Raw genomic sequence first — 54822 nt, forward strand, 5'->3', positions numbered from 1 at the left:
CTACCACCGCCGCCGGCGGCAACGCCGCCTGGGCCGGCTCACCCCGGTCGAATACGAGACACTCACCCACGCCGCAGCAGCGGCCTAACCCCTACCGAAGAGAGTCAACCGGACTGGGGGCAGTCCCGCTCGGCTGATGTGCAGGGCTCGGCTGAGGGTCAGGCCCGGCCCACCGACTCCGGCGGGCGGTCCGGGGAGGGGCGCTCCTCGTCGGGAGCCGTGCGCGGCGCCGGCGAGGCCCCCCGCCCCGCCTCGACCTGCTGCCAGAACTCGTCCACCCGCGCGTTCCAGCGGTCGGGCACCTCCTGGAAGGGCTGGTGCGCCTCGGTCGCCCAGACCTCGAACCGCGCCCCGGGGACGGCCGCCGCGACGGCCCGGCCGAGCTCGGTCCCGGCGGCCGCGTCGACGCCACCCGCCAGGACCAGCGTCGGCGCGGTGATCCGCGTCGGGCGGCCGGCGTCGTCGTCCTCGATGAACGCGTCGAGGTAGTGCTGCAGGTCCTCGGGCGCCTGCTTGTGCGGGAAGGCCAGCACCTCGTCGACGAAGGCGGCGACCGTGCCGTCGGCGTGCGCCCGCTGGGTGTAGATGTCGAGGAAGAAGTACTCGAGGAACGCCCGCTCGTCGGGTGCGGCGGCGGCGAGCCACCGGGCGAAGCGCAGCCACGTCCGGAAGTAGACGTCGGGCACGGGCCAGGTGCTCTGCAGCACCAGGCTGCGGACCAGGTCGGGACGACGGACCGCCAGCTCCTGGGCCACGATGCTGCCGCCGGAGAAGCCGGCCACGTGGGCCGACCGGATGCCCAGGGCGTCGAGCACGGCCGCGGCGTCGTCGGCGAGGACCGCGACGGTCACCGGACCGCCGGGCATCGCCGTCCGGCCGGCCCCGCGGGTGTCGAACGCGGTCAGCCGGTACCGGTCGGCCAGCCCGTCGAGCTGGAACTGCCAGGACTCCACGGTGTCCCCGGCGCCGCCGATCAGCAGCACGTCGGGGCCCGCGCCGACCTGCTCGGTCCAGACCTCCAGCGCCGCTGCACGGACGTGCTGCCCCATGGCCGGCCCTCCCTCGAGCCCCCGTGCGGCACCAGGCTCGACCGGCCGTCCGGGCGGTGTCAACGACCCCGGCCGCGGCCCCGGCGCACGGCCGTCCCCGCCCGCCCGGCGGCCGGCGCGCCTCCCCGGGAGCCACTCGTGCCACACCGGGCCCCGGGGCCCGGCGGAGCGTCGTCCCCCCGACCTATCTTGGACCGCATGCCCGACCCGTCCACCTACCGCCCGGCGGTCGGCAGCATCCCCGAGAGCCCGGGCGTCTACCGGTTCCGCGACCCGCACGGCCGGGTCATCTACGTCGGCAAGGCCAAGAGCCTGCGCCAGCGGCTCAACAGCTACTTCGCCGACGTCGCCGGCCTGCACCCGCGCACCCGGCAGATGGTGACGACGGCCGCCGGCGTCGAGTGGACCGTCGTGGGCACCGAGGTCGAGGCCCTCCAGCTCGAGTACAACTGGATCAAGGAGTACGACCCGCGGTTCAACGTCCGCTATCGCGACGACAAGAGCTACCCGTCGCTGGCCGTGACGCTGAACGAGGAGTACCCGCGACTGCAGGTCATGCGCGGCCCGAAGAAGAAGGGGGTCCGCTACTTCGGCCCGTACGCGCACGCCTGGGCCATCCGCGAGACCCTCGACACCCTCACCCGCGTGTTCCCGGCCCGCACCTGCTCGGCCGGCGTCTTCAAGCGCGCAGGGCAGATCGGCCGCCCGTGCCTGCTCGGCTACATCGGCAAGTGCGCCGCGCCCTGCGTCGGCCGGGTCTCCGCCGAGGAGCACCGGGAGATCGTCGAGGGCTTCGTGGACTTCATGGCCGGCCGCACCGACCAGATGGTCCGCCGCCTCGAGCGCGAGATGGCCGAGGCCGCCGAGGCGATGGAGTACGAGAAGGCCGCCCGGTTGCGCGACGACCTCGGCGCCCTCAGGCGGGCGCTGGAGAAGCAGGCCGTCGTCCTCGGTGACGGCACCGACGCCGACGTCGTCGCCTTCGCGCAGGACGAGCTCGAGGCCTCGGTGCAGGTCTTCCACGTCCGCGGCGGGCGGGTCCGCGGCCAGCGGGGCTGGATCGTCGACAAGGTCGAGGAGGTCACCACCGGCGAGCTGGTCGAGCAGTTCCTGCTGCAGGTCTACGGCGGGGTCGACGAGGCGACCGGCGTCGGGGAGGCGGGGGAGGCGGTGCCCAGGGAGGTGCTCGTCCCGGAGCTGCCCGACGACGCCGACGTCTACGAGGAGCTGCTCACCGAGCTGCGCGGCTCCCGGGTGTCGCTGCGGGTGCCCCAGCGGGGCGACAAGCGGGCCCTGCTGGAGACGGTGGAACGCAACGCGACGGAGGCCTTCGCCCGGCACCGGGTCAAGCGGGCCAGCGACCTGACCGCCCGGTCCCTCGCTCTGCAGGAGCTCCAGAAGGCGCTGGAGCTGCCCGACGCCCCGCTGCGCATCGAGTGCATCGACATCAGCCACGTCCAGGGGACCAACGTGGTGGCCAGCATGGTGGTCTTCGAGGACGGCCTGGCCAAGAAGTCCGACTACCGCCGCTTCAGCGTCACGAACGGAACCGACGACACCGCCGCGATGGCCGAGGTGGTCCGGCGGCGCTTCGCGCGCCACCTCAAGGAGGAGGCCGACCGGGTCAGCGAGCAGAGCGTGGCGGCCGAGGAGGGCCGGCCGCGGCGGTTCGCCTACCCGCCCAACCTGCTGGTGGTGGACGGCGGGGCCCCGCAGGTCGCCGCGGCCGCCCGCTCGCTCGACGAGCTGGGCGTCGTCGACGTCGCCGTCTGCGGCCTGGCCAAGCGCATGGAGGAGGTCTGGCTGCCCAACGAGAGCGACCCGGTGATCCTGCCGCGCACCTCCGAGGCGCTGTACCTGCTGCAGCGGGTCCGGGACGAGGCCCACCGGTTCGCGATCACCTACCACCGGCAGAAGCGGTCCACGACCATGCTGGTCTCGCTGTTGGACGACGTCCCCGGGCTCGGGGAGACGCGGCGGAAGGCGCTGATGAAGGAGTTCGGGTCCCTGAAGCGGCTGCGGGCCGCCACGATCGAGGAGTTGATGACCGTGCCGGGCATCGGCCGGCGGACCGCCGAGGCGGTCCGGGTGGCGGTCGCCGAGCCGGTCGCCGAGCCGACCGCCACGCCGGAGGGCGGCGCACCGGCGGAGGACGACGCGACGGAGGGTGCCGCACGGCGCGATGCCGCGGGCGCCGGGCTGGTGGCCTCGTGACGGACCGGCCGGACGCGGTGGTGGCCGACGGCAGCGGGCCGCACCTGGCGACCCCGCCGGGCGCGCCGGGGCACCCGCAGACCGACGTCCCGCCGGCCGCGGACCCGTCGTCCACCGAGACCCAGCCGCTGGACGTCGTCGTCGTCACCGGGCTCTCCGGCGCCGGCAAGAACAGCGCCGGGCGGGTCCTGGAGGACCTCGGCTGGTTCGTCGTCGACAACCTGCCGCCGGCGCTGCTCATGCCGATGGTCCACCTCGGTGCCCGCGGCGACCTGCGCCGGTTCGCCGCGGTCGTCGACGCCCGCAGCCGAGCCTTCTCCAGCGACCTGCAGGAGGCGATCAGGGTGCTGTCCGACGCCGGTCACCGGCCCCGGGTGGTGTACGTGCACGCCCGGGACGAGGTGCTCGTCCGGCGCTACGAGTCGGTCCGCCGGGAGCACCCGCTGCAGGGGGACGGCCGGCTGATCGACGGCATCGCGGCCGAGCGCGAGCTGCTCACCGGGATCGCGGGCGAGGCCGACCTGTGGGTGGACACCAGCGACCTCAACGTGCACCAGCTGCGGGCCACCCTGGAGAACGCCTTCGCCCGCGGGGGAGAGGCGCCACCGCTGACCGCCACCGTGCTCAGCTTCGGCTTCAAGTACGGGCTACCGCTGGACGCCGACCTGGTGGTCGACGCGCGGTTCCTGCCCAACCCGCACTGGCTGCCGGAGCTGCGGCCGCACACCGGGCAGGACCCCGACGTCCGCGACTACGTGCTCGGGCAGGAGGACGCCGGTCCCTTCCTCGACCGCTACACCGACGTGCTGCGCCTGCTCATCCCCGGCTACCGCCGCGAGGGCAAGCGCTACATCACGCTGGCGGTGGGGTGCACCGGCGGCAAGCACCGCAGCGTGGCGATCGCCGAGGAGTTCGCCCGCCGGCTGTCCGCCGACGGGACGGCGACCACCGTGCAGCACCGCGACCTGGGCCGCGAGTAGTGGCGCCCCCGACCGCCCCGGCGACCGCACCGCGGGTCGTCGCCTTGGGGGGCGGCCACGGCCTGGCCGCCTCGCTGGCCGCCTGGCGGCGGATCACCCCCCACCTGACCGCCGTGGTCACCGTGGCCGACGACGGCGGCTCCTCCGGCCGGATCCGCCGGGAGATGCCGGTGCTGCCCCCCGGCGACCTCCGGATGGCCCTGGCCGCGCTGGCCGGTGAGGGCGACGCCACGCGGGAGATGACCCGGCTGCTGCAGCACCGCTTCGGCGGCAGCGGCGTGCTGGCCGGGCACCCGGTCGGCAACCTGGTGCTCACCGGGCTGACCGAGATGCACGGCGGGGACACCGTCCGCGCCCTCGACGACCTGTGCCGGCTGCTCGGCGCCTGCGGGCGGGTGCTGCCGATGGCCGACGTCCCGCTCGACCTGGTCGCCACCGTGGAGAGCCTCGACCCCGACGACCCCGCCCGGGTGCGCACCATCCGGGGCCAGGTGGCGATCGCCACCACGCCCGGGCACGTCCGCGACATCCTCGTCGCCCCGGCCGACCCGCCGGTCAACGCGGCGGTCATCGAGGCCATCCACGCGGCGGACGTCGTCTGCCTGGGGCCCGGGTCCTGGTACACCTCCGTGCTGCCCCACCTGCTCGTCCCGCGGCTGCGGGCCGCGCTGGCCGCCACCCGGGCCCGGGTGGTCGTCGTGCTCAACCTCGAGGCGCAGCCCGGGGAGACGGACGGGTTCGGCCCGGAGGAGCACCTCGCGGTGCTGACCGCCCACTTGGACGGTGTGGCGTTGCACACCGTAATCGCGGATGCGGAGTCGGTTGTTGACCACTGTGGTCTCCTAACTGCTGTGCGCGGGTGCGGCGCGGAGCTGGTCCTGGCTCCGGTGGCCGAACCCGGCGGCGCACCCAGGCATGACCCGGTCCGTCTCGCCGAGGCGTTCGAGCAGGCCGTGGGGGCGGGCCGGGGCACGGACGTGGACGGCCGGGTACCGGAGCGCGCGGCACCGGGCCGGTACGAGGGGGAGAGGGGACGCCGGACATGGCGATGACCGCGATGGTCAAGGACGAGCTCTCGCGGGTCGAGTGCACCAAGACGTCCGAACGCAAGGCCGAGGTGACCGCGCTGCTGCGCTTCAGCGGCGGGCTGCACATCGTCGGTGGCCGGGTGGTCATCGAGGCCGAGCTGGACACCGGGTCGGTGGCCCGCAGGCTGCGCCGCGACATCAGCGAGGTCTACGGCTACACCAGCGGCGTGAGCGTGCTCGCCGGCGGCAACATCCGCCGCGGGGTGCGCTACCTGGTGCGCATCGCCAAGCACGGCGAGGGGCTGGCCCGCCAGACCGGCCTGGTCGACCAGCGGGGGCGGCCGGTCCGCGGTCTGCCGCCGGCCGTCGTCTCCGGCAGCCTCAACGACGCCGAGGCGGCCTGGCGCGGCGCCTTCCTCGCCCACGGCTCGCTGACCGAGCCGGGCCGGTCCTCCTCGCTGGAGGTGACCTGCCCGGGCCCGGAGGCGGCCATGGCGCTGGTCGGCGCGGCCCGCCGGCTGGGCATCGCGGCCAAGGCGCGCGAGGTCCGCGGTGCCGACCGGGTCGTCGTCCGGGACGGCGACGCGATCAGCGCCCTGCTGACCCGGATGGGCGCCCACGACGCCGTCCTCGCCTGGGAGGAACGGCGGATGCGCCGCGAGGTCCGGGCCACGGCCAACCGGCTGGCCAACTTCGACGACGCCAACCTGCGCCGCTCCGCACGCGCCGCGGTCGCCGCCAGCGCGCGGGTGGAGCGGGCGCTGGAGATCCTCGCCGACGACGCCCCCGAGCACCTGCTGGTCGCCGGCCGGCTCCGGCTCGAGCACGGCCAGGCGTCGCTGGAGGAGCTGGGCCAGCGGGCCGACCCGCCCATGACCAAGGACGCCGTCGCCGGCCGGATCCGCCGCCTGCTGGCGATGGCCGACAAGCGGGCGAAGGACCTGGGGATCCCGGACACCGAGTCCGTCGTCACCGAGGACATGCTGGCCCAGTAGGAGGACCCCTCCTCGGGGTCGCCTACGGGCACCTGCTGCGCTGCTGGGCCGCGGCGGCCGGGCCGTTCCGCCGGCAGGCGGGGTCGACGTCACCCCCGGTTTCGTCGCGCTCACCGGTCTGGTCGGCTGCGGTGCCCGGCGGGTGACCCCCGCTGGCGCGGGCTCCACGCCCGGCCGGGGCCGGCCTCCGCGGGGACCGATAGGGTCGTCGTGGAGCGGGTCCGCGCGCCCGTGCGGGCTCCGACTGACCGCGTCGACCGACAGTGGAGGTCTGCAGTGACCGTACGGGTGGGCATCAACGGCTTCGGCCGGATCGGCCGCAACTTCTACCGGGCCGCCGTCGCCAGCGGCAAGGACGTCGAGATCGTGGCGGTGAACGACCTCACCAGCCCCGAGACCCTCGCGCACCTGCTCAAGTACGACAGCGTCCTCGGGGTGCTGGCGGAGGACGTCAAGGCCACCCCCGAGGGGATCGACGTCGGCGGGAACACCGTCAAGGTGCTCTCCGAGCGCGACCCCGCCGCGCTCCCCTGGGGTGACCTCGGCGTGGACGTCGTCGTCGAGTCGACCGGCTTCTTCACCAAGGCCGACGACGCCCGCAAGCACGTCGACAAGGGCGGGGCCACGAAGGTCATCATCTCGGCGCCGGCCACCGGTGACGACCTGACCATCGTCATGGGCGTCAACCACGACCGGTACGACGGCTCGCAGACGATCATCAGCAACGCGTCCTGCACCACCAACTGCCTGGCGCCGCTGGCCAAGGTCCTCCACGACGCGTTCGGCATCGAGCGCGGGCTGATGACCACGATCCACGCCTACACCGCCGACCAGAACCTGCAGGACGGGCCGCACAAGGACCTCCGCCGGGCCCGTGCCGCCGCGCTCAACATGGTGCCGACGTCGACTGGTGCGGCCAAGGCCATCGGCCTGGTCCTGCCCGAGCTGCAGGGCAAGCTGGACGGGTACGCCGTCCGCGTCCCGGTGCCCACCGGCTCGGCCACCGACCTGACGGTGCAGCTCAGCCGCGAGGCCTCGGCCGAGGACATCGACGCCGCCTACCGCGAGGCCGCGGCCGGGCCGCTGGCCGGGTTCCTGCGCTACACCGACGCGCCGATCGTCTCCTCCGACATCGTCACCGACCCGGCGTCCTGCATCTACGACGCCAAGCTGACCAAGGTCTTCGGCCCGATGGTCAAGGTGCTCGGCTGGTACGACAACGAGTGGGGCTACTCCAACCGGCTGGTCGACTCCGTCGAGCTCGTCGGCCGCTCGCTGTAGCCCCGATGCGCTCCCTCGACGACCTGCTCGCCGAGGGGGTCGCGGGCCGGCGCGTGCTGGTGCGCTCCGACCTCAACGTCCCCCTCGACACGACCACCCGGGCGATCACCGACGACGGCCGCATCCGGGCCAGCCTGCCCACCCTGCAGGCGCTCCGGGACGCCGGTGCGCGAGTGCTCGTCACCTCCCACCTGGGCCGCCCCCAGGGCGCCCCGGACCCGCAGTACTCGCTGGCCCCGGTCGCCGCGCGGCTCGGTGAGCTGCTGGGCACGCCGGTGCCGCTGGCCGGCGACGTCGCCGGCGACGACGCCCGCGCCCGGGTCGAGGCCCTCGGCGACGGGGACGTGCTGCTGCTGGAGAACGTCCGCTTCGAGGCGGGCGAGACCAGCAAGGACGACGCCGAGCGGGGTGCCCTGGCCGACCGGCTCGCCACCCTGGCCGACGCCTACGTCGACGACGCGTTCGGCGCGGTGCACCGCAGGCACGCCTCCGTCCACGACGTGGCGCTGCGGCTCCCGCACGTCGCGGGCCGGCTGGTCGCCCGGGAGCTGGAGGTGCTCGGCAGGCTCACCACCGACCCGGAGCGGCCCTACGTCGTCGTCCTGGGCGGCTCGAAGGTCAGCGACAAGCTCGCCGTCATCGAGGCGCTGCTGCCGAAGGTGGACCGGCTGCTGGTCGGCGGCGGGATGTGCTTCACCTTCCTGAGGGCGCAGGGGCACGGCGTCGGCGGCTCGCTGCTCGAGGAGGACCAGGTCGAGACCTGCCGGCGGCTGCTGGCCGAGGCGGGCGACCGCATCGTGCTGCCGCTCGACGTGGTCTGCGCCGCCGACCTCGGCGCGGACGTCCAGACCACCGTGGTCCCGGTCGACGCCATCCCCGACGACCTCAAGGGCCTCGACGTCGGGCCGCGCACGGTCGAGGCCTTCGGCCGGGAGCTCGGCGGTGCCCGCACCGTGTTCTGGAACGGGCCCATGGGCGTGTTCGAGCTCGCCCCCTTCCAGGCCGGCACCCGCGGGGTGGCCGAGGCCGTCGCGGCCGTCGACGGGCTGTCCGTCGTCGGCGGCGGGGACTCCGCGGCCGCCGTCCGCCAGCTCGGGCTCGACGAGGCGTCCTACGGGCACATCAGCACCGGCGGCGGCGCGTCGCTGGAGTACCTCGAGGGCCGGGAGCTGCCCGGTCTCGCGGTCCTCGCCGACCGGGGGGAGGGGTGATGGCCCGCACCCCGGCCCCGCGCCAGGGGCGCCGTCCGCTGATCGCCGGCAACTGGAAGATGAACCTCACGCACCTCGAGGCCATCGGCCTGGTGCAGAAGCTCGTGTTCTCCCTCAAGGAGCGGGAGCTGGCCGCGGCCGAGGTCGTCGTCCTGCCGCCGTTCACCGCGCTGCGCAGCGTGCAGACGCTGGTCACCGGCGACAAGCTCGACGTCGGGTACGGGGCGCAGGACCTCTCGGTGCACGACTCCGGGGCCTACACCGGCGAGGTGAGCGGGGCGATGCTGGCCGCGCTGGCCTGCCGGTACGTGGTGGTCGGCCACTCCGAGCGGCGGGCGCTGCACGGCGAGGACGACGCCGTGGTCGCGGCCAAGGTGCGCACGGCCCTCGCCCACGGGCTGGTCCCCGTCCTGTGCGTGGGCGAGGGGCTCGACGTCCGGCGGGCCGGGCAGCAGGTGCCGCACTGCACCGCCCAGCTCGACGCGGCGCTCGAGGGCCTGTCGGCGGCGCAGCTGACCGGGATCGGCGCGGGCGGCGACCCGGCCGGGGGGGCCCTCGTCGTCGCCTACGAGCCGGTCTGGGCGATCGGGACGGGGGAGGTGGCCACCCCCGAGGACGCTCAGGAGGTGTGCGCTGCCCTGCGGTCACGGCTCGCCGAGCGTTTCGGCCCGGAGACGGCCTCGACGGTCCGTATCCTCTACGGCGGGTCGGTGAAGGCCGCGAACACGGCCGGGATCCTGGCCGGGCCGGACGTCGACGGAGCGCTCGTCGGCGGGGCCAGCCTGGACGCCGACGAGTTCACGCAGATCTGTCGGACAGCGGCCGACGGCAGCTGACCGCCGCCGCCGGCAGGCGGGGAGCGGTGGGTGGACAGCACGAGCACGGGCCCGCGGGGCCGGCGACCGGCCGGCGCCCGCGGGCTGCTGGCCGCGGTCGCCGCCGTCCTGCTGCTCCTCGCCACCGGCTGCGGCGCGGGCGGGGACGACCCGGGCGGCGTGCCCGTGCAGGGCGGTGGCCCCGACGCGGGCCTGACCGGGGTCCGCGCCCCGTCCGACACCACCGGCGGCACGCTGCGCGTGGTCACCGGCGAGGTCGACAGCCTGGACCCGCAGCGCTCCTACCTGCCCGGCGTGTGGAACCTGATGCGCCTCTACGTGCGCACCCTGGTCACCTACTCCACGGAGCCGGGCGACACCGACGAGCTGGTGCCGGACCTCGCCACCGACCTGGGCACCTCGCCGGACGGCGGGCGGACGTGGACCTTCACCCTCCGCGAGGGCACCCGTTTCGAGAACGGCCGGCCGATCACGTCCCGCGACGTCAAGTACGGCATCGAGCGCTCCTTCGCCTCCGACGTCGTCGTCGGCGGGCCGACGCACGTCGTCCAGCTGCTCGACGACCCCGCCAACCCCTACCCCGGTCCGTACCAGGACGAGGCCCCCGACCGGCTCGGGCTGGCCGCCATCGCCACGCCGGACGACCGCACCGTCGTCTTCACGCTGCGGGTGGCCGACCCCGACTTCCCGCACGTGCTCGCGCTGCCCTCCAGCAGCCCGGTGCCGGTGGAGGCCGACACGGCCGGCGAGTACTCCGGCGACCCCGTCTCCTCGGGGCCCTACGCGCTGAGCAGCCGGGACGACGTCACCGGGATCGTCCTCGATCGCAACCCCGAGTGGGACCCGACCACCGACGACGTGCGCACCGCGCTGCCCGACCGCGTGCTGGTCCGCACCGGGTTGTCCGGCGTCGAGCGCGACCAGGCGCTGCTGGCCGGGTCGGCCGACGTCGACATCTCGGGCACCGGGGTGCAGTCGCCCACCACGGCCCGCATCGAGGGCGGGACCGACGCGGAGGTCCCGCTGGCCGACCGGGTCGACGAGGTGACCAGCGGCGTCGTGCGGCTGCTGGCGCTGCCCACCAACGTCGCGCCGATGCACGAGCCGGCCTGCCGCGCCGCCGTCGCCCTCGCCGTGGACCGCCGGGCCGTCCAGGAGGTCCTGGGCGGGGCCGGGGACGTCGCGCGCACCTCGCAGCTCTGGCCGCGGACCGTCGACGGGCGGCCGGAGGACGCCGACCCGGGCCCGGACCCGGCGGCCGCCCGCGAGCAGCTGGCCGCCTGCGGGCTGCCGGACGGCTTCACCACGGTGCTCGCCGTCCCCGACGCGGCCACCAGCGTCGAAGCCGCCGAGGAGATCGCCGCGCAGCTGGCCGAGGTCGGCATCGTGGTGGAGGTGCGCCCGCTGGCGGCCCCGGGCTTCTACGCCACCGACGTCGGCAACCCCGACAACGTGGTGGCCAACGGCTTCGGCATGGTGCTGGCCACGTGGACCGCGGACGTGCCGACGCCGGGGTCCTTCCTCGTCCCCCTCGTCGACGGCCGCGAGGTGCGCGCAGTCGGGAACACGAACTTCGCGCGGCTGACCGCCCCGGACCTCGACGCGCTGGTGGACGCCGCCCGGGCCACGTCCGACCCGCAGGCCGCGGTCGCGGCCTGGCGGGACGTCGCCGCCGCCGCCCAGGCCACCGGGGCCTACGTGCCGCTGGTGGAGAACCGGGTGCAGCTGCTGGCCGGCCAGCGGCTGCGCAACGGCGTGGTGATGACGCCGTACACGGGTCACGACCTCGCCACCGCCGGCGTCCGCTGACGGCCCCGGGGGCACCGCAGCGAGCGAGGCGCGGGGGCGACCGAGGCGCGTCGGCGGACCGTCGCCGTCCGCGGCCGGGCCTCGGTTACCCTCGGGTCATGGTCGAGCTGGTCCTCAACGTGCTGCTGGTGCTCACCAGCGTGCTCCTCGTGGTGCTCATCCTGCTGCACCGCGGCAAGGGCGGGGGCCTGTCCTCGATGTTCGGCGGCGCGGTCTCCTCGTCGCTGGCCGGCTCCTCCGTCGTCGAGAAGAACCTCAACCGGCTCACCGTCTTCACCGCGCTGGTCTGGGCGGTCTGCGTCGTCGGCCTCGGGATCCTGCTCAAGATCTGAGCGGCCCCGCTCCCGTCCCGCCGGTGGCCCGCGGGCGGCGCCGGGGACGTCACCGGCCGGGACGCGCGAATTCGTGATCGGGATCCGCCGGTCCAGGCCCTAGACTGCCCCAGCGGCCGGTCGACGCCGCACACCGCTGGAACTCAGGGGGCCTTCGTGGCAGGTGGCAACGCGATCCGGGGGACACGAGTCGGCGCCGGGCCGATGGGCGAGGCCGAGCGCGGTGAGACGGCGCCGCGCCGCCGTGTGGTGTTCTGGTGCTCGCACGGGCACGAGACGCACGTGGCGTTCGCGTCCGACGCCGAGGTGCCCGAGCTGTGGGACTGCCCCCGCTGCGGGCTCCCGGCCGGGCAGGACCACGCGGCTCCGCCGCCGGCGCCCCGCACGGAGCCGTACAAGACGCACCTGGCCTACGTGCGCGAGCGGCGCAGCGACGCCGACGGTGACGCCCTGCTCGAGGAGGCCCTGACCAAGCTGCGCGCCCGCCGCGGCGCCTGAGGGCGGGCGGCCCCCCGGCGACCCGGGCACCACCGGGGCGCCGGGGGCCGCCCGCGCCGTGGCGGTCACCCGCCGGGGGGCAGTTCGCCGGCCGCGGCGGTGTCGAGCAACCAGCGGGTCGCCCGGCGGCCGTGCACGCCGGCGGCGGGCAGCTCCCGCGCGGGGGCGCCGTCCCGGAGGGCCCGCGCCACGGCCGGCGCCTTGCCCTCCCCGGACACCAGCAACCACACCTCCTCGGCGGCGTTGATCGCGCCGAAGCCGAGGCTGACCCGCGTCGGGGGCGGCTTCGGGCAGTCGCGCACCGCCACCACGGGCCGCTCGTCGGAGACCGCGGGGGAGTCCGGGAAGATCGAGGCCACGTGCCCCTCGGGCCCCATGCCGAGCAGCAGGAGGTCCAGGCGCGGCAGCGCGGCACCCTCCGGCGCGGCCGCGGCGAGCTGGTCGGCGTACCAGGCGGCCGCGTCCTCGGGACCGGCGAAGCCGGCGTCGGAGGGCGGCATCGCGTGCACCCGCTCGGCCGGCACGCCCACCCGGTCGAGGAGGGCGCGGCGGGCCCCGAGCTCGTTGCGCTCGGCGTCGTCCGCCGGGACGAACCGCTCGTCGCCCCACCAGACGTCGACCGCCGTCCAGTCCACCCGCTCGCGGGCCGGCTCGGCGGCGAGCTCGGCGACCCGCTCGAGGACCGCGGTGCCGATGCCGCCGCCGGTCAGCACGACCGACGCCGTCCCGTGCACGGCCTGCGCGGCGGCCAGCCGGGCGACCAGCGCCGCGGCGGCGGCCCGGGCCAGCCGGTCGGCGTCGGGCTCGACGACGACGTCGGGCACCGGGGGGCCGCCCTCGCGGGGCGGCGTCACCGGGCGACCTCCTGCGCGTCCTCCTGCGCGTCCTCCTGCGCGCCCCCCTGGGCGTCGTGCTCCCCGGCCTCGACGACCTCGTCGGCGCCCTCCGAGTCCTCCGGCACGGTCGGCGCCGCCTCCGCCCCGCCGGGCTCGGCGGCCTCCGCCGGGTCGAACCAGACGTGCGAGCGGACGGGGGAGCGGTCGATCAGCCCGGTCACGCCGGTGGCGCCCTCCAGGGCCTCGGCGAACGGCTCGTCGGGGTCCAGCCGGCGCAGCTCCTCGCCGATCAGGTCGCCGAGCTGGCGGTCGGGCAGCGCCACCGTCGCCTCCGGCCGGTAGGGCTGGGTGATCACCGCGCCGCCGCGGCGGTCGGCGGTCACCCGCACCTCCTCCTCCTGGTCGAGCCGCAGCAGGACGGCGGAGACGCCGCTGGGCCCCGGCCGCCGCTCACCCTCGACCACCTCGACCGGGCACTCGCACCGGGCAGAGAGCCACCCGGCCAGCAGCCGGGCGGTGGCGTGCCGGGGGTCGCCCTCGACGACGCCGCCCTGCACCTGCACCGGGTCGCCCCGGCGGCCGGACACCGAGTCCACGGTCGAGGTGAGCGTGGCCCGCCAGGGGGTGCTGCGCGTCCAGGCGAGGTCGGTGTCCCCGGGCGCGTAGTCGGTGGCCCGGGTGCGCAGCGCGGCGACGGGGTCCCCGGCGAGGGAGCTGTCGGTGATCCGACGGTCGGCGATGACGGCGAGCGCGTCGGTGGCCAGCCGCTGGGGCGGGTCGGCGTGCCACCAGGTCACCACGGGCGCGTCCGCGGCCAGCAGCGGCAGGACGACCGACTCCGCGTGCAGCCCCAGGCGGCCGTACATGCGCATGACCACCGCCTCGCCGGGGCCCAGCCGGCCGCCGATGAGGACCTCGGCGTCCAGCCGCGGGGCGGGCGCCTCGATCTGCCGGCGCACCACGATGAGCAGCCGGCACGGGTGCTGCTCGGCGGCCGCGGTGGCGGCCTCCTCGGCCTCGGCCACCCGGCCCTCGTCGGCCACCACCACGAGGGTGAGCGCGACGCCGGAGAGCACGGCGCCGCCGGTGCGCCGCTGCGCGGCCAGTTCCTTGACCACCGCGGAGCCGGTGGTGTCCCACAGGGTCGTCATCGGGTCTCCTCCGGGTCGGGCGGGCAGGTGGGGCGGGGCGCCGGCGCGGGGGTCACGGGCGGCGCCACCGGCGGCCCTCGGCGGCGAGCATGTCGTCCGCCGCCCGGGGACCCCACTCGCCGGCCCGGTAGGGGTGCGGCGTGGTGCCGGCCCAGAACTCCTCGAGCGGGTCGATGACCGCCCAGGACGCCTCCACCTCGGCGTTGCGCGGGAACAGCGTGGCGTCGCCCAGCAGGACGTCGAGCAGCAGCCGCTCGTAGGCCTCGGGACTGGTCTCGGTGAACTGCTCGCCGTACAGGAAGTCCATGGACACGTCGCGGACCTCCATGACGCTGCCAGGAACCTTCGACCCGAACTTGAGGGTGACCCCCTCGTCGGGCTGCACCCGGACGACGAGCTGGTTGTTGCCCAGCTCCTGGGTGTCGGTGTCGGCGAAGGGCAGGTGCGGGGCCCGCTTGAACATCAGCGCGATCTCGGTGACCCGGCGGGGCAGCCGCTTGCCGGTCCGCAGGTAGAACGGCACCCCGGCCCACCGCCGGGTCTCCACGCCCAGCCGGACGGCGGCGAAGGTCTCGGTCGTGGAGTCCGCCGCGACCCCCTCCTCCTGGCGGTAGCCCCGGGCCCGCTGCCCGGCCAGCCAGCCCTGCTCGTACTGGCCGCGGACGGCGAAGGTGCGCAGGTCGTCGGGGATGGACACCGCGCGCAGCACCTTGAGCTTCTCGGTGCGGATCTCCTCGGCGGAGAACTCGACCGGCTCCTCCATCGCGGTCAGGGCCAGCAGCTGCAGCAGGTGGTTCTGCAGCACGTCGCGGGCCGCGCCGGTCTCCTCGTAGAACCCCGCCCGCCCGCCGATGCCGACGTCCTCGGCCATCGTGATCTGCACCGAGTCGACGTGGTGGCCGTTCCAGACCGGCTCGAACAGCGTGTTCGCGAACCGCAGCGCCATCAGGTTCTGGACGGTCTCCTTGCCCAGGTAGTGGTCGATGCGGAACACGTCCTCGGCGGTGAACACCGAGTCGACCAGCGCGTTGAGCTCCCGGCTGGAGGCCAGGTCGGTGCCGAAGGGCTTCTCGACGACCACCCGACGCCAGCGACCGGGGGTGGACTCGGCCATCCCGGTGCGCTGCATCTGCTTGAGCACGACGGGGAACATCGCCGGCGGGATGGACAGGTAGAACGCCGCGTTGCCGCCGATGCCGTGGGACCCCTCCAGCTCCCCGAGGGTGTCGGCCAGGTGGTCGAAGGCGTTGTCGTCGTCGAACGACCCCTGGACGAACCGGACGCTGCCGGCCAGCCGCTCCCACACCTCCTCGCGCCAGGGGGTGCGCGCGGCCTTCCGCGCGGCGTCGCGGGCCAGCTCGGCGAAGTCGGTGTCCCCCCAGTCGCGGCGGGCCAGGCCGAGCAGGGCGAAGTTGGTGGGCAGCAGACCGCGGTTGGCGAGGTCGTACACCGCCGGCAGCAGCTTCTTCCGGGCGAGGTCGCCGGTGATGCCGAAGACGACCAGGGCGCAGGGCTCGGGCACCCGCGGCAGCCGCCGGTCCCGCGGGTCCCGCAGCGGGTTGGGGATCATCGTCCGTCCTCGTGGTCGGGGGTGGGCGGTCGGGCGGTGCGGCGGTGGACCGCACGACCGGGGAACTCCTGGTCGCAGTGTCGTCCTTCCGGGCCCGTGGGGCGACGGCACGCACCGGCCGGGGCAGGAGCAGGGGTCAGCAGACGGCCTCCAGCACCTGGGCGACGCCGGCGCTGCGGTCGGTGAGGTGCAGCCGCAGCACCGGGCGGCCGCGGTCGGCCAGAGCCCGGCGGTCGCCGGCCGCCTGGGCGGCCTGCAGGTCGCCCAGCGACCAGGGCCGGTCCGGGACGGGGAGGTCCTCGCCCACCACACCGGTCACCTGCAGGAAGGTGCCCAGCGGCGGGCCGCCCTTCTGGTACTGGCCGGTGCAGTGCAGGTAGCGCGGACCCCAGCCGAAGGTGACCGCGCGGTCGGTCCGGGCGGCGAACGCCGACCGCAGCTGCGCGGCGGCGGTGTCCCGGTCCCGGTCGAGGTACGCGGCGACGGCGAGGTACCCGCGCTCCGGGACGGCGGCCAGCAGGGCGTCCAGGGCCAGGGAGAGCCCGTCGTGCTGGCTGAGGTCGACCTGGTCGAGCAGCCCCCCGGTGGCCCACAGCTGCACCGCGCCGATCGTGGCCAGCGGGGGGTCGTCCGGCAGCCCCTCGTCGAGCACGCGGCGGGCGTTGCGCACCGGCTCGGCGGTGTCCGGGTCGTCGAACGGGTCGACCTCGAGCAGCCGGGCCGCCACGGCGGTGGCGTACTCCCAGCCCAGGAACTGCGCCCCCAGGGGCCCGGCCACGCCCAGGGACGGGCCCGGGCCGGCGGGCGCGCCGCCGACGACGGCCAGGGCCGCGTCGGGGCCGGCCGCGCCCGGGGCCACCGCCGACTCGAGGACCACGGGCAGCAGCCCGCGCCCCTCCTTGCCGGTGGACTGGGCCAGCAGGTGCTCCACCCAGCAGGCCAGACCCCCGGCGGGGCCGCCCTCGACGGCGCCGTCCACGAGCGCGAGCTTGTCCCGCCCGGCGAGGAACGCGGCACCGAGGACGGCGCCGAGCTCCAGGGCCGGGTTGTCCGGGGCGGCCAGCCGGCCGCCGAGCTCCGCCGCCTCGTCGAGCAGCCCGCCCACGTCGACCCCGGCCAGCCCCGCGGGGACCAGCCCGGACGCCGAGAGGGCGCTCCACCGGCCGCCGATGCGCGGATCGGCGGGGAACAGCGCCCGCGCGGCCAGCTCCTCGGCGGCCTCGGCCAGCGGCGACCCCGGCGCGGTCACCACGACGAAGCGGCCGCCGATGTCCCGCTCCGGCACCCCCGCCGCGCGGAAGGAGGCGACGAACACCCGGTGCAGGGTGTCGGTCTCCAGGGTGTCCCCGGAGCGGGAGCCCACCACCACGACGGTGCGCTCGAGGTCGGCCAGGGCGAGGGCCACCTGACCCGGATCGGTGGTGTCGACGACGGTCAGCGGCACCCCCGCCGTGCGGCAGATCGCCTCGGCCGGCAGCGCGGAGCCGCCGGTCCCGCACAGCACCACCCGGTCGAGCCCCTCGGCCCGCAGCTCGTCGCGCAGGGCGGCGATCCGGCCGACGAGGTCCCGGCTGCGCTCGGGCAGGGCCAGCCAGCCCAGATCCCCGGCGCCCGCCCCCGACCCGAAGAGGGTCGGGTCGCCCCCGGCCAGCCGGGCCGCGACGTCGTCCCGGGCCAGGGTGTCCCGGACGGCGGGCGGGACCTCGAGGCCGGAGCACGAGACCGTCAGCGTCACCGCCGCCTCCCGGGGACCTCCCAGCCGGCGAGGGACCGGGGACCGGGCCGGCCGGCGCCGCGCCCGGCCCCCCGGGTCACGCCTTGTCCTCCAGCTCGCTGCGCACCGACCCGGTCAGCTCGTCCCACGAGTCGGCGAACTTCTGCACGCCCTCGTCCTCCAGGACGCGGAAGACGTCGTCGAGGTCGACCCCCGCGTCGGCGATGGCACGCATCGTGGCCGCCGCGTCCTCGTAGGTCTTCTGCACCGGGGTCCCCGGGCTGCCGTGGTCGGCGTAGGCCATGAGGGTCTTCTCCGGCATGGTGTTGACCGTGCCGGGCGCGATCAGCTCGCTGATGTACATCGTGTCGCTGTACTCGGGGTTCTTCACGCCCGTGGAGGCCCACAGCGGCCGCTGCGGGCGGGCGCCCCGCGCCTCGAGGGCCTTCCAGCGGTCGGAGGAGAAGACCTCCTCGTAGGCCTGGTAGGCCAGCTGGGCGTTGGCCAGCGCGGCCCGCCCCGTGAGGGAGGCGTCGGCGCCGGCCTTCTCCAGCCGCTTGTCGATCTCGCTGTCCACGCGGGAGACGAAGAAGGACGCCACCGAGGCGATGCCGTCGAGGGAGCCGCCGTCGGCCACCCGCTGCTCCAGCCCGGAGAGGTAGGCGTCCATGACCGCCCGGTACCGCTCGAGGCTGAAGATGAGGGTGACGTTGACGCTGATGCCCCGCGCGATGGAGGTGGTGATCGCCGGCAGGCCGGCCTCCGTCGCGGGGATCTTGATGTACAGGTTGGGCCGGTCGACCAGCCACCACAGGTGGGCGGCCTCCGCGGCGGTGGCGTCGGTGTCGTGCGCCAGGCCCGGCGCGACCTCCAGGGAGACCCGGCCGTCACCGGGCTGCCGCTGGGCCACCGGGGCCAGCAGGTCGCAGGCGTCCCGGACGTCGCTGGCGGTGATCGTCCGCAGCGCCTCCGCCACGTCCACCTCCCGGACGGCCAGGGCGTGCAGCTGGTCGTCGTAGGAGTCCGACCCGCTGATCGCCGCGGCGAAGATGGTCGGGTTGGTGGTGACCCCGACGACGGAGTGCTCGTCGACCAGGGACTGCAGGTTGCCGCTGCGGATCCGGTCGCGGGACAGGTCGTCGAGCCAGACGGAGACGCCGGCCGTCGACAGCTCCGCGAGTTTCTCGTTCTGTGCCATGTCAGGTCCTCCTGGTGAGGTGCTGGAACGGCCACCCTCCAGGGTCCCGCGCCGAAGTTCGCGAGGCGTGGGGAGGAGGGTGGTCCTCTATCTGTCGCCGGTGGGGTGGGGCAGACCGCCGGTGGCCGCCACCGGGCCGGCCGGGACGGCGTCGCCGGACCTCGCGGCCTCGAGGCTCTCCCGGGCAGCGGTCACGACCGCCTCGTCGGTGAGACCGAACTCCTCGTAGAGCACGCTGTAGGCGGCGCTGGCCCCGTAGTGGGTGAGGCCGACGATCCGCCCGGCGTCGCCGACGAACTCCCGCCAGCCCATGGGCACGCCGGCCTCGACGCTCACGCGGGCGCGCACCGAGGGCGGCAGCACTGCGTCCTTGTAGGCCTGGTCCTGGTCGGCGAACCACTCGACGCAGGGCACCGACACCACCCGGGTGGGGATGCCGTCGGCCTCCAGCCGCTCGCGGGCGGCGACGGCGATCTGCACCTCCGAGCCGGTGCCGAGCAGGATGACCCGCGGCTCCCCGCCCGAGGCGTCGGCGAGGACGTAGGCGCCCCGCGCCACGCCCTCGGCCGGAGCCATCGCGCTGCGGTCGAACACCGGCAGGTTCTGCCGGGAGAGCAGCAGCCCGGCCGGGCGGTCGTTGTTCTGCAGGATGGTCCGCCAGGCGACGGCGACCTCGTTGGCGTCCGCCGGGCGGACGACGTCCAGGCCGGGGATGGCGCGGAGCGCGGCGAGGTGCTCGATCGGCTGGTGGGTCGGGCCGTCCTCGCCGAGACCGATCGAGTCGTGCGTCCACACGTAGGTGACCGGCAGCTGCATGAGCGCGGCCAACCGCACCGCCCCGCGCATGTAGTCGGAGAACGTGAGGAACGTGCCGCCGTAGACGCGGGTGCCGCCGTGCAGCGCGATCCCGTTCATGATCGCGCCCATGGCGTGCTCGCGGACGCCGAAGTGGAGGGTGCGGCCGTAGGGCCCGCCGGACCACATCTTGGTCTGCCGGTCGGCCGGCACGAACGACGGCTCACCCTCGACGGCGGTGTTGTTGCTCTCCGCGAGGTCCGCCGAGCCGCCCCACAGCTCCGGCAGCGCCGGGTACAGGGCGCCGAGCACCTTGCCGGAGGCCTTGCGGGTGGCCACCCCCTTCTCGTCGGCGTCGAACGTGGGCAGCGCGTCGGCGAAGCCCTCGGGCAGCCGCCGGTCCCGCATCCGGGCCAGCAGCGCGGCGCGCTCGGGCTGCGCCTGCTCCCACTCGTCGAACCGCTGCTGCCAGGCGGCGTGCTCCTCGCGGCCGCGGTCGACCACCGACCGCGCGTGGGCGAGCACCTCGTCGTCGACCTCGAAGGTCCGCTCGGGGTCGAAGCCGAGGACCTCCTTGGTGGCCCGGACCTCGTCGTCGCCCAGCGCGGACCCGTGCGCCGCGCCGGTGTTCTGCTTGTTGGGCGCGGGCCAGGCGATGATCGTCCGCAGCACGATGATCGACGGCCGCCCGGTCTCGGCCTTGGCCGCGGCGAAGGCGGCGTCGACGGCGGCGAGGTCCTCGCCGTCGTCCACGTGCTGCACGTGCCAGCCGTAGGCCTCGTAGCGCTTGCCGACGTCCTCGGTGAACGCGACGTTGGTGTCGTCCTCGATGGAGATCCGGTTGTCGTCGTAGACGAGCACCAGGTTGCCCAGCCGCTGGGTGCCGGCGAGCGAGGAGGCCTCGCCGCTGACGCCCTCCTCCATGTCGCCGTCGGAGGCGAAGCACCAGATGGTGTGGTCGAAGAGGCTCTCGCCCTCGGGGGCGTCCGGGTCGAGCAGCCCGCGCTCGCGGCGGGCGGCCATGGCCATGCCGACGGCGTTGCCCACGCCCTGGCCGAGGGGGCCGGTGGTGGTCTCCACGCCGGGGGTGTGGTTGACCTCGGGGTGACCGGGGGTCTTCGAGCCCCAGGTGCGCAGCGCCTGCAGGTCCTCCAGCTCCAGCCCGTAGCCGGAGAGGTACAGCTGCACGTACAGCGTCAGGCTCGAGTGCCCCATCGACAGCACGAAGCGGTCGCGGGCGACCCAGTTCGGGTCGCCGGGGTCGTGGCGCAGCCACTTGGAGAAGAGCAGGTAGGCGGTCGGCGCCATGCTCATCGCCGTCCCGGGGTGGCCGTTGCCCACCTTCTGCACGGCGTCCATGGCCAGGACGCGGGCGGTGTCGATCACCCGGCGGTCGAGCTCGCCGAAGCCCTCGGGGAGGGTCGGCCGGGGCTGCGCGGGGCCGCCGGTGGGGCTGTCGGTGGCGGCCTCGGCCGGGGCCTCGGACTCGGTGCTTCTCGTTGCCATCTGGCGCTAGCTCCCTCGGGTCGGCCGGTGCGGGACCACCCGGGGCCGGTGGAGCGGGCCCGCGGCCCCCGGGCGGGCGGCGGTGCGCGGGTTCCCGCGACCCGGGTGGGCCCGCGGGGCGCCCGGCGCACCGTCGCCGTCGACGTCGCCCCTACCCGCTGCACCCGCAGCACCAACGTGACGAGACCCTAGTCATCCCGGCCGTCCCCGGAGACGGCCCCGGGCTACAGTTGGCCCGTTCTCCTGTCCCCGTTCGGAAGGGACCCCGTGCTGTCCAGGTGCCCGGTGGTGCCCTGCCGCCCGTGCGTGCGCGGACGGGAGGGGGTGCGGTGACGGCGGTCTCCGAACGCCCGGTCGTCCCCGCCCGCCGCCTGCCCGCCGTGGTGGGCGCCTACGTCGCCCTGACCAAGCCCAAGCTCGTCGAGCTGCTGCTGGTGACGACGCTGCCGGCGATGATGATGGCGGCCGGCGGGTGGCCCTCCTGGCGGCTGGTGGGCGCCACGATGGTCGGCGGCATGTTCGCCGCGGGCGCGGCCAACGTCGTGAACTGCTGGTACGACCGGGACATCGACCGGTTGATGTCGCGCACGCGCAACCGACCCATCCCGTCCGGGGTGGTGTCCCCGCGGGCGGCCCTCGTCTTCGGCGGGGTCCTGGCCGCGCTGTCCCTGGCGATCCTGTGGTTCGAGACCACGCCGCTCGCCACGGCGCTGGCCGCGGTGGCGATCCTGGCCTACTCCGTCGTCTACACGATGGTGCTCAAGCGCCGGACCCGGCACAACACGGTCTTCGGGGCCTTCCCTGGGGCCGCCCCGGTGCTCATCGGCTGGGCGGCGGTCACCGGCTCGCTCGACTGGCCGGCGCTGGCCTTCTTCGCCGTCGTGTTCTGCTGGCAGATGCCGCACTTCTGGGCGCTGGCCAGCCGGTACCGCGAGGACTACGCCCGGGCCGGGGTTCCCATGCTGTCGGTCGTCGCCGGGCCGGCGAGCGTGGGGCGGCAGTCCGTCGTGTGGGCGTGGGCCACGCTGGGGGCGACCCTGCTCATGGGGTCGGTCACGCCCGTCCTGGGCTGGGCGTTCGCCATCGGTGGCGGGCTCCTCGGCGCCTGGTACGTCGCCGAGTCCCACCAGTGGCTCGGCCGCGTCCTGGCCGCGCTGCCGGACCGCCCGATGCGGCTGTTCTCGGTGTCGATCACCCACATGACGCTGCTGTCGATCGCCATCGCCGTCGACGTCCTGCTCTGAGGTCCTGAGCCCGGCCCCCGGCCCCCCCGGTGTCGGTCTGCGGCGCCTCGGCGGCGGTGAGACCGCCAGGTCGACACGCGGCGGCCTCCCGTGCCCACGCCCGGGACCCGGCGATGAGCAGGTGGGCGCCCGCGCCGGGCAGCGACGGCTCGCGCTCGGTGCACCGCAGCACCTCCAGGGTGCGGGCGGTGCTCGCCCTCGCCGGGCTCAGCGGGCGGCGGCGGTGGGGACGGCGGTGGCGTCGAGGGGCTGCTCGCTCGCCGGGCCGCGGACCGACCAGACCAGCCGCGCCGTGAAGGCGGTGACCAGCACCGCGCCCAGCATGTGCAGCAGCACCAGCACCACCGGCAGCCCGGTGAAGTACTGCACGTAGCCGACGACGCCCTGCAGCAGCTGGACGACGAGCAGGTCGCGCGCGGCCCGCCGCACCCGGCCGGGGGAGTCGGTCGCGTGCAGCGCCACCAGGAGCGCGATGGTCAGCCCGAGCAGCAGGAACACCGAGTCGGCGTGCAGCTGGCTGACCAGCTCGGGGTCGAAGCCGGTGCGCCCGGCCCCGGGGTCGCCGCTGTGCGGCCCGCTGCCGGTCACCACGGTGCCCAGCACCAGGACGGCGGCGGTCGTGGCCGCGATGCCGGTGACCAGGAGGGCGAACGGGCGGCGGACCAGCAGGTGGCCGACCCCCGGTTCGCGGGACCGCAGCCACAGCACCGTCGTGAGCGCGACGAGCACCGAGGACAGCAGGAAGTGCGCCGCCACCGTCCACGGGTTCAGGCCGGTGAGGACGGTCACCCCGCCGAGCAGCGCCTGGGCCGGGATGCCCAGGAACGCGAGCACCGCCAGCGTCCGGAGGTCGCGCCGGGGGGAGCGGAAGACGGCGACGACGGTCGCGACGGCGATCGCCGCGAGGACGAAGGTCAGCAGCCGGTTGCCGAACTCGATGACGCCGTGGCCGGCCAGCTCGGGCGTCGCGACGAAGCTGTCGTCGGTGCACCGCGGCCAGGTGGGGCAGCCCAGGCCGGACCCGGTCAGCCGGACGGCTCCGCCGGTGACGACGATGGCGCCGTTGGCCACCAGGTTGGCCAGGGCGGTGCGGGAGACGACGGCAGGGGAGACCGGCACAGCCCGATGCTAGCCGCGCGGAGCGACCCGGCCGGTCCGCCCGGAGCGCATCACAGCGGGGGTGACGGTCCGCGACGGCGCCCTCGACCTGGCCGTCGAGGAGGGCGCACCCGCCACCGCGGGGTGAGCTGCCCCACGCGGCGCGGGCCGGGACCCGCGGGGCGCCATCCCCGCAGGTCCCGGGCTCGCCGGGACTTAGGTCCCCCTTGCTTGCGGGCCGCCGGAAATAGGTAAGACTTGTGTTGTGGAAAGCGGTCGGGTCGTCGCGGACGGGGACGTCGTGCCCCCCTCCCGCGCTGCCTCGACGGTGGAGGACGGGCGCACCCGCCACCGGGTGACCGCCCTGCTGCTCGAGCACGGCCCGCAGACCGCCAGCGAGCTGGCCGGCCGGCTGGGCGTGTCGCCCACCGCCGTCCGACGCCACCTCGACGCGCTGGTGGCCACCGGCCGGGTCGAGGAGCGGCACGCGACCGGCGCGCCGCGGGGCCGCGGGCGCCCGGCCCGGCTGTTCCACCTCACCGACGCCGGCCGGTCGGCCTTCCCGCACGCCTACGACGACCTGGCGCTGACGGCGCTGCGGTACGTCGCGGCGCACGGCGGCCCCGACGCGGTGCGCACGGTGGCCGAGCAGCAGCTCTCCGGTCTGGAGCAGCGGTGCTCGGCGGCCGTGGAGCGGGCCGACGACGCGCCGGTGGACCGGGCCCAGGTGCTCGCCGCGGCGCTCACCGCCGAGGGCTACGCCGCCTCGGCCTCGGCGATCTCCGGCGGTGGGCAGCTGTGCCAGCACCACTGCCCGGTGGCGCACGTCGCCGCGGAGTTCCCGCAGCTGTGCGAGGCCGAGACCGCGGTCATCGGCCGGCTGGTCGGCACGCACGTGCAGCGGCTGGCCACGATCGCCCACGGCGACGGCGTCTGCACGACGCACATCCCGGGCCCCGTCCGCCGCACCGACGCCCCGCCGGGCGTCGCCGGCGGGCGGGCCCACATCGGCGCGGGGAACAGACCGGGCCCCGCGCGCCCTGTACCTGGTGAGCGGTCGGCGCGGCGCAGCCCGCCCCGGACCGGCGCCGACCACCCCAGCAGCAACCCCCCTGCGAACGACCGGGAGAGGACGTCCGTATGACCAGCACCCAACAGCCGGTGACCAGCACGCCGCTGACGCAGGACGAGCAGATCGAGGCGCTCGGCCGCTACCAGTACGGCTGGGCTGACGCCGACGTGGCCGGGGCCTCGGCCCGGCGGGGCCTGGACGAGGACGTCGTCCGGGACATCTCCCGCCGCAAGGACGAGCCCGAGTGGATGCTCGAGCGCCGGCTCAAGGCGCTCAAGCTGTTCGACCGCAAGCCGATGCCCGACTGGGGCTCGGACCTGTCGGGCATCGACTTCCAGAACATCAAGTACTTCGTGCGCTCCACCGAGCAGCAGGCCGCCTCGTGGGACGAGCTGCCCGAGGACATCAAGAACACCTACGACAAGCTGGGCATCCCCGAGGCCGAGAAGCAGCGGCTGATCGCCGGCGTGGCGGCCCAGTACGAGTCCGAGGTCGTCTACCACAAGATCCGCGAGGACCTCGAGGAGCAGGGTGTCGTCTTCCTCGACACCGACACCGCCCTCAAGGAGCACGAGGACCTCTTCAAGGAGTACTTCGGCTCGGTCATCCCCTCCGGGGACAACAAGTTCGCCGCGCTGAACACCGCGGTGTGGTCCGGCGGCTCGTTCATCTACGTCCCCAAGGGCGTGCACGTCGAGATCCCGCTGCAGGCCTACTTCCGGATCAACACCGAGAACATGGGCCAGTTCGAGCGGACGCTGATCATCGTCGACGAGGGCGCCTACGTGCACTACGTCGAGGGCTGCACCGCGCCGATCTACAAGTCGGACTCGCTGCACTCCGCGGTCGTCGAGATCATCGTCAAGAAGAACGCCCGCTGCCGGTACACGACCATCCAGAACTGGTCGAACAACGTCTACAACCTGGTGACCAAGCGGGCCATCGCCCACGAGGGCGCCACCATGGAGTGGGTCGACGGCAACCTCGGCTCCAAGGTCACCATGAAGTACCCGGCGGTCTGGATGACCGGCGAGCACGCCAAGGGCGAGGTGCTCTCCATCGCCTTCGCCGGCGAGGGCCAGCACCAGGACGCCGGCGCCAAGATGGTGCACGCCGCGCCCAACACCTCCTCGACCATCGTGTCGAAGTCGGTGGCCCGCGGCGGCGGCCGGACGTCCTACCGGGGCCTGGTCCAGATCGACGAGGGCGCCTCCGGCTCGAGGTCGACGGTGAAGTGCGACGCGCTGCTGGTCGACACCATCAGCCGGTCGGACACCTACCCCTACGTCGACGTCCGCGAGGACGACGTCGCGATGGGCCACGAGGCGACCGTCTCGCGGGTCAGCGACGACCAGCTCTTCTACCTGATGAGCCGGGGCCTGTCCGAGGACGAGGCGATGGCGATGGTCGTGCGCGGCTTCGTCGAGCCGATCGCCCGGGAGCTGCCCATGGAGTACGCCCTCGAGCTGAACCGCCTGATCGAGCTGCAGATGGAAGGTGCCGTCGGCTGATGCCGCCCACTGACAACACCGGCAACACGACCGGACTCACCACCGAGTCGGCCACCCTCGCCGGCGAGCTGTTCGCCGAGGGCGTCGGCGCCCAGGCCGGGCCGCCGACGACCCCGGCGGCCGGCACCGGCACCGCCGGGCAGGCGCCGGCCGGCGCCCACTCGCACGGCGGGCCGGCCCCGACCGGCTCGCCGGCCGAGCGGTTCACCTCGACCGACCCCGAGGCGTTCGGCGAGGTCACCGGCCGCGAGGAGGACTGGCGGTTCACCCCCATGCGCGGGATCCGCCCGCTGCTGCGAGGCGCCCCGTCGGACGCCCACCTGGAGTGGACGACCGACCTGCCCGAGGGCGTCGAGCTGACCGGCGTCGAGGCCGACGACCCCCTGCTCAAGGGCCTGCCCGAGCCGGTCGACCGGCTGGCCGCGCTCACCCGGCAGCGCAGCGGCGGCGCCGCGGTCGTCCGCGTGCCCGCCGAGGCGCAGCCGGACCGCCCGGTCACCCTCGGCCTGTCGGGCACCGGGTCCGACGAGGTGGTCTGGGGCCAGCTCGTCGTCGAGGTGGGCGCGTTCGCGCAGGTCACCGTCGTCCTCGACCACCGCGGCCCGGCCCGCTACTCCGGTGGCGTGGCCGTGCTCGTCGGCGACGGCGCGCAGGTCACCCTGGTCTCGGTGCAGGGATGGGCGCCCGGCTCGGTGCACGGCGGCCAGTTCGACACCGTCGTCGGCCGGGACGCGACCGTGAAGCAGGTCGTGGTGACCCTCGGCGGTGACCTGGTCCGCCTGGTGAGCAACGTGCAGTACGCCGGCCCCGGGGGGACGGCCGAGCTCTACGGCGTCTACTTCGCCGACGAGACCCAGCACCAGGAGCACCGGCTGTGGGTGGACCACGCGGTGCCCAACTGCTCCAGCAACGTGCTCTACAAGGGCGCGCTGCAGGGGGAGAAGGCGCACACCGTGTGGGTCGGCGACGTCCGGATCCGCCCGGCGGCCACCGGCACCGACACCTACGAGCTCAACCGGAACCTGGTGCTCACCGACGGCGCCCGCGCCGACTCGGTGCCCAACCTGGAGATCGAGACCGGCGAGATCGTCGGCGCCGGCCACGCCAGCGCCACCGGCCGGTTCGACGACGAGCAGCTGTTCTACCTCTGCTCGCGGGGCATCGACGCCGAGACCGCCCGCCGCCTGGTCGTGCGCGGCTTCTTCGCCGACGTCGTGCAGCACATCGGGGTCCCCGAGCTGCAGGACCGCCTGATGGGCTCGATCGAGCAGCGCCTCGGCGCCCTCCCGGGCCTCGACGAGCAGCCCGTGGAGGTCTGAGGGATGGCCTTCGAGCGGGTCTGCGCGCTGTCCGACGTCCCCGAGGACGGCGTGCTGCGCGTCGAGCTGGTCGACGTCGACGTCGCCGTCGTCCGGTTCGAGGGGGAGGTCTTCGCCGTGGAGGACCTCTGCTCGCACGCGGAGGTCCCGCTGTCCGACGGCGACGTCGAGGAGCTCGACGGCGCCCCCACCATCGAGTGCGCGCTGCACGGGTCGTGCTTCGACCTGCGCACCGGTGAGCCCACCAACCTGCCGGCGACCGAGCCGGTCCCCGTCTACCCGGTCCGGGTGGAGGGTGACGACGTCCTCGTGGACGTGGCCGCCCCCCTCGCCGCGACCGGCACCTGAGGAGCGAGAGACAAGTGTCCGTGCTGGAGATCCGCGACCTCCACGTCAGCGTGGGGGAGGGGGACGACGCCAAGGAGATCCTCCGCGGCGTCGACCTGACCGTCCGTTCCGGTGAGACCCACGCGATCATGGGCCCCAACGGGTCGGGCAAGTCGACCCTGGCCTACTCGATCGCCGGCCACCCCAAGTACACGATCACCGGGGGCAGCGTGACCCTCGACGGCGAGGACGTCCTCGCCATGAGCGTCGACGAGCGGGCCCGCGCGGGTCTGTTCCTGGCGATGCAGTACCCGGTCGAGGTCCCCGGTGTCTCGGTGTCGAACTTCCTGCGCACCGCCGCGACCGCGGTCCAGGGCGAGGCGCCGAAGCTGCGCACCTGGGTCAAGGACGTCAAGTCCGAGATGAGCGCCCTGGAGATGGACCCGGCGTTCGCCGAGCGGAACGTCAACGAGGGCTTCTCCGGTGGTGAGAAGAAGCGCCACGAGATCCTGCAGATGCGGCTGCTCAAGCCGCGCATCGCCGTCCTCGACGAGACCGACTCCGGCCTCGACGTCGACGCGCTGCGGGTCGTCTCCGAGGGCGTCAACCGGACCCGTGCGGAGGGTGACGTCGGTGTCCTGCTGATCACCCACTACACGCGGATCCTCCGCTACATCACGCCCGACTTCGTGCACGTCTTCGTCGCCGGCCGGATCGCCGAGGAGGGCGGCCCGGAGCTGGCGGAGAAGCTGGAGAACGAGGGCTACGCCGCGTACGTCACGGGGTCGACGGAGGTCGCACGCGCATGACCGAGACCGTCTCGCGTCCCGCTGCCGGGGCGCACCCGTCGTCCCTGCCGCTGGACGTCGAGGCGATCCGGGCGGACTTCCCGATCCTGTCGCGCACCGTCCGCGACGGGAAGCGGCTGGTCTACCTGGACTCCGGGGCCACCTCGCAGAAGCCGCGCAGCGTGCTCGACGCCGAGCGGGACTTCTACGAGACCTGCAACGCCGCCCCGCACCGCGGCGCGCACCAGCTCGCCGAGGAGGCGACCGCCCGCTACGAGGCCGCGCGGGCCACGATCGCCGCCTTCATCGGTGCGCCGGCCGAGGAGGTCGTCTTCACCCGCAACAGCACCGAGGCGATCAACCTGGTCGCCTACGCGCTGTCGAACGCGGCCACCGCCAAGGAGCCGGAGTTCCGGCGGTACGCGGTCGGCCAGGGTGACGAGATCGTCGTCACCGAGATGGAGCACCACGCCAACCTGGTTCCCTGGCAGCAGCTGTGCGAGCGGACCGGCGCCACGCTGCGCTGGCTGGGGCTCACCGACGACGGCCGGCTCGACCTCTCCGATCTCGGCACCGTGGTCAACGAGCGGACCAGGCTGGTCGCGGTCACCCAGCAGTCGAACATCCTCGGCACCATCAACCCGCTCGAGCCGATCGTGGCGCGGGCGCGGGAGGTCGGGGCCCTGGTGCTGGTCGACGGCGCGCAGTCGGTGCCGCACCAGCCGGTCGACGTGGCCGCCCTGGGCGCGGACTTCCTGGTGTTCTCCGGGCACAAGATGCTCGGGCCCACCGGCGTCGGCGTGCTCTGGGGCCGCTACGAGGTGCTCGACGCGCTGCCGCCGTTCCTCACCGGCGGGTCGATGATCGAGGTCGTGCGGATGGAGGGCAGCACCTTCATGCCCCCGCCGCAGCGCTTCGAGGCCGGCGTCCCGATGACCGCCCAGGTCATCGGGCTGGCCGCCGCCGTGGAGTACCTGCAGCGGCTCGGCATGCGCGCGGTGCAGGCGCACGAGGAGGCGCTGACGGCCTACGCCCTGGAGCGGCTGGCCGAGGTCCCCGGCGTCACCGTGATCGGCCCGCCCGACACCGTGGCCCGCGGCGGCGCGGTCTCCTTCACCGTCGAGGGCATCCACCCGCACGACGTCGGCCAGGTCCTCGACGACCTCGGCGTCGAGGTGCGCGTCGGGCACCACTGCGCCTGGCCGGTCGTGCGCCGCTACCGGGTACCGGCCACCACGCGGGCGACCTTCTACGTGCACACCGGGTACGACGACGTCGACGCGCTGGTGGACGCCGTCCGGAAGGCGCAGGAGTTCTTCGGCGTTGCCCCTGCGGAGGTGCGTGCCTGATGCAGCTGGAGTCGATGTACCAGGAGATCATCCTGGACCACTACCGCAACCCGCACGGCCGCGGGTTGCGCGAGCCGTACGAGGCCGAGGTGCACCACGTCAACCCGACCTGCGGGGACGAGGTGACCCTGCGGGTGCACCTGGACGGCGACACCCTCGCCGACGTCTCCTACGAGGGGATGGGCTGCTCGATCAGCCAGGCGTCCGTGTCGGCCATGTACGACCTGGTCATCGGCCGGCGCGTCCCCGAGGCGCTCGAGACCGGTGAGCACTTCATGACCCTGATGCAGAGCAAGGGCGACGCCGCGGTGGCCGAGAAGCTCGAGGACGAGCTGGAGGACGCCGTCGCCTTCGCCGGGGTCTCCAAGTACCCGGCCCGGATCAAGTGCGCCCTGATGAGCTGGATGGCCCTCAAGGACGCCAGCGCCCGGGCCCTGTCGGCCGCCGACACGGAAGGACGGACCGCATGAGCGAGACCACCGAGAACGCCACCCCCGCCACCGGCGCTCCCGCGGAGCTGCCGGCCTACAAGTCGGCCCTCCTCGAGGACGTCGAGGAGGCCATGCGCGACGTCGTCGACCCCGAGCTCGGCGTGAACGTGGTCGACCTCGGGCTGGTGTACGGGATCGACGTCGACGAGTCGAACGTCGCGGTCATCGACATGACGCTCACCAGCGCGGCCTGCCCGCTGACCGACGTCATCGAGGACCAGGCGCGCCAGGCCCTCACCGGCGGCCCCGGCCCCGGCCTGGTCGACGACATCCGGATCAACTGGGTCTGGATGCCGCCGTGGGGCCCCGACAAGATCACCGACGACGGCCGCGAGCAGTTGCGCGCCCTCGGCTTCCGCGTGTAGCAGAAGGCTGCGGCCCCCCTTTGACGGACCCCGTCCCCCTCACCCCTCGCACGCCCGGGGCGAGCCTCCGGACGGGGCCGTCGAGGCTCGGCGCGGGACCCTGCAGCGGGGCCGTTCCAGCACCTGCGGTGATCACGGCGCCCTGACGACCGGACGCACTCGACGCACCGCGTGCGGCACCTGGCCGCGGTGCTCCCCGGAGGGGAACGATGTGATCGTCTCCGGGGGCGGTCAGCGCAGGTCGGCCAGGCGGCGGGCCCAGCCGTCGACGGGACGGCGCTCCCGCCCGGCCCCGAGCGCCAGCAGCGCCACACCGACCACCAGGGCGCCCGCCACGGGCAGCGGCAGCTCCACCACGGCGACACCGGCGGCGACCGCCAGAGCGGTGCCCGCGGAGACGACCAGCAGCGCCCGCACGCGGAGCCGCGCGCCGAGCCACATGCCGGCGGCCGCCACCGTCACCAGCAGCACCGGCCGCGTGCTGCCCGGCGCGACGACCGCCCACACCGCCGACGGGACCGCGGCCACCAGCAGCCCCGGACCCCACGTCGGCCACGACGGGGCGTCGGCCAGCCGCGGCCCCTGGGCGAGCAGCAGCCCGACGGCCGGCGGCAGCGTCCAGGCCTCGAGCACCGTCGCGTCGGCGAGGCCGACGAGGACCCAGGTGGCGACCACGAGCTGCGCGGAACCGACCCGCCAGGTCGGCTGCGCCACCGGCAGCTGGTCGCGCGGCCCGCTCCACCACACCCAGGCCGCCCACCCGCAGGTGAGCAGCCCCTGGACGAACAGCTGCACCGCCAGGGGGCCGCGGTCCCCGACCGCGACGAGCAGGACCACCGCCGCCGCCGCGCACAGCGCCCCGCTGACGAGCGTCGGGCGGCGGGTGTCCGGCTGGAGCGTCACCCCGGCCCCGAGCGTGGCCGCGTAGAGGGCGCCGAGGACCACCGCCGCCCCCGCCGGTGGCAGCCACCCGGCCGGGATCGCGACGAGCGCGGCCACCCCCACGCAGCCCACCGCGGTCGGGACGGCGGAGGCCCGCTCGTCGCTGCGCACCCCGGCCACCAGCCCGCTCGGCACCGCCGTGAGGAGCAGGAGCAGCGTCAGCTCGCCCCACCGCGCGCCAGCGGCCAGCTGCACCACGCTGAGCAGCACCAGGGTGCCGCCCGCGCCCAGGGCCAGCGGCAGGAGCAGCCCTGCCCACCAGCCGGTGAGCAGCGCCGCCGCGGCCGCGGCCAGCAGCACACCCACGTACCCGGTGAGCATCACCGCGTCCGGGCCCAGCCAGGACATCACGCCGAACAGCGCCGCGCCGGGGAGGATCCCGGCCACCGCGGGGGCCAGCCGCGGCGGGCCCAGCAACCGGTCGACGTCCGGCTCCAGCCGCGCCGGCACGAGGGCGAGGGCGGCCACGCCGGTCAGCGCGGCCGCCGCCCAGCGGTCCGCCGCGGGGCCCTCCCAGGCGGTCGCGATGCCACCGGTCACCGCGGCCACCCACCACGGCGCGGTCGTGGCGAGCGCGACCCGGGCGAGCAGCCGCCGCCCGGCCAGGCAGGTGCCCAGCCCGGCCAGCACCACCACGACCGCGGCGGCAGTGCGGTCCGGGCCGGCGCCGAGCCCGTCGAGGGCCCGCAGGGCGGCCAGCTGCAGCGTCGCCCACGCGGCCAGCGGCCAGGCGACCGGCCGGCGCAGCAGGCCGGCGAGCAGGAGGAAGACGGCGGTGAGGACGAGCGGAGGGGCGACCGGGCCCGCCAGCAGGCCGCCACCGGGGTCGGTGGCCAGCACCGCCAGGCAGACGGCCGCGGCCGCCAGCACCTCCTCGGTGCCGCGCAGCCGGGCGCTCGAGCCCCAGGCCGACACCCCCGCCGCCGCGGCCGCGAGCGCCACCAGCAGGACCCGGGCCGAGCTGCTGGTCAGCGCCGTGGCCGCGCCGCCGGCGCTGACCACGAGCACCGCACCGACGACGAGGAGCAGCTGCGGCGGCCGGGCGCGGTAGGGGAGGGGCGGCGGCGGGGCTGCACCCACGACGGCCCCCTCCCGCTCCGAGCGACCGGTCCACCCTAGAGCCGCCCCGGCGGTGCCGCCCGGGCCCGGCGCCCGCTCAGCGCATCTGGGCCACCCAGGCCACCGCCTCGCGGGCCTGCTGCCGGCGCCGCTCGTAGGTGGCCCCCACGACGAGCAGGAGCAGGCCGACGACCGCGAGGGTCACCCACCGCGGCACGAGCGGCGCGTACGGCCCGAGCCGGCCCAGCACCACCCAGGCCAGGGCGCCGGCCCCGACGAGGAAGGGTGCCTGCCGGTGGGTGAGGGTCCCGGTGACCGTCAGCGCGCCGGCAGCCGCGACCACGAGCACCAGGCGGAGGGCCGAGGGGTCGGCGACCACGACCAGGGCCGAGGGCAGCAGCGCCGCGGCCACGGCCGGCCCCTCCGCCGCCCACGACCGGGCGCCGGAGCGGATGCCCGGCAGCGCGACCACCAGCAGGCCGGCGGCCGCGGGGAGCGTGTACGCCTCGGGTGTGCCGACACCGGCCCCCGCCAGCGCCACCCAGGCGGCCAGCACGAGGTCGGCGACGGCGGCCACCGCGGCGGGGCGGCGACCGGTCACCACGCCGTAGCAGGCCGCCGCCCCGCCGGCCAGGGCGAGCTGCAGCCCGACCTGCCCCCAGGCGCCCGCGGAGGCACTGGTGATCCCCGCGACGGCGCCCAGGGCCGCGCCGGTCGCCGCCGCGACCGGCTCCTCGGGCCGCCCGGCCCGCGCGGTGGCCAGCGCGAGCCCGGCGACGGCCACCAGCGCCACCACCAGGCCCGCCTGCGGCAGGTCGAGCAGCCCGGCCTCCGGTGCGAGCAGCGCCGCCAGCGCGGGTGCGGCCAGGGCCGTCGCGGTGGCCGGACGGCGCAGGCCGGGGAGCAGCCAGGCCGCCAGCCCGGCCGGGACCGTGCCGAGGAGGAGCACCAGCGCCAGCCCGCCGGTCGCGCCGGTGCCGAGGAGCGCCAGCGACGCCACGGCGGCGAGCACCCCGCCGCCGCCCACGAGCCCGGCCCGGGCCACCGGCAGGGCGGCCGCGGGGACGGCCACGGCCAGCAGCCCGGTGCCCAGCGCCCCGGCCGCCGTCGTGCCGACGAGCCCGAGCTGGCCCAGCGAGCCGGTCAGCGCGAAGGCCGCGACCGACGCACCCCCGGCGGCGACCGTCGTGACCGGCGGCAGTGCGGCGGCCAGGCGCGGCTCCCGGCCGGCGAGCAGCGCGAGGGCCCCGGCGGCGGCGAGCAGGCCGGTGGCCGTCCACGAGTCGGCGGGGCGGCCCTCCCAGGCCAGCACGACCCCGCCCAGTGCGGCCAGGCCGGCCCAGCCCGCCGTCAGCACGACCGCCACCCGCGCCACCGCCCGGCGGAGCGCCGGGCCCGCCACGAGGTCGAGCAGCGCCAGCCCCAGGGCGGCACCCACGCCCGCGGGCCCCGCGAGCGCGCCCACGGGGACGAGGAGGAGCGGGACCGGCTGCAGGGCCAGCAGCGCCACCAGCGGCCAGGTGACCGTCGACCGGGTGAGCCGCCCCAGCACCAGCGCGGCCCCGGCGACGACGCCGCAGGAGACGGCCGCCCAGGTCCGCGGCGGCACGGCGTCCAGGCCGAGCAGGCCCAGGGCGTGCGCGGAGGCGAGGTCGACGGCCAGCAGCGCCGCGCCGGCCGCGGCCAGCGCCTCCTCGGTGGCGCGCAGACCACGCCGTGCCGTCCACGCCGACACCCCGCAGGCCACGCCGGCCGCGGTGACCATCACGGTCGCCTGGAAGGCGATCCCCAGCCGGGTCCAGGCCACCGCCACGAAGGCGATCGCCGCGGCGACCACCAGCAGCGCGCCGAGCCCGAGCAGCACCTGCTGGGGGCTCACCCGGCGCGCGCGGGGGAGCGGCGCGGCGACCGGTGCGGGTCCGGGGAGCGGCGGGTCGGCGAGGACGGGCGGACCGGTCACGGGGCCGGGCCGGGGCGCCGGTGGCCGGGGCGCCGGGCCGGTCGCGGGTGCGGGTGCGGGTGCGTACGCCGGTGCGGGCGCGGCGGCGCGGAGGGTGTGCAGCAGGCGGTCCCGGTCGCGGGCCAGCTCGTCGATCGTCGCGCCGATGCGGGCGATGACGAGGGCGGCCTCCCCGGCGGCGGGCAGGCCGCAGGACGGGCACGGCACCGGCCCCGGGCCGGGCGCGGGGCGGCCGCAGACGGGACAGGGGAGGGCCCAGGGCGCGGTCACGCCGGGAGTGTGGACCGGTGCCGGTCACGGGGGGAGGGGGTGCCACCCCATCTGTGGACGACCGGAGCTGCCCTGGGCGGCGTGCCGCGCACGTCACCCCCTCTCCGGTCGGTCCCCGGACGGGGACCGCCTACCCTGGGATCAGTGATCACGACCACCGGTCTCGAGCTGCGCGCCGGCGCCCGCGTCCTCATCAGCGAGGCCGACCTGCGCGTCCAGCCGGGCGACCGCATCGGCCTGGTCGGGCGCAACGGCGCCGGGAAGACCACCACGCTCACCACGCTCGCCGGGGAGCGGCTGCCGCACGCCGGCAAGGTCGAGGTGAGCGGCGAGGTCGGCTACCTCCCGCAGGACCCGCGCAGCGGGGACCTCGACATCCCCGCCAGCGACCGCGTGCTCTCGGGCCGCGGGCTCGACGTCCTGCGCGCGCAGATGACCAAGGCCCAGATCGCGATGGCCGAGCCGGCCGACGACGCCGAGCGCGACCGCGCGGTGCGCCGCTACGGCCGGCTGGAGGACCAGTTCGCCGCGCTCGGCGGCTACGCGGCGGAGAGCGAGGCGGCCCGCATCTGCACGGCCCTGGGCCTGCCCGACCGCGTGCTCGCCCAGCCGCTGCGCACGCTCTCCGGCGGCCAGCGGCGGCGCGTCGAGCTCGCCCGCATCCTCTTCTCCGACGCCGAGACGCTGCTCCTCGACGAGCCGACCAACCACCTCGACGCCGACTCGATCACCTGGCTCAAGGGCTTCCTGGCGTCGCACAAGAGCGGGCTGGTCGTCATCAGCCACGACGTCGAGCTGCTGGACGCCGTCGTCAACAAGGTGTGGCACCTCGACGCCAACCGGGCGGCCGTCGACGTCTACAACCTGGGCTGGAAGCCCTACCTCGCCCAGCGGGAGACCGACGAGCGGCGTCGCCGGCAGGAGCGGGCGAACACCGAGCGCAAGATCGACGCGCTCTCCGCGCAGGCCGACAAGATGCGGGCCAAGGCCACCAAGGCGCGAGCCGCCAAGAGCATGGACAAGCGGGTGGAGCGGCTGGCCGCCGGGCTCGAGGACGTCCGCGTCGCCGACCGGGTGGCCCGGCTGCGGTTCCCGACGCCGACCCCCTGCGGGCGGACGCCGCTCACCGCGGAGGGGCTGTCGAAGAACTACGGCTCGCTGGAGGTCTTCACCGACGTCGACCTGGCCGTCGACCGGGGCGCGCGGGTCGTCGTCCTCGGCCTCAACGGCGCCGGGAAGACGACGCTGCTGCGGCTGCTGGCCGGCACCGAGGTCCCCGACACCGGGGAGGTCAGGCCCGGCCACGGCCTGCGCATCGGCTACTACGCCCAGGAGCACGAGACCCTCGACCACGACCGCACCCTGCTGGAGAACATGCGCTCGGCGGCGCCGCAGAGCACCGACACCGAGCTGCGCCGCATCCTGGGCGCGTTCCTCTTCTCCGGCGACGCCGTCGACCAGCGGGCCGGCACGCTGTCGGGCGGGGAGAAGACCCGGCTGGCCATGGCCACGCTCGTCGTCTCCGGCGCCAACGTCCTGCTGCTCGACGAGCCGACCAACAACCTCGACCCGGCCAGCCGCGAGCAGGTGCTCGACGCGCTGCGCACCTACGCCGGCGCCATCGTGCTGGTCACCCACGACCAGGGCGCCGTGCGGGCGCTGGAGCCCGACAAGGTCATCCTCCTGCCCGACGGCACCGAGGACGCGTGGAGCGAGGACCTCGTCGACCTGGTCGAGCTGGCGTAGGCCTGGCCGCGGGCCACCCCCGCGGCGCACGATGCCCCCGGCGCGGACGAGGGCGGCCGCGGGCGGAGGTGGGGCGTGGCGAGCTGGGACGACGTGCGCGGCATCGCGCTGGGCCTGCCCGGCGCCGTCGAGGAGGACAACGGGCGCACGCGGTCCTGGCGGGTGGGCGCCCGGGCCTTCGCGTGGGAGCGCCTGCTGCGCCGCGGGGAGCGCGAGCGGCTCGGTGACCGGGCGCCGGAGGGCCCGGCGCTGGGCCTGCGCACGGCAGGCCCGGACGTGGTCGACGCCCTCGTGGCAGCACGCCCGGGGGTCTTCTTCACCGTGGCCGGGTACGGCGTGCACCCGATGGTGCTGGCGCACGTCGAACGGGCCTCGGTCGAGGACCTCGAGGAGGCGCTCACCGAGGCGTGGTGGTGCCGCGCCCCGCGGCGGCTGCGGGAGGAGCTGCGCGGCTGTTGACGACGGCCCCCGCCTCCCGGGCCTCCGGCGGTCACCCGACGGCCGGTCGGGGTTCGCATGGCCGACCCGCGGCGGCTGGGTGATCATGGCCTGGGACGCCCGGGCCAGTCGGGCCCGGTGCCAAGGGGAACGAGCAGCCGGCGCGGGACACCGCCGTCCGCGGCTGCCACGGAGGGGAGTCATGGCCGACTCGAGCACTGCCGACCTGGGCAAGGGCAAGCGGATCACCGGGGGCGACCGCACGTCGCTGGCCGACGAGCTGCGCAAGCGGTACGACGAGGGGGAGAGCATCCGCTCCCTGGCCACCTCGACCAACCGCTCCTACGGCTTCGTGCACCGCCTCCTGTCGGAGTCCGGGGCCACCCTGCGCAGCCGCGGGGGCGCCAACCGGAACAGCAAGAAGGCATGACGGGTGCCGACGACGGCCGGGTGCGGACGGCGCGGGACGGCGCCGTCCTCACCGTCACCCTCGACCGGCCGGAGCGGCTCAACGCCCAGACACCGGCGACCTGGCGGGCGCTGACCGCGGTCGGGGACTCCCTGGACGACGACGTCCGCGTCGTCGTCGTCCGCGGCGCCGGGGCGTCCTTCTCGGCCGGGCTCGACCGCAGCCTGTTCAGCACCGACCCGGCGACGCCGGGCGGTCTCGGCGAGCTGGCCGCGCTCCCGGTCGAGGAGACGCAGGAACGGATCCGCGGGTACCAGTCGGCGTTCCGCTGGCTGCGCGCCCCCGGCATCGTCTCGGTCGCGGCGGTGCAGGGGCACGCCATCGGCGCCGGCGCGCAGCTGGCGCTGGCCTGCGACCTGCGCGTGCTGGCCGAGGACGCCGCCCTGCGCCTGCCGGAGGCCACCCTGGGCCTGGTGCCCGACCTCACCGGCACGAGCACGCTCGTGGAGCTGGTCGGCTACGCGCGCGCCCTGGAGCTGTGCGTGACCGGCCGGGCGGTCGGCGGGGAGGAGGCGCTGCGGATCGGGCTGGCCACCCGCCTGGTGCCGGCCGACGGGCTGGACGGCGCCGTCGCCGAGCTCGTCGCCGCCCTCTCCGCACCGCCGGTGGGCGCGGCCCGGGAGACGGTGGCGCTGGTCCGGTCCGCGGTCCGCAACGACCCGGCGACCCAGGACGCCGCCGAGCGGGCCGCGCAGACCCGCCGGCTGCGCGACCTCGCCGGCAGCCGCTGAAAGCGTCGGAGGTCCCCGGCACACTGCCGGAACAGGCCGGGCACCGGCGCTGTTGGCGCTCGGCAGGGAAGGGAGGTCGTGCCGTGAGCTCTCCCATGACCTCCATGGCGGCGATGCGGTCGTTCCGCCGCGACCCGTCGGTGACCGCCCGCGAGCTGCCCCCGGGCACGGTGCGCCGGGTGCTGGGCATCGCCCGCCCCTACCGGCGGGACCTCACCTGGTTCGTCGTCCTCGTGGTGGGCTCCTCGGTCATCGGCGTCGTCACCCCGCTGCTGGCCGGCCGGATCGTCAACCTGATCGCCGGCCTCGACGGCACGGCGGGGGACGTCGTCCGCATCGCCCTGGTCATCGCCGGCCTGGCGGTGCTCGACGCCGCGATCTCGCTGGCAACCCGGTGGTTCTCCGCCCGGATCGGCGAGGGTGTCATCTACGACCTGCGCAGCCGCGTGTTCGAGCACGTGCAGCGGATGCCGGTCGCGTTCTTCACCCGGACCCAGACCGGCGCGCTCGTCAGCCGGCTGAACAACGACGTCATCGGCGCGCAGCAGGCCTTCACCTCGACGCTGTCCGGGGTGCTGTCCAACGCGATCGGCCTGGTGCTGACCGCGGCGGTCATGTTCACCCTGTCCTGGCAGATCACCGCGCTGTCGCTGGTGCTGGTGCCGCTGTTCGTCGTCCCGGCCCGGCGGATCGGCCGGCGGCTGCAGGAGATCACCCGGGAGTCCTACGGGCTCAACGCCTCGATGAACGCCACGATGACCGAGCGGTTCAACGTGGCCGGCGCGCTGCTGGTCAAGCTGTTCGGCCGGCCGGCGGCGGAGGCCGACGGGTTCCGCGGGCGCGCCGCCCGGGTCCGCGACATCGGCGTGCTGTCGGCCATGTACGGCCGCACGTTCTTCACGGCGCTCACGCTCGTGGCGGCGCTGGCCACCGCCCTGGTCTACGGGCTGGGCGGCTGGCTGGCGTTCACCGGGTCGCTGAGCGCGGGCGACGTCGTCGCCCTGGCGCTGCTGCTGTCCCGGCTGTACGGGCCCCTGACGGCGCTGGCCAACGTCCGGGTCGACGTCATGAGCGCCCTGGTGAGCTTCGACCGGGTCTTCGAGGTGCTCGACCTCGAGCCGATGATCCGCGAGGCGCCCGACGCGGTGCCCGTGCCGGCCGGCGACCGGTCGATCGCCTTCGAGCACGTGTCGTTCAGCTACCCGTCGGCCACCGACGTCTCGTTGCCGTCCCTGGAGGACGTCTCGCTGCCCGAGCACGGCGGCCCCACCGCGGTGCTGCACGACGTCTCCTTCCGCGTCGAGCCCGGGCAGCTCGTGGCGCTGGTCGGGCACTCCGGGGCGGGGAAGTCGACGATCGCCAACCTGGTGCCACGGCTGTACGACGCGACCAGCGGGACGGTGCGGGTCGGCGGGGTCGACGTCCGGCAGGCGACGGCGGACTCGCTGCGCGACGCCATCGGCGTGGTCAGCCAGGACGCGCACCTGTTCCACGACACCATCCGCGCCAACCTGCTCTACGCCCGGCCCGAGGCGTCCGACGACGACCTCTGGGCGGCCCTGTCCGGCGCGCGCATCGCCGCACTGGTGCGTGCCCTGCCCGACGGGCTGGACACGGTCGTGGGCGACCGCGGGCACCGGCTCTCCGGCGGGGAGAAGCAGCGGCTGGCCATCGCCCGGGTGCTGCTCAAGGCGCCCGGCATCGTGATCCTCGACGAGGCGACCGCGCACCTGGACAGCGAGTCGGAGGTCGCCGTCCAGCACGCGCTCGACACCGCCCTCGCCGGCCGCACGTCGCTGGTCATCGCCCACCGGCTGTCCACGATCCGCAGCGCCGACCAGATCCTCGTGGTCGAGGACGGTCGCATCGCGGAGTCGGGCACTCACCAGGAGTTGCTGGCGCTCCAGGGGCGCTACGCCGACCTGTACCGCACCCAGTTCGCCGTCGGCGAGGGGCGCACGGTCGGTGCGGCGTGACGACTAGCGTCACAGGCGTCCCAGCAGTCGACAAGGAGACAGCGTGACGTCAGCGCACCCCCACGACGCGCAGATCCGTGCGCTCTACGCCTCGTTCCTCGACGGGTGGAACCGGCGCAGCGGTGCGGCCGTGGCCGCCGGGTTCGCCGACGACGGGGACATCGTCGGCTTCGACGGCACCCACCACCGCGGCCGGCTGGCGATCGCCGCCGACCTCCGGCAGGTGTTCGCCAGCCACCCGACCCAGACCTACGTCGGCATCGTCCGGTCGGTGCGCCCCATCGCCCCCGGCGTGGCGCTCCTCATGGCGCACGCCGGGATGATCCCGCCGGGGGGCAACGACCTCGACGAGCGGCTGCACGTCGCGCACACGCTGGTGGCCGTCGACGAGGGGAACGGCCGCTGGCGCATCACGCTGCTGCAGGCCACACCGGCCCGCTTCCACCAGCACCCGGAGGCGCGCGAGGCCCTCACCCAGGAGCTGCGCGGGCTGCTCGCCCCCTCGTGAGCACCCTGGTCGGCGCCGACGCGCTGCTGGCCGCCGCCGGGCACCCGGTCCTCCTGGACGTGCGCTGGGCGCTCGGGGACGCCCGCGGGCGGGAGCAGTACCTCGCCCGGCACCTGCCCGGGGCGGTCTTCGTCGACCTCGACGCCGAGCTGGCCGACCCGCCGTCGCCGGGAGCGGGCCGGCACCCGCTGCCGTCGCTGCCGCGGCTGCAGTCCGCGGCCCGCCGCTGGGGGATCCGCTCCGGCGACGCGGTGGTGGCCTACGACGACAGCGGCGGGCTGGCGGCGGCGCGCGCCTGGTGGTTGCTGCGCTGGGGCGGGCTGACCGACGTCCGGCTGCTCGACGGCGGCCTGGCGGCCTGGGTGCGGGCGGGCGGGGAGCTGGAGGCGGGGGACGTCGTCCCGGCGCCCGGGGACGTCGTCCTCACCGGCGGCGGCATGCCCGTGGTGACCGCGGAGGAGGCCGCAGCCCTGCCCGCGTCCGGAGGGGTGCTGCTCGACGTGCGGGCCGCGGAGCGGTACCGCGGCGAGGTCGAGCCGGTGGACCCGCGCGCCGGGCACGTCCCCGGCGCGGTCAGCGCCCCGGCCCCCGGGGCGCTGACCGGCGAGGGGACCTTCCTGCCGGCGGCCGACCTGGCCGTCCGCTTCGCCGCCCTGGGCGCCGTCCCCGGCCGCCCGGTCGCCGCCTACTGCGGGTCCGGCGTCAACGCCGCGCACGCCGTCGCGGCGCTGGAGGTGGCCGGTGTGCCGGCCGCGCTGTGGCCCGGCTCCTGGTCGCAGTGGTCGGCCGACCCCGGCCGGCCGGTGGCCACCGGGCCGGACCCGGGGGGCGCCGGCCCGGTGCCGTGACCGGCCGGTGTCAGTCCAGCGCCTTCAGCCCGGCGACGCAGCCGATGATGCCGGCGAGCAGCAGCAGCCGGACGGCGGAGACGGGCTCCTCCCCGGTGACCATCGCGACGGCCACCGTGAGCACGGCGCCGATGCCCACCCACACCGCGTAGGAGGTGCCGACCGGCAGCTCCCGCATGGCGTAGGCCAGGCCCACCATGCTGGCCACCACGGCGACGCCGAAGACGACGGTGGGCCAGAGCCGGGTGAACCCCTCGGACCGGCCGAGGGCGGTCGCCCAGACCGCCTCCAGGACACCGGACAGGATGAGCACGAGCCAGGGCACGACGACCTCCGTGGCCGCCGTCTTGTCGCTGTCCGGGTACGGCGCCGCTCGTCCGGGGGCCGGTCGGGCCCGCAGCCATCCTCCCAGACCGGGGACGGCGTGCTCCGGCGGCGCGGCGGCCGCGCGCGGGCGGGAGCGGGCCGCCCCGACGGCGCTGAGCAGCAGGCCGGCCACCGCCCAGGTGCCGAGCACCAGCAGCGGCCCGCCGGCTCCCGCCCCGTCGAACCAGGAGACCGACCGGAGCAGCGAGCCCGTCGCCCCCGGCGGCAGCAGCTGGCCGAGCGCCCCCCAGCCCGCGGGCAGCAGCTCGGGCGCCGAGGACAGGCCGGACAGCGGGTTGCCGAGCAGGACGACGGTGGCCGCGCCGAGACCGAACGCCGGCATGCCGCCGACGGCGCGCAGCCCGGTGAGGGCCAGCCCGGTCGCCGCGATGCCGAGCCCGGCCGCGCCCGCGAGCGCCCACCAGCTGCCCTCGAGGGCGCCCAGCCAGGTGCCGAGCACGGTGGCGGCGGCCATCCCGCCGAGGACGGCGGCACCGAGCACCACGGCCACCCGCCGGCGCACCGGGCCGACGAGCAGCCCGGCGAGGGCCGCGGTGGCGATACCGCCGATGGCCAGCGGCAGCGCGCCGGCGGCCAGCCCGGCGCCGCGGGGGTCGCTCGCCGGTGCCGGGACGACGTCCTCGACGGACACCTGCGCACCGGTGGCCGCCCCCAGCCCGGCGGCGACCTGGCCGAGCGCCTGCGCGACCGCGGGGGAGGCCGCCGAGGCCACGAGCACCCGGGGCGGGCCGGCCGCGTCGAGGACCACGGCGCCGTAGACCTCGCGGTCCCGGATGGACGCGCGCGCCGCGGACTCGTCGGGGACCGGCTCGAGGGCGAGGGCACCGGGCTGCTGCCCCGCGAGCGCGTCGCCGAGCTGCGCGGTCGCCGCCGGTGGCCCGGCGACGGCGACGGGGACGTCCCGCGGCGCCGACCGGACGGCCGGCCAGGCGAAGGCCGTCAGCAGGAGGGCCACCAGGACGGCCAGCAGGACGGGGAGGGCGGGGGTGAGGCGGGCGTTCCGGTCGCTGTGCACGGCTCCTCCTGAGTAAAACGAACGACCGTTCTAGGTCGAGGACCAGCGTGACGGAGGATGTCGCCCTCGTCAAGAACGGTCGTTCGTTTTATCGTGGTCGCGTGCCCCGGGTCTCCGACGAACACCTCACCGCCCGCCGCGACCAGATCCTTGACGCGGCCGTCACCCGCTTCGCGGTCAACGGCTTCCAGGCCACCGGCATGGCCGAGGTCATCACGGAGTCGGGGCTCTCGGCCGGGGCGGTCTACCGCTACTTCGCCGGCAAGGACGACCTGATCCGGGCCATCGTCGACCGCATCCTCGGCCGGGCGGTCGCCGGCTTCGAGGAGTGGCTGGCCGGCCGGGAGGACCCGGACCCGGCCGAGGCCGTGGCCACGGCGGTGGAGCTGGTCGCGGGCATCGCCGAGCGGGGGCCGGTGGACGCCACCCGGGTCGCCGTCCAGGCGTGGGCGGAGGCGCTGCGCAACCCGGTGGTGCACGACGTCGCGCGCGGGGCCTACGGCACCATCCGCGGGTACTTCCGGCAGGTCGCCGTCCGGGCCCAGGCGGCCGGGCGGCTGCCGGCCGACGCCGACGCCGACCAGCTCGCCGCGGCGATGTTCTCGCTGGTGATCGGGTTCCTGCTGCAGCGGCTGCTGCTCGGGGACGTGCCGGCGCCCGACTACGGGGCGGCGGTGCGGGCGCTGCTGACGGCCGCGTCGTAGCGGTCGAGCAGGACGGCGGCCACCCGCTGGTCGGGCAGCAGGGGAGCGGTCGTCACATCGTCGAGGTCGGCGTCGGGGCCGGCGCGCGGCCGCTCGCACCCGTCGGCGTGACCAGGCCGCGAGCACGGGCGTGCAGGTAGTAGCCGAGGCCGGCCACCAGGAGCCCGGCCGGGATCGAGAGGTCTCCACCGTCGACCCACGCGGTGAGGGAGCCGGTCCAGATGGTGCTCGTGGCGAACAGGGCCGAGGTGAGGGCGCCGACCAGGAACCAGGCGGTGGCCGGGACATTCCAGCCGCTGCGGTACCAGTACGGGCCGCCCGAGGTCTGCTGCAGCCCGTCGACGTCGTATCGGCTGCGACGCAGCGCCATGTCGGCGAGGAACACGCCGCACCACGCCGAGCTCCAGACGATCATGAGCGTCAGGAAGGCGATCAGGAACTCGGAGAAGTCCCGGAAGAAGACCACGTAGCAGGTGACGGCCAGCGCGAGCGAGATGTTGAGCATCGTCGCGCGGGTCCGCGTGGTGGACACGCCGACCGCGAGCAGGCTCATGCCCGACGAGTAGGTGTTGAGGAAGTTGTTGGTGATGGTCCCGCCCACGACCACGGCCAGGTAGACCACCAGCAGGACCTCCGGGACGATCCCCTGCAGGCCCGCGATGGGGTCGGTCATGTCGGTGACCGACGCGGCCACGACGCCGACGGCGCCGATGAGCGTGGCCGGGATGAAGGAGCCCGACGCGGTGACCAGGGTGATCGTCCGTGCGGGGGTGCCGACCGGTAGGTAGCGCGAGTAGTCGGCGCCGGTGTTGACGTACGACATGGGGGCGGCGGCGACGACCGCGAAGGCGATGAGCCAGGTACCGAAGGTGGCCTCACCCCCGGAGTCGGCGCCGTTGCGGACGGCCTCGCCGACCACGAGGACGCCCAGTACCGCCGTGCCGATGCCCAGGGCGAAGGACAGCACCGTGTTCACCACGAGGATCGTGGCGTGACCGAGGACGGTGATCGCCACGGTGACCCCCGTGACCAGCACGAGGGCGAGCACCTTGACGGCCGTGCCCGAACCGAGGCCGGCGAGGTCGGCGAGAGTGACCAGCGACAGCGTGCCGATGACCATGTTGACCGTCGTCCAGCCGATCGTGGTCAGCCAGCTCAACACCGACGGCAGCCGGTTCCCCACGATGCCGAACGCACTGCGCGACACGGTCAGCATCGCGGTTCCGGCACGTGGCCCGGCGATCGAGGTGAGCCCGACCAGCACGTACAGCAGGTTGCCGAGGACGACGACACCCAGGCTCTGCCACAGCGGCATGCCCAGGGAGCCGACGATCGCGCCGATGACGATGTAGGTGAAGATGACGTTGGCGCCGAACCAGGTGGAGAAGATCTCCCGGGGGGTGGCGTTCCGGCTGGTCTCGGGGATGTGGTCGATGCCGTGCTGCTCGACCGCGAAGGCGCGGTTGTCGCCCACCGGGTGATCGGACGTCGCCATGTCGGGCTCCTTCGTCGCGGGAGCACACGCGCTGTCGCGTGGTTGGCGGCGAAAGCTACAACCCGACTGTGACCTTCGTCAACGCCCCGCGGTCCGGCCGCGTGCCCGGGGAACCTCCTCGACCCACAGGCAACGGGCTGCGGACCGTCCTGGATTGCTCCATGCGTAGGCCGTCGCGGCCTCGACGAGGAGGGCGTCGCCGGCCGTCAAGGTGATCGGCTCGGCCGTGCCCTCGACCTCGAGCCGGAGCGATCCGTCGAGGACGAAGACGAACGTCTCGCCGGGGCGCGTCACCCGGCCCCCGCTGGACTGCCCGCCCGGCACGTGCAGCAGCGCGGGCTCCACGGCCCGGCCCGGGGTGACCAGCTCCTCCCACGTCACCCCACCGGCGAGCACCGTTCGCGGCCGCTCGTCCGGGTGCAGTACGGCGGTGGGTGCCGGCTGAGGGCTGAACTCGCCCATGGGGATCCCGAAGACGTCGGCCATGGTGGCCAGGACGTGCACGCTCACGCCCGACTGCCCGCGCTCGACGGTCGACAGGAACGACCGGGAGACGCCGATGCGGGCGGCCGCCTCGTTCTGGCTCAGCCCGGCCTTGAGGCGCGCGGCCCGGATCCGGGCGCCGGTGCGGGCCAGTTCGACCGCGTCGTCCGGGAGCGGAGCGGCGGCGGCGGTGTGCCCCGAGCGCCGGCGGGCGGCGGCCAGCCTCCGGGCCTCGCTGCGGGCTGTCTCGTCGAAGCGGCGCTGCCCCCCGGCCGTCCGCCCGGCCACGAGGTGGCCGCGGCGCTCCCACTCGCGGATCGTCTGCGCGCTGACGCCCGCGGCTTCCGCCAGGTCGCCGACGGTGTACACGCCCGGTGCTCCCGTCGTCACCGCCTCCCTCCGCCCGCCCGCCTGGCCGATCAATACCTACCGTCCGACTGTACGGAAGCGTAGGTTGTCGCAGCGTCGCCGTCCGAACCGAGGGACGTGCGCTCGACACCCGGGAGGGAGGCGCCCGCGATGGCGTCCTGGCACGAGGCCCGTGAGATCAGCCGAGGGGTGTGGAGCATCGCCGAACCCTCCCACGTGAACATGTGGCTCATCGAGGGCCGAGACCGTGCCGTCCTCCTGGACACCGGACTGGGAATCGCGCGCGTCCGCCCGGTCGTCGAGGAGCTCACGACCAAGCCGGTCTCCGTCGTCAACACCCACTACCACTTCGACCACGTCGGCGGGAACCACGAGTTCGACGACACCGCGATCCACGAGGCGGGCGCTGCACTGCTGGTGGAGCCCGTGCCCCGCGAGGTCCTCGACCGGTACCTGGCCTACGCGCTGGAGCTGGTCCGCGCCGCCGAGCACGTCCGCGAGGCCGACGGCCGCTACTTCCACCTGCTCGACGCGGACAGCCTGCCCCGGCCGCTGCCCGACGGCTTCGACCCCGCCGCCTGGACGATCGCCCCGCCGGCGCCGTCCCGGACGCTGACCGAGGGGGACGTCGTGGATCTCGGCGGGCGTGCTCTCCGCGTGCTGCACACCCCCGGGCACTCCGGTGACAGCATCTGCCTGCTCGACGACGCGTCGGGGATCCTGTTCGGCGGCGACACGATCAACACGGGGCCCATCTACGCGCAGTTCCACGACTCCGACGTGGCGACCTTCGCCAAGTCGGCGGCGCGACTGGCCGAGCTCAAGGACGAGGTCACCATGGTGGCCGTCAACCACTTCGGCCGGACGACGGCTGCTCCCTACCTGCTGCAGGAGATCAGCGACGGCTTCGACCGGGTGCTGTCCGGCTCGACGCCGTTCCGGCAGGCGCACGACTGCATCGGGGAGCGCGTGACCGAGGCCGTCTTCGACCGGTTCTCCATCCTGCTGGCCCCTGCGGTGGCACAGCGCCTCCACCACACGTGAGCCCGGTCAGATCGCCGCGTCGTAGCGGTCGAGCAGGACGGCGGCCACCCGCTGGTCGGGCAGCAGGGGAGCGGTGACCGCATCGGCGCCCGCGCCGCCCAGCTTGTCGTGGAAGTGGCCCGGGGCCAGCAGGTAGGCCGCGACGACGACCCGCTCGGCGCCGGCTCGGCGGGCCGCGGCGACCGCCTCGGGCACCGGGGGCCGCGCGGCCGACCCGTAGCCGGTGGTGACCGGCCCCGCCCACGTCCGCTGGAGGAGGTCGGCGGTGTCCTCGACGTCCGACACCGACCGCGGGTCGCTGGACCCGGCGGCGGCCAGGACGACGGCGGTGAGCGGGTCCCGCGGGTCGGCCCCGGCCTGCTCCAGCCGGTCGTGCAGGACCTCGGCCAGCCGCGGGTCCGGCCCCAGCGCGCGGGCGGCCACGGCGCCGGGCGCCCCGTCCACGGCGCGGGCGATGTCCACGTGCACGTGGTAGCCGCCGGACAGCAGCACCGGGACGACCACCGCCGACCGGTCCGCGCCGGACAGCCCGGCCACGACGTCGGCGACCGTCGGTGGCTGGACGTCGACGAAGGCCGCGGTCGTCTCCAGGCCCGGGCGCAGCGCGCGGGCGGCCAGGGCCAGCTCGGCCACCAGCCGCCGGCCGGTGGGGTTGCGCGTGCCGTGCGCGCAGGCGACGAGGACCGGCCCATGGCCCTCTCGCAGGGGCCCGCCGCGAGCGTCGGTGGGCCCGCTCGCAGGGTCCCGTCGTGAGCCTGCGGGTGACGGGGGGCGAGCGGGTCCTCCCCGGGGGGCGGGAGGGTCCTTCATGGCGTGCGCAGGATGCCGCCGTCGACGGCCACCATGGTGCCGGTGACGTAGGAGGCGGCGGGGGAGAGCAGGAAGGCGGCGACCCGGCCGAACTCCTCGGGGGTGCCCACGCGGCGCAGCGGGATGCCGGCCTCGGTGCGCGCGCGCATGGCCGCGGGGTCCCCGGACGCGGCCTCGATGTCGGTGATGCGGTCGGTGGCGATGGTGCCGGGCATCAGGCCGACCACCCGGATGCCCCGGGGGCCGAGCTCGTCGGCCAGCGCCTTGGCGGTCATCGCCAGGCCGGGCCGCAGCCCGTTGGAGATGGCCAGGTGGCCGATGGGCTGGCGCACCGACGTGGAGAGCACGAGCCCGATCGCGGCGCCGTCCCCGAGGTGCGGGACGAGCGCGCGGAGCAGCCGCAGGGGCCCGAGCAGCACGCTGTCGACGGCGTCGCGCCAGTGCTCCTCGGCCGTGTCGAGCACGCCCCCCGGCTGCGGTCCGCCGACGCTGAGCAGGGCGCCGTCGACCCGGCCCATCCGCTCCCGGGCGGTGGTGACCAGCCGCTCGGCGGTGTCCGGGTCGGCGAGGTCGGCGGCCACCCCGGACGCGCCCGGCCCGAGGTCGGCGACGGCGGCGTCGACCGACGCCTGCGCCCGGGAGCTGACCAGCACCCGGGCGCCGTCGGCGACCAGGGCCCGGGCGGTCGCCAGCCCCAGCCCCCGGCTCGCGCCGGTGAGCAGGTAGCCGCGACCGCCCAGGCCGAGGTCCACGCCGGTCAGCCCTGCGCGCGCAGCGAGCGCAGGACGTACTGCATGATCCCGCCGTTGCGGTAGTAGTTCGCCTCACCCGGGGTGTCGATGCGGACCCGGGCGTCGAACTCGGTCGTCCGACCGTCCGGAGCCTCCGCCCGGACCTTCACCGTGCGGGGCGTGCGGCCCTCGTTCAGCTCGGTGATGCCGGTGAGGGTGAACTCCTCGTCGCCGGTCAGGCCGAGCGACTCGCGGCTCTCGCCCTCGGGGAACTGCAGGGGCAGCACGCCCATCCCGATGAGGTTGGAGCGGTGGATCCGCTCGTAGCTCTCGGCGATGACCGCCTTGACGCCCAGCAGCGCCGTCCCCTTGGCCGCCCAGTCGCGCGACGAGCCCGAGCCGTACTCCTTGCCGGCCAGCACGACCAGCGGGATGCCGGCCTCGGCGTAGGCGACCGAGGCGTCGTAGATCGCCGTCGTCTCGCCGGTCAGGTGGTTCTTGGTGACCCCGCCCTCGGTGCCCGGGACCAGCTGGTTGCGCAGCCGGATGTTGGCGAAGGTGCCGCGGATCATCACCTCGTGGTTGCCGCGCCGGGAGCCGTAGGAGTTGAAGTCGCGGCGCTCGACGCCGTGCTCCTGCAGGTAGCGCCCGGCCGGGCTGTCGGCCTTGATCGAGCCGGCCGGCGAGATGTGGTCGGTGGTCACCGAGTCCCCGAGCACCGCCAGCGTGCGCGCCCCGGTGATGTCCTGCACCGGCGCCGGCTGCTCGGCCATGCCCTCGAAGTACGGGGGCCGGCGGACGTAGGTGCTCTGCGCGTCCCAGTCGAAGGTGTCGCCGGTCGGGGTGGGCAGCGCCTGCCACTGCTCGGTGCCGGCGAAGACGTCCTCGTAGCTGCGGCCGAACATCTCGGCCGAGACAGTCCGGTCGATGACCCGCTGCACCTCCTGCGGGGAGGGCCAGATGTCGCGCAGGAACACGTCGTTGCCGTCGGCGTCCTTGCCCAGCGGGTCCTCGTTCAGGTCGACGTCCATCGACCCGGCGATCGCGTAGGCGATGACCAGCGGCGGGCTGGCCAGGTAGTTCATCTTGACGTCGGGGTTGATCCGGCCCTCGAAGTTGCGGTTGCCCGACAGCACCGAGACGACGGCGAGGTCGGCCTCGTTGACCGCCTGGCTGACCGGCTCCGGCAGCGGGCCCGAGTTGCCGATGCAGGTGGTGCAGCCGTAGCCGACCAGGTAGAAGCCCAGCTTCTCCAGGTACGGGGTGAGCTCGGCCTTCTCGTAGTAGTCCATGACGACCGCGGACCCGGGGGCCAGCGTCGTCTTCACCCACGGCTTGCTGGTCAGGCCGCGCTCGACGGCGTTCTTGGCCAGCAGCGCCGCGCCGATCATCACCTGCGGGTTGGAGGTGTTCGTGCAGGAGGTGATCGCGGCGATCACCACGTGGCCGTGGTCGACGAAGGTCTCCGTGCCGTCCTCCAGCACCACCTTGGTGGGCTTGGTCGGGCGGTCGGGCAGCCGCTCGCCGGGGACGAACGGGTGCGGCCGGCCGGCCTCGCCGTCGCCGGCGGCCGCCGGGGCGGCCGGGTCGGAGGCGGGGAAGGACTCGGCCGAGGCCTCGTCCACGGCGGAGTCCACGCCGTAGGGCTGCTCCTGCGCCGGGACGCCGGGCCTGCGGTCCTCGCCGCCGGTCTCCTCGTCGCTCACGTAGTCCGACAGCGCCGCACGGAAGGCGGCCTTGGCGTCGGTGATCGCCACCCGGTCCTGCGGCCGCTTCGGCCCGGCGATGCTCGGCACCACCGTGGACAGGTCGAGCTCGAGGTACTCGGAGAAGGCCGGCTCGCGGGCCGGGTCGTGCCAGAGGCCCTGCTCCTTGGCGTAGGCCTCGACCAGCGCGACCTGCTCGGCCGAGCGCCCGGTGAGCTCCAGGTAGGTGATGGTCTCCTCGTCGATGGGGAACATCGCCGCGGTGGAGCCGAACTCCGGGCTCATGTTGCCGATCGTGGCGCGGTTGGCCAGCGGGACGGCGGAGACGCCGGCGCCGTAGAACTCCACGAACTTCCCGACCACACCGTGCTGGCGCAGCATCTCGGTGATGGTGAGCACCAGGTCGGTGGCGGTCGCGCCGTCGGGCAGCTCGCCGGTGAGCTTGAAGCCCACGACGCGGGGGATGAGCATCGAGACCGGCTGGCCGAGCATGGCCGCCTCGGCCTCGATGCCGCCCACACCCCAGCCGAGCACGCCGAGGCCGTTGACCATCGTGGTGTGCGAGTCGGTGCCCACGCAGGTGTCGGGGTAGGCGACCACGCGGTCGCCCTCCGGTCGCGGGAAGACCACGCGGGCCAGGTGCTCGATGTTGACCTGGTGGACGATGCCGGTGCCGGGCGGGACCACCTTGAAGTCGGTGAAGGCGCCCTGGCCCCAGCGGAGGAACTGGTAGCGCTCGCCGTTGCGCTGGTACTCGATCTCGACGTTGCGCTCGAAGGACTCCGGGGTGCCGAAGACGTCGGCGATGACGGAGTGGTCGATGACCAGCTCGGCCGGCGCCAGGGGGTTGATCTTCTGCGGGTCGCCGCCGATCTCGGCCATGGCCTCGCGCATGGTGGCCAGGTCGACGATGCAGGGGACGCCGGTGAAGTCCTGCATGACCACGCGGGCCGGGGTGAACTGGATCTCCTGGTCCGGCTCGGCGTCCGGGTCCCAGCCGGCCAGCGCGCGGATGTGGTCGGCGGTGATGTCCTCGCCGTCCTCCGTGCGCAGCAGGTTCTCGAGGAGGACCTTCAGGCTGAAGGGCAGCTTGTCGGAGCCCTCGACCGCGTCGAGCCGGTAGATGTCGTAGTCGGTGCCGTCGACGGTGAGCGTCGACCGCGCCCCGAAGCTGTCCTTGCTGGCTGCCACTGCTCTGCGCCTACCCCTCGCTGGTCCGTCGCGCTGGTTGTCCGTCGCGCTGTTTGCCACCCCCGATCATCCCAGCCGGGGCGGGCGACCCGCAGGTGAGGCGACCCTTGCCTGCCCCGGCGGGGTGCCCGGGCGAGCCCTACCGTGGGCGGCATGACGGTGCCCGACCCGCTCCCCGGCTGGCTGACCGCGGCCGGGCGGGTCACCGTGCTCACCGGCGCGGGCATCTCCACCGACAGCGGCATCCCCGACTTCCGCGGCCCCCGGGGCGTGTGGACCCGCGACCCCGAGGCCGAGAAGCTCTCCACCCTGCGGTACTACGTCGCCGACCCCGACGTGCGGCGCCGGGCCTGGCGGGAGCGCCGCCGGCACGCCGCGTGGACGGCCGAGCCCAACCCCGGCCACGCGGCGCTGGTCGACCTCGAGCGGGAGGGCCGGCTGCGCGCGCTGCTCACCCAGAACATCGACGGCCTGCACCAGCGCGCCGGCTCCGACCCCGGGCGGGTGCTCGAGCTGCACGGCACGGTGCACGAGGTGGAGTGCCTGTCCTGCGCCGACCGCACGGCCATGCAGGAGGCGCTGGCCCGCGTCGACGCCGGCGAGCCCGACCCGCCGTGCCTGCGGTGCGGCGGCATCCTCAAGTCCGCCACGATCAGCTTCGGCCAGGCGCTGGACACCGCCGTCCTGGAGGCCGCCGCGACCGCCGCGGCCGACTGCGACGTCTTCCTCGCCGTCGGCACCTCGCTCACCGTGCACCCCGCCGCCGGCCTCACCGACGTGGCCGCGCACAGCGGCGCCCGGGTGGTCGTGGTCAACGCCGAGCCCACGCCCTACGACGGGATCGCCGACCTGGTCGTGCGCGAGCCGATCAGCACGGCGCTGCCGCGCCTGCTGGGCCGGTGACCGCGGCCGGGCCCCCGCGGGAGGAGCTGCTGGCCCGCTACCGCGCGCTGGTGCTCGACGAGCTGCCCCGCCGGGCCCGGGCGGGGCGCTGGGTGGTCACCGCCGACCACTGCTTCGGCCGGATCGTGCTCGACCACGCCGTGGGCGGCCGCTGGTACGACGCCCTGGACCGGCGTCGGTCCCCGGCGTTCACGCAGCTGGACGACGACCGGCTGGCCGCCGCCGTCGCGCTGGCCGAGCGGATCGCCGCCGAGGGCGACCCGCTGCTGCGGCGGCTGGACGCGCAGAGCCTCGCCTGGCGCGGGAAGCCGGCGAAGGCGTGACGCTGCTCGCCGTCCACCTGGCGCTGACCGCGGCCTACGCCGGCTTCCAGTGGACGGTCCGGGCGCTGGTCTACCCGCAGTTCGACCGGGTGCCGGCGGCGGTGTTCGCCGCCTACGAGCGCCGGCACCAGCAGCGGGTCACCCGGGTGGTGGGCCCGCTGTTCGCCGCGCAGGGGGTCACCACGCTGTGGCTGCTGGCCGACCGCCCGGCGGGGGCCCCGCTGCCCCCGGTGCTGGTGGGGGCCGGCTGCCTCGCCGTCGTCCTGGGCGTGACCGCACTGCTCGCCGTCCCGCTGCACCGGCTCCTGGACACCGGCTGGGACGCCGCGGCGCACCGGCGGCTGCTCGCCGTCGACACCGTGCGCGCGGTCGCCGCCACCGCCGGTACGGCGGCCGCCCTCTGGCTGGTGCTCTCCGGCTAGCGTGACGGCGACCACGTCGAGCGGCTGCCCGGCCCGGGGCAGCCCTGGCCCCCGGGAGCCGGTATGCGCGTGCCCCTGACCACCCGCGACTTCCTCGACCGAGCCGAGCTCGTCTACGGCGACCGGATCGGCATCGTCGACGAGCCGGACCAACCGGCCCCGTCGACCGGGGAGCTCACCTACCGCGAGATCGCCCGCCGCGGCCGCGCGCTGCAGGCCGGTCTCGACGCCCTCGGCGTGGGCGAGGGCGAGCGCGTCGCGGTCGTCAGCCACAACGCCGGGCGGCTGCTGGAGTGCCTGCTCGCGCTGCCGTCGTCCGGCCGGGTCGTGGTACCGGTCAACTTCCGGCTCTTGCCGGACGAGGTCAGCTACATCGTCGGCCACAGCGGTGCCCGCGTCCTGCTCGTCGACCCCGAGCTGGAGGCCTCGCTCAAGGGCGTGGAGGCCGAGCACCGGTTCACCACCGGCGAGGAGTACGAGCAGCTGCTGCGCTTCGACACCGAGCCGGTGCCGTGGTCGGAGCCGGACGAGGACGCCACCGCCACGATCAACTACACCAGCGGCACCACGGCCCGGCCCAAGGGCGTGCAGATGACCCACCGCAACGAGTGGGTCAACGCCGTGACCTTCGGCATGCACATGCAGGTCGGCGACCGCGACGTCTACCTGCACACCCTGCCGATGTTCCACTGCAACGGCTGGGGGCTGCCCTACTCGATGACCGGGGTGGGCGCCCGGCAGGTGGTGCTGCGCAAGGTCGACGGCGCGGAGATCCTGCGCCGCGTCGAGCGGCACGGGGTCACGGTCATGGCCGGGGCGCCCGCGGTCTGGAACGCCGTCCTCGACGCCGCGGCCTCGTGGGACGGCGAGATCCCCGGCCGCGACCGGGTGCGGATCATCGTCGCCGGCGCGCCACCGCCGTCGAAGACCATCGCCCGCGTCGAGGCCGAGCTGGGCTGGGAGTTCAACCAGATCTACGGCCTCACCGAGACCGCGCCGCTGCTCACCATCAACCGGCCGCGGGCCGAGTACGACGACCTGGACCCGGAGGAGCGCGCCCGGCTGCTGTCCCGGGCCGGCGTGCCGGGGCTGGGCACCCGGCTGCGCACCAGCGAGTCCGGCGAGGTGCTGGCCCGCGGCAACACCGTCCTGGCCGGCTACTGGCAGAACCCCGACGCCTCGGGCGAGGCGCTCGAGGGCGGCTGGTTCCACACCGGCGACGGCGGCACGATCGACGAGGGCGGATACCTCACCATCTCCGACCGCAAGAAGGACGTGATCATCACCGGCGGGGAGAACGTCTCCTCGATCGAGGTCGAGGACGCCGTCTTCAGCCACCCCGCGGTGGCCGAGGTCGCCGTCATCGGCATCCCCGACGACAAGTGGGGCGAGATGGTCACCGCGCTCGTGGTCGTCGGCGAGGGGCAGTCGGTGACCGCCGAGGAGATCATCGCGCACTGCCGGGGCCGGGTCGCCGGGTACAAGATCCCCAAGCGGGTCGAGTTCCGCGACGCCCTGGCCCGCACCGCCACCGGGAAGATCCAGAAGTTCAAGCTGCGCGAGGCCTTCTGGTCGGACTCCGACCGCCAGGTCCACTGAGCCTCGATCCACCGTCGATCTTGGTGGACCCGGCCGGCTCGTGACCTGATTGTGGTTGTCTGATCTGGGCGTGGGTGGGCCGCCGGTCTGTCCGGCTCTTCCACGGTCGGTCTCCGATCGGGCCCG

49 protein-coding genes and 1 riboswitch are annotated in these 54822 nt (G+C 75.3%); of the genes, 33 read left to right on the forward strand and 16 right to left on the reverse strand.

The window, feature by feature from the left end; all coding sequences use genetic code 11:
- Positions 1-158 precede the first annotated feature (158 nt).
- A complete protein-coding gene (locus D0Z06_RS21595) occupies positions 159-1049 on the reverse strand; it encodes an alpha/beta fold hydrolase (protein WP_117379608.1) in 891 nt (296 codons plus the stop codon).
- Positions 1050-1247: 198 nt separating this feature from the next.
- On the opposite strand from D0Z06_RS21595, the gene uvrC reads away from it, so the two are divergent.
- The 10 genes from uvrC to D0Z06_RS21645 all read left to right on the forward strand — a co-directional run bounded on the left by uvrC (position 1248) and on the right by D0Z06_RS21645 (position 12233).
- On the forward strand, positions 1248-3263 hold the full coding sequence (uvrC, locus tag D0Z06_RS21600; RefSeq protein ID WP_117379609.1) for an excinuclease ABC subunit UvrC: 2016 nt from the start codon (positions 1248-1250) through the stop codon (positions 3261-3263).
- A complete protein-coding gene (gene rapZ / locus D0Z06_RS21605; RefSeq protein ID WP_117379610.1) occupies positions 3260-4243 on the forward strand; it encodes an RNase adapter RapZ in 984 nt (327 codons plus the stop codon). Before uvrC ends, rapZ begins: the two co-directional genes overlap by 4 nt.
- On the forward strand, positions 4243-5295 hold the full coding sequence (locus D0Z06_RS21610) for a gluconeogenesis factor YvcK family protein (protein WP_117379611.1): 1053 nt from the start codon (positions 4243-4245) through the stop codon (positions 5293-5295). The genes rapZ and D0Z06_RS21610 overlap by 1 nt, the downstream gene beginning before the upstream one ends.
- Positions 5286-6266, forward strand: coding sequence for a DNA-binding protein WhiA (whiA, locus tag D0Z06_RS21615; RefSeq protein WP_117379612.1), 981 nt, complete (start codon positions 5286-5288; stop codon positions 6264-6266). Before D0Z06_RS21610 ends, whiA begins: the two co-directional genes overlap by 10 nt.
- 276 nt (positions 6267-6542) lie before the next feature.
- Positions 6543-7547, forward strand: coding sequence for a type I glyceraldehyde-3-phosphate dehydrogenase (gap, locus tag D0Z06_RS21620; RefSeq protein WP_117379613.1), 1005 nt, complete (start codon positions 6543-6545; stop codon positions 7545-7547).
- 5 nt (positions 7548-7552) lie between these two features.
- Positions 7553-8758: a phosphoglycerate kinase gene (locus D0Z06_RS21625; RefSeq protein ID WP_117379614.1), complete on the forward strand. Its 1206-nt coding sequence runs from the start codon at positions 7553-7555 to the stop codon at positions 8756-8758.
- Positions 8758-9594 carry a triose-phosphate isomerase gene (tpiA, locus tag D0Z06_RS21630; protein WP_117379615.1) on the forward strand — a complete coding sequence of 279 codons (837 nt, stop codon included), beginning with the start codon at positions 8758-8760 and terminating at the stop codon, positions 9592-9594. Before D0Z06_RS21625 ends, tpiA begins: the two co-directional genes overlap by 1 nt.
- 30 nt (positions 9595-9624) lie before the next feature.
- Entirely contained in the window at positions 9625-11403 is a 1779-nt protein-coding gene (locus tag D0Z06_RS21635; RefSeq protein WP_117379616.1) for an ABC transporter substrate-binding protein, read from the forward strand.
- 98 nt (positions 11404-11501) lie between these two features.
- Positions 11502-11735 (forward strand): preprotein translocase subunit SecG, encoded by a 234-nt coding sequence (secG, locus tag D0Z06_RS21640; RefSeq protein ID WP_117379617.1) that lies wholly within the window; start codon positions 11502-11504, stop codon positions 11733-11735.
- Between the two features lie 156 nt (positions 11736-11891).
- Complete coding sequence (locus tag D0Z06_RS21645) at positions 11892-12233, forward strand: RNA polymerase-binding protein RbpA (RefSeq protein WP_117379618.1); 342 nt, start codon at positions 11892-11894, stop codon at positions 12231-12233.
- Between the two features lie 65 nt (positions 12234-12298).
- Here D0Z06_RS21645 and pgl read toward each other — a convergent pair whose 3' ends face one another.
- The 6 genes from pgl to tkt form a co-directional block, all read right to left on the reverse strand.
- The gene (gene pgl / locus D0Z06_RS21650) at positions 12299-13087 is read right to left on the reverse strand and encodes a 6-phosphogluconolactonase (RefSeq protein ID WP_117379619.1); all 789 of its coding nucleotides are present in this window, start codon (positions 13085-13087) and stop codon (positions 12299-12301) included.
- Entirely contained in the window at positions 13084-14220 is a 1137-nt protein-coding gene (locus D0Z06_RS21655) for a glucose-6-phosphate dehydrogenase assembly protein OpcA (RefSeq protein ID WP_117379620.1), read from the reverse strand. Before D0Z06_RS21655 ends, pgl begins: the two co-directional genes overlap by 4 nt.
- Before the next feature lie 52 nt (positions 14221-14272).
- Entirely contained in the window at positions 14273-15790 is a 1518-nt protein-coding gene (gene zwf, locus D0Z06_RS21660; RefSeq protein ID WP_117379621.1) for a glucose-6-phosphate dehydrogenase, read from the reverse strand.
- Positions 15791-15926: 136 nt separating this feature from the next.
- Positions 15927-17525, reverse strand: coding sequence for a glucose-6-phosphate isomerase (locus D0Z06_RS21665; RefSeq protein ID WP_117379622.1), 1599 nt, complete (start codon positions 17523-17525; stop codon positions 15927-15929).
- A 76-nt stretch (positions 17526-17601) separates the two neighbouring features.
- Positions 17602-18702, reverse strand: a complete 1101-nt coding sequence (gene tal, locus D0Z06_RS21670; protein WP_117379623.1) for a transaldolase — start codon at positions 18700-18702, stop codon at positions 17602-17604.
- An 87-nt stretch (positions 18703-18789) separates the two neighbouring features.
- Positions 18790-21003 carry a transketolase gene (gene tkt / locus D0Z06_RS21675; RefSeq protein ID WP_117379624.1) on the reverse strand — a complete coding sequence of 738 codons (2214 nt, stop codon included), beginning with the start codon at positions 21001-21003 and terminating at the stop codon, positions 18790-18792.
- A 329-nt stretch (positions 21004-21332) separates the two neighbouring features.
- Between tkt and D0Z06_RS21680 the strand changes: the two genes are divergently transcribed.
- Positions 21333-22247: a heme o synthase gene (locus D0Z06_RS21680; protein ID WP_117379625.1), complete on the forward strand. Its 915-nt coding sequence runs from the start codon at positions 21333-21335 to the stop codon at positions 22245-22247.
- Positions 22248-22454: 207 nt separating this feature from the next.
- Here D0Z06_RS21680 and D0Z06_RS21685 read toward each other — a convergent pair whose 3' ends face one another.
- Complete coding sequence (locus tag D0Z06_RS21685; protein WP_117379626.1) at positions 22455-23366, reverse strand: COX15/CtaA family protein; 912 nt, start codon at positions 23364-23366, stop codon at positions 22455-22457.
- A gap of 244 nt (positions 23367-23610) precedes the next feature.
- On the opposite strand from D0Z06_RS21685, the gene D0Z06_RS21690 reads away from it, so the two are divergent.
- Genes D0Z06_RS21690 through D0Z06_RS21725 form a run of 8 tightly spaced genes read left to right on the forward strand, consistent with a single transcriptional unit; the run spans position 23611 to position 30567 of the window.
- A complete protein-coding gene (locus tag D0Z06_RS21690; RefSeq protein ID WP_117379627.1) occupies positions 23611-24489 on the forward strand; it encodes a helix-turn-helix transcriptional regulator in 879 nt (292 codons plus the stop codon).
- Positions 24486-25928 (forward strand): Fe-S cluster assembly protein SufB, encoded by a 1443-nt coding sequence (gene sufB, locus D0Z06_RS21695; RefSeq protein ID WP_117379628.1) that lies wholly within the window; start codon positions 24486-24488, stop codon positions 25926-25928. Before D0Z06_RS21690 ends, sufB begins: the two co-directional genes overlap by 4 nt.
- On the forward strand, positions 25928-27247 hold the full coding sequence (gene sufD, locus D0Z06_RS21700) for a Fe-S cluster assembly protein SufD (RefSeq protein WP_117379629.1): 1320 nt from the start codon (positions 25928-25930) through the stop codon (positions 27245-27247). The genes sufB and sufD overlap by 1 nt, the downstream gene beginning before the upstream one ends.
- 3 nt (positions 27248-27250) lie before the next feature.
- A complete protein-coding gene (locus tag D0Z06_RS21705) occupies positions 27251-27595 on the forward strand; it encodes a non-heme iron oxygenase ferredoxin subunit (protein WP_117379630.1) in 345 nt (114 codons plus the stop codon).
- 14 nt (positions 27596-27609) lie between these two features.
- Positions 27610-28383: a Fe-S cluster assembly ATPase SufC gene (gene sufC, locus D0Z06_RS21710; protein ID WP_117379631.1), complete on the forward strand. Its 774-nt coding sequence runs from the start codon at positions 27610-27612 to the stop codon at positions 28381-28383.
- Positions 28380-29711: a cysteine desulfurase gene (locus D0Z06_RS21715; protein WP_117379632.1), complete on the forward strand. Its 1332-nt coding sequence runs from the start codon at positions 28380-28382 to the stop codon at positions 29709-29711. Before sufC ends, D0Z06_RS21715 begins: the two co-directional genes overlap by 4 nt.
- Positions 29711-30181 (forward strand): Fe-S cluster assembly sulfur transfer protein SufU, encoded by a 471-nt coding sequence (gene sufU / locus D0Z06_RS21720; protein WP_117379633.1) that lies wholly within the window; start codon positions 29711-29713, stop codon positions 30179-30181. Before D0Z06_RS21715 ends, sufU begins: the two co-directional genes overlap by 1 nt.
- Positions 30178-30567, forward strand: a complete 390-nt coding sequence (locus D0Z06_RS21725) for a metal-sulfur cluster assembly factor (RefSeq protein WP_117379634.1) — start codon at positions 30178-30180, stop codon at positions 30565-30567. Before sufU ends, D0Z06_RS21725 begins: the two co-directional genes overlap by 4 nt.
- Positions 30568-30798: 231 nt before the next feature.
- Here D0Z06_RS21725 and D0Z06_RS21730 read toward each other — a convergent pair whose 3' ends face one another.
- Both D0Z06_RS21730 and D0Z06_RS21735 read right to left on the reverse strand, forming a co-directional pair.
- Positions 30799-32589 carry an SCO7613 C-terminal domain-containing membrane protein gene (locus D0Z06_RS21730; protein WP_117379635.1) on the reverse strand — a complete coding sequence of 597 codons (1791 nt, stop codon included), beginning with the start codon at positions 32587-32589 and terminating at the stop codon, positions 30799-30801.
- 76 nt (positions 32590-32665) lie between these two features.
- Positions 32666-34798: an SCO7613 C-terminal domain-containing membrane protein gene (locus tag D0Z06_RS21735; protein WP_147332108.1), complete on the reverse strand. Its 2133-nt coding sequence runs from the start codon at positions 34796-34798 to the stop codon at positions 32666-32668.
- Positions 34799-34942: 144 nt separating this feature from the next.
- Here D0Z06_RS21735 and D0Z06_RS21740 point away from each other — a divergent pair, with 144 nt between their 5' ends.
- The 7 genes from D0Z06_RS21740 (at position 34943) to D0Z06_RS21770 (ending at position 41514) form a co-directional block, all read left to right on the forward strand.
- Complete coding sequence (locus tag D0Z06_RS21740) at positions 34943-36544, forward strand: ABC-F family ATP-binding cassette domain-containing protein (protein WP_117379637.1); 1602 nt, start codon at positions 34943-34945, stop codon at positions 36542-36544.
- 75 nt (positions 36545-36619) lie between these two features.
- The gene (locus tag D0Z06_RS21745; RefSeq protein WP_117379638.1) at positions 36620-37003 is read left to right on the forward strand and encodes an MmcQ/YjbR family DNA-binding protein; all 384 of its coding nucleotides are present in this window, start codon (positions 36620-36622) and stop codon (positions 37001-37003) included.
- Positions 37004-37184: 181 nt separating this feature from the next.
- The gene (locus D0Z06_RS21750) at positions 37185-37412 is read left to right on the forward strand and encodes a helix-turn-helix domain-containing protein (RefSeq protein WP_117379639.1); all 228 of its coding nucleotides are present in this window, start codon (positions 37185-37187) and stop codon (positions 37410-37412) included.
- Entirely contained in the window at positions 37409-38182 is a 774-nt protein-coding gene (locus D0Z06_RS21755) for an enoyl-CoA hydratase/isomerase family protein (RefSeq protein WP_117379640.1), read from the forward strand. The genes D0Z06_RS21750 and D0Z06_RS21755 overlap by 4 nt, the downstream gene beginning before the upstream one ends.
- Positions 38183-38265: 83 nt before the next feature.
- Positions 38266-40158, forward strand: a complete 1893-nt coding sequence (locus D0Z06_RS21760) for an ABC transporter ATP-binding protein (protein ID WP_233517878.1) — start codon at positions 38266-38268, stop codon at positions 40156-40158.
- Between the two features lie 43 nt (positions 40159-40201).
- Positions 40202-40666: an SgcJ/EcaC family oxidoreductase gene (locus D0Z06_RS21765; protein WP_117379642.1), complete on the forward strand. Its 465-nt coding sequence runs from the start codon at positions 40202-40204 to the stop codon at positions 40664-40666.
- The gene (locus tag D0Z06_RS21770) at positions 40663-41514 is read left to right on the forward strand and encodes a sulfurtransferase (protein ID WP_117379643.1); all 852 of its coding nucleotides are present in this window, start codon (positions 40663-40665) and stop codon (positions 41512-41514) included. The genes D0Z06_RS21765 and D0Z06_RS21770 overlap by 4 nt, the downstream gene beginning before the upstream one ends.
- A 10-nt stretch (positions 41515-41524) precedes the next feature.
- Here the strand turns inward: D0Z06_RS21770 and D0Z06_RS26800 are convergent, their stop codons facing one another.
- Entirely contained in the window at positions 41525-41839 is a 315-nt protein-coding gene (locus tag D0Z06_RS26800) for a DMT family transporter (RefSeq protein ID WP_199522469.1), read from the reverse strand.
- An 11-nt stretch (positions 41840-41850) separates the two neighbouring features.
- Positions 41851-41915, reverse strand: a riboswitch (guanidine-III (ykkC-III) riboswitch).
- Positions 41916-42194: 279 nt separating this feature from the next.
- Between D0Z06_RS26800 and D0Z06_RS26805 the strand changes: the two genes are divergently transcribed.
- Both D0Z06_RS26805 and D0Z06_RS21780 read left to right on the forward strand, forming a co-directional pair.
- Complete coding sequence (locus D0Z06_RS26805) at positions 42195-42659, forward strand: hypothetical protein (protein ID WP_255419370.1); 465 nt, start codon at positions 42195-42197, stop codon at positions 42657-42659.
- A gap of 358 nt (positions 42660-43017) precedes the next feature.
- On the forward strand, positions 43018-43620 hold the full coding sequence (locus D0Z06_RS21780) for a TetR/AcrR family transcriptional regulator (protein WP_158580054.1): 603 nt from the start codon (positions 43018-43020) through the stop codon (positions 43618-43620).
- Between the two features lie 52 nt (positions 43621-43672).
- Here D0Z06_RS21780 and D0Z06_RS21790 read toward each other — a convergent pair whose 3' ends face one another.
- Together D0Z06_RS21790 and D0Z06_RS21795 are read right to left on the reverse strand one after the other, a co-directional pair.
- Positions 43673-45115 carry a purine-cytosine permease family protein gene (locus tag D0Z06_RS21790; RefSeq protein WP_117379646.1) on the reverse strand — a complete coding sequence of 481 codons (1443 nt, stop codon included), beginning with the start codon at positions 45113-45115 and terminating at the stop codon, positions 43673-43675.
- A gap of 78 nt (positions 45116-45193) precedes the next feature.
- Entirely contained in the window at positions 45194-45988 is a 795-nt protein-coding gene (locus D0Z06_RS21795) for a helix-turn-helix domain-containing protein (protein ID WP_158580055.1), read from the reverse strand.
- Positions 45989-46117: 129 nt separating this feature from the next.
- On the opposite strand from D0Z06_RS21795, the gene D0Z06_RS21800 reads away from it, so the two are divergent.
- A complete protein-coding gene (locus tag D0Z06_RS21800; RefSeq protein ID WP_117379648.1) occupies positions 46118-47011 on the forward strand; it encodes an MBL fold metallo-hydrolase in 894 nt (297 codons plus the stop codon).
- A 6-nt stretch (positions 47012-47017) separates the two neighbouring features.
- On the opposite strand, the gene D0Z06_RS21805 is transcribed toward D0Z06_RS21800, so the two are convergent.
- The 3 genes from D0Z06_RS21805 to D0Z06_RS21815 all read right to left on the reverse strand — a co-directional run bounded on the left by D0Z06_RS21805 (position 47018) and on the right by D0Z06_RS21815 (position 51449).
- The gene (locus D0Z06_RS21805; RefSeq protein ID WP_255419371.1) at positions 47018-47716 is read right to left on the reverse strand and encodes a sirohydrochlorin chelatase; all 699 of its coding nucleotides are present in this window, start codon (positions 47714-47716) and stop codon (positions 47018-47020) included.
- Positions 47717-47817: 101 nt separating this feature from the next.
- Positions 47818-48573 (reverse strand): SDR family oxidoreductase, encoded by a 756-nt coding sequence (locus tag D0Z06_RS21810; RefSeq protein ID WP_117379650.1) that lies wholly within the window; start codon positions 48571-48573, stop codon positions 47818-47820.
- A 5-nt stretch (positions 48574-48578) separates the two neighbouring features.
- Positions 48579-51449: an aconitate hydratase gene (locus D0Z06_RS21815; RefSeq protein WP_117379651.1), complete on the reverse strand. Its 2871-nt coding sequence runs from the start codon at positions 51447-51449 to the stop codon at positions 48579-48581.
- A gap of 153 nt (positions 51450-51602) precedes the next feature.
- On the opposite strand from D0Z06_RS21815, the gene D0Z06_RS21820 reads away from it, so the two are divergent.
- From D0Z06_RS21820 to D0Z06_RS21835, 4 genes are all read left to right on the forward strand, one after another.
- Entirely contained in the window at positions 51603-52352 is a 750-nt protein-coding gene (locus D0Z06_RS21820) for an SIR2 family NAD-dependent protein deacylase (protein WP_117379655.1), read from the forward strand.
- Positions 52349-52675: a hypothetical protein gene (locus D0Z06_RS21825; protein ID WP_117379652.1), complete on the forward strand. Its 327-nt coding sequence runs from the start codon at positions 52349-52351 to the stop codon at positions 52673-52675. Before D0Z06_RS21820 ends, D0Z06_RS21825 begins: the two co-directional genes overlap by 4 nt.
- Positions 52672-53097 carry a DUF1772 domain-containing protein gene (locus D0Z06_RS21830; RefSeq protein ID WP_117379653.1) on the forward strand — a complete coding sequence of 142 codons (426 nt, stop codon included), beginning with the start codon at positions 52672-52674 and terminating at the stop codon, positions 53095-53097. The genes D0Z06_RS21825 and D0Z06_RS21830 overlap by 4 nt, the downstream gene beginning before the upstream one ends.
- A 63-nt stretch (positions 53098-53160) precedes the next feature.
- Positions 53161-54696, forward strand: a complete 1536-nt coding sequence (locus D0Z06_RS21835; RefSeq protein WP_117379654.1) for an AMP-binding protein — start codon at positions 53161-53163, stop codon at positions 54694-54696.
- Positions 54697-54822: the final 126 nt, after the last annotated feature.

Origin of the sequence: Geodermatophilus marinus, assembly GCF_003428645.1 — a bacterium.
GTDB lineage: Bacteria > Actinomycetota > Actinomycetes > Mycobacteriales > Geodermatophilaceae > Geodermatophilus.

Excerpts from the sequence above, each read along its gene's own strand:
- sufB (WP_117379628.1), top strand. The coding sequence starts at position 24,486 with ATGACCAGCACCCAACAGCCGGTGACCAGCACGCCGCTGACGCAGGAC.
- D0Z06_RS21725 (WP_117379634.1), top strand. The coding sequence starts at position 30,178 with ATGAGCGAGACCACCGAGAACGCCACCCCCGCCACCGGCGCTCCCGCG.
- D0Z06_RS21705 (WP_117379630.1), top strand. The coding sequence starts at position 27,251 with ATGGCCTTCGAGCGGGTCTGCGCGCTGTCCGACGTCCCCGAGGACGGC.
- tpiA (WP_117379615.1), top strand. The coding sequence starts at position 8,758 with ATGGCCCGCACCCCGGCCCCGCGCCAGGGGCGCCGTCCGCTGATCGCC.
- sufD (WP_117379629.1), top strand. The coding sequence starts at position 25,928 with ATGCCGCCCACTGACAACACCGGCAACACGACCGGACTCACCACCGAG.
- D0Z06_RS21835 (WP_117379654.1), top strand. The coding sequence starts at position 53,161 with ATGCGCGTGCCCCTGACCACCCGCGACTTCCTCGACCGAGCCGAGCTC.
- uvrC (WP_117379609.1), top strand. The coding sequence starts at position 1,248 with ATGCCCGACCCGTCCACCTACCGCCCGGCGGTCGGCAGCATCCCCGAG.
- D0Z06_RS21595 (WP_117379608.1), bottom strand. The coding sequence starts at position 1,049 with ATGGGGCAGCACGTCCGTGCAGCGGCGCTGGAGGTCTGGACCGAGCAG.
- D0Z06_RS21790 (WP_117379646.1), bottom strand. The coding sequence starts at position 45,115 with ATGGCGACGTCCGATCACCCGGTGGGCGACAACCGCGCCTTCGCGGTC.
- D0Z06_RS21750 (WP_117379639.1), top strand. The coding sequence starts at position 37,185 with ATGGCCGACTCGAGCACTGCCGACCTGGGCAAGGGCAAGCGGATCACC.
- D0Z06_RS21755 (WP_117379640.1), top strand. The coding sequence starts at position 37,409 with ATGACGGGTGCCGACGACGGCCGGGTGCGGACGGCGCGGGACGGCGCC.
- D0Z06_RS21625 (WP_117379614.1), top strand. The coding sequence starts at position 7,553 with ATGCGCTCCCTCGACGACCTGCTCGCCGAGGGGGTCGCGGGCCGGCGC.
- D0Z06_RS21655 (WP_117379620.1), bottom strand. The coding sequence starts at position 14,220 with ATGACGACCCTGTGGGACACCACCGGCTCCGCGGTGGTCAAGGAACTG.
- tkt (WP_117379624.1), bottom strand. The coding sequence starts at position 21,003 with ATGGCAACGAGAAGCACCGAGTCCGAGGCCCCGGCCGAGGCCGCCACC.
- secG (WP_117379617.1), top strand. The coding sequence starts at position 11,502 with ATGGTCGAGCTGGTCCTCAACGTGCTGCTGGTGCTCACCAGCGTGCTC.
- D0Z06_RS21715 (WP_117379632.1), top strand. The coding sequence starts at position 28,380 with ATGACCGAGACCGTCTCGCGTCCCGCTGCCGGGGCGCACCCGTCGTCC.
- D0Z06_RS21800 (WP_117379648.1), top strand. The coding sequence starts at position 46,118 with ATGGCGTCCTGGCACGAGGCCCGTGAGATCAGCCGAGGGGTGTGGAGC.
- zwf (WP_117379621.1), bottom strand. The coding sequence starts at position 15,790 with ATGATCCCCAACCCGCTGCGGGACCCGCGGGACCGGCGGCTGCCGCGG.
- tal (WP_117379623.1), bottom strand. The coding sequence starts at position 18,702 with ATGGCACAGAACGAGAAACTCGCGGAGCTGTCGACGGCCGGCGTCTCC.
- whiA (WP_117379612.1), top strand. The coding sequence starts at position 5,286 with ATGGCGATGACCGCGATGGTCAAGGACGAGCTCTCGCGGGTCGAGTGC.
- sufU (WP_117379633.1), top strand. The coding sequence starts at position 29,711 with ATGCAGCTGGAGTCGATGTACCAGGAGATCATCCTGGACCACTACCGC.
- D0Z06_RS21820 (WP_117379655.1), top strand. The coding sequence starts at position 51,603 with ATGACGGTGCCCGACCCGCTCCCCGGCTGGCTGACCGCGGCCGGGCGG.